This window comes from Streptomyces sp. NPDC001194, from assembly GCF_042896985.1.
Classification (GTDB): Bacteria; Actinomycetota; Actinomycetes; order Streptomycetales; family Streptomycetaceae; genus Streptomyces.
Genome location: NZ_JBIAXU010000016.1, coordinates 1 through 55,583 on the forward strand (window position 1 = coordinate 1; position 55,583 = coordinate 55,583).

Here is a 55,583-nt window from a genome sequence, read left to right on the forward strand (position 1 = left end):
GGGGGGGGGGGGCTCTGACGGGTGGGGGCGGTCTGGGCCTGGCGGGGGTGGGCCCCCCCCCCGGCGGGGGGGTGGGGGGGGGGGGGCGGGGGGGGGGCCCCCCCCCCGGGGGGGGGGGGCGCCCCCCCGCGTCCGGCTCGGGCGTCAGCGGCGGCGTGCGCGGGTGCGCTTGACCTTCAGGGCCTCGAAGCGCGGTACGTCGCCTTCGCGGACCCGCTGCCAGGCCCGCCGGTAGAGGTCGGCGGCCGGCTCGTCCGGCACGAGCACCCCCAGCGCCGGGCGCCCGCCCGGGGCCAGCCCGTACATCGGCAGCTTCCACCGCTCCACCGGCAGCACGGGCGAGGACATCTCCGCCCAGCCTCCCGGCAGGAACAGCGTGCGCCCGGCCCGGGTGCGGGAGGCGGTCACCACCAGCTCGGTGGCGGCCAGTTCGGCGCGGGCCGCCTTCAGCCGGGCCGGCTTCCAGCCCGTCCAGCGCGCCAGGTTGCGGTCGGTGGGGTCGGGCATGGCGAGCAGCGCCAGGTACACGGCGGCCGCGTCCGCGCCCAGCCCGTGCGCCTCGGACACCTCCGCCACCAGCTCGGGCACCGAGCGGCTCGGGTCCTGCGGCCACCACGTGCCGTCCTTGTCGGCGGCGCCGCCGGCCGGCGCGCCCGGATCCGCCAGGAGCTGCGCGAACCGCGGGTCGTGGACGGCCCGCAGCGCCGTCTCCTCCGGCGAGGGCAGCTGGTCCTCGCCGCGAAGGGCGGGCAGGTACGGGTCGGAGCCGGTCGAGTCGAGCAGGGCGGTCCGCAGCGCGGGCTTGGGCCGGTCGTCCGCGGTGGCCATCACGACCGCGCCGTACCGCTCGTAGCCCTCTCCCGTCTCGGTCGGCGTGCCCGCCGCCTTCCGGAAGTCGGGCAGGTTGGCGTAGTGCCCGATGCCGAGCATCAGCTCGGGTGCGGCCAGCCGCTGCCGTACGGCGGTCAGGGCGGGCGGCAGCGCGGCGCGCAGCGGGTCCCCGGCGGGCAGCCGGTGGGCCATCCATGCCGCCAGGGTCAGGGCGCCGACCAGGACGGTCGAGGTGAAGGGCTCGGTGGCCGGTTCGCGGGGCTCGACGTGGTCCCCCTTGACCTCCCAGGCGACGTCGGCGCTCAACGTGGTCGACTGCGCCGGGTCCAGGACCGCGGCCAGCGCCCGGTGCGTGGACCAGCCGGTCCTCGCGGCGCGCGTGGCCTCGGCCAGCAGCCACTCGGGGACGGGCGTACGGCGGCCCACGCGGTCGTTCCACACCCGCGCGGCGGCCGCCGCCTCCGGGCCTTCGGTCCACAGCCGCGCCGGGTCGGCGGGCAGCAGCGCGGCGACGACCTCGCGCCGCACCTCGATCTGGAGGCTCTTGAGCTCGGACCGGGCGTGCTTCGCGTCGGCGGCCTTGACGCCGAGGGCCGTGCGCAGTTCGGCCGGCAGGAAGTGGTGCTCGTAGCTGTCGATGTTGGGCAGACCGGCCAGCAGCAGCCGGGCGAGGGTGGCGGAGACGCCCGTGAGCCGGGCGAACTCCTCGGCGGCTTCGGGGAAGAACGGCGCCGGACCGCGCTCGGCGGCCTCGGTCAGGAAGGCCGTCAGCCAGCCGGGGCCGCGCTCGCGGTCGCCGAGCGGGGCCGCGCCGCGCACGGTGTAGGGGCCGGGCACGGTGAAGCGGCCTGCCGGGTCGTACAGCAGCGCCCCGAACTCGTGCCCGTCGGTCACGGACACGTCGTGCTCGGTGAGGCCGAGGACGGCTCCGCCGCCCAGCGGGAGCAGGCTGCGGTGCGAGGTGTTGCGCTCGATGCCGTCGGGGGTGTGCAGGTGGCGCTGGTCGAGGTGGACCAGGACCCGGCGCCAGTGGCCCGCGGAGCCCTCGGCCGAGTCGAGGCCGAGCGCGTCCACGCGGCCGAGCAGGGAGAACAGCGCGGCCCGCTGCTCCTCGGTGGTGCCTACGGCGACGGCCCGGTAGGCGATCGCCGCGGGCTGGTCGAGCAGCGGCGTGAACGGCAGGGCGGAGTAGGGCAGTGCGGGCAGGTCGAAGTGGAGCCGGCCCGGCACGGCGGCGGCTTCGGTGTCGGCGGCCGCCCGGACCAGCCCGTCGAGGTAGCGGTGGGCGACGTCGCTCTGGGCGCCCCAGCGGTAGTACCCGGTGCCGACGAGCCCGTGCAGCGCCTCGGCGATCAGTTCGTCGGTGGGGCCTTCCGGCTCCCGGTCGCCGGCCGCCGAGTCGGGGTCCAGCCGGGCGGCGACCCCGTCCAGCGCCTCCTGCTGGGTGAGGGCGAAGCGCAGCACCTCGACGATGCCGCCGATCAGCTGGGGGGCGGTGACCTGCGGCAGCGCCGCGCGGACCAGGTCGGGCAGATCGGTGGCCGCCTCGGCGGCGGCCGCCGCCTTGAGCAGGACGCCGATCGAGGCGCCGTCGGCGGCGCGCAGGGCGGCCGAGGCCTCCGGGTCGCGCGGGCGCAGGGCGTACCAGAAGGGCAGCGGCGGGAGTTCGACGCTGCCGGTGGCGAAGGCCGCGGTGCGGTAGTCGCTTCGCGACTGGGCGGTGACCACGCCTTCCGGGTCGCTGATGCTGAGCTCGCGCCAGCGGTGGGTGAGTGCGCGCGGCCGCTCGTCGCCGGGGAAGGTGAGCGCGGCGACGGGCATCTCGGCGCCCTCGGGCACGGCGACCCTGCGGCCGCCGGTGTCCGAGGCCTCCCAGCCCCGCCCGGGAACGCGTACGGCCCTCCAGCCGAGCAGGCCGTCCGCGGGCGCGCCGAGCACCGAGCCCTCGACGGCGGGTGCGGGCCGCAGCCAGCAGGACTGGGCGGGCATCGTGTTGCCGTTGCCGGGGTGCGCGCTCGGCACGTCGGCGAGGAAGCCGGGCACGGAGAAGCGGCCGAGGGCTCCGCCGGCGGGGTCGTACTCGCGCCAGCCGCCCTCGTGTTCCTGGTCGCGGCGCTGCCACACCCAGTAGGAGGTCCCGTCGGACAGCAGCCGCCGCTCGGCCGGCATCTTGGTGTCACCGGCGTGCAGGACCCCGCCGCCGGTGGTGCGGCCGCCGCCGGGCAGGGGCAGGCTGATGTCCTCGGAGCGCAGGTTCCAGTAGCCGCCGTCGATGTCGACGGTGAAGACGTTGCCGGGGTCGGTGTGCCAGTAGCCCTCGACGCCGCCGTTGCCGTAGTGGGCCCAGAAGACGAGCAGTTCGCCGTCGACGTAGTGGAATCCGTACCGGCGCGCGTTGCTGCTCGCGGCCCGCAGGTCGTGGGTGAGCACGGTGGAGTCGGCGTCGATGACGCGGACCTGCTGGGAGTTGGCGACGATCAGGTGGGGCCAGGCCTCGACGACGGTCAGATCGTTCCCGCCCCGGCCGCCGGGCGTCATCTCGGCGACGGCGCTCTCCCAGGCGGGCCAGGAGAGTTCCTCGAAGAGGCCGGTGCGCAGGGTGCGGGCGAGGGTCTCGCCGAGGTCGGCGGCGGCGGCGAGGGCGACTTCCTCGCGGGCGAGTTCGAGGGCCTCGGCGGGCAGCCAGGTCAGCCGGCGGATGGCGTCGGGCAGGCCGGGCAGGCCGGCGGCGGTGGAGGCGGCGGCCACCTCCCGCATCCACTCGGTGAGCATCGGGCGGCCGCCGGGCGAGGCGGCGAGCAGCCGCATGACCTCCACCGCGTGGGCGTCGCCGCCCTGGCCGTACGCGGCGCGCCGGAAGGAGGGCCGGAAGCGCTGGTCGGCGGCGATGGCGAGCAGGTCCCGGCGCTGGTCGGAGCGCGCCCAGTCGGCCAGGTTCAGCTGGTCGTGGCGCCGGCGCGAGCCGGAGTCCGGCTCGGGGTCGGTGACCGGGACGTCCAGGGAGAGCAGCAGGTCCAGCAGGTCGGCGTCCTCGACGCCCACCTTCAGGCCCGCTTCGCGGCCGGGCTCGGCGAGTTCGGCGCGCAGCCGGTCGGCGGCGCGGGCGACGAGGTCGAGCAGGGCGGGCAGGGTGGGGCGCGAACCCCAGCCGGTGTGCCGGGCGGCGTGGAAGCGCTCCAGCCAGCCGGCGGCGCCGTCGGAGCAGCGCTGTTCGGCGGGCAGGTCGGCGCGGACCAGCCCGTCGGTGGCGCCGGATTCCTCCAGCAGGCCCAGCCACAGCGCGGAGAGCTCGCCGTCACCGCCGCCGGGCGGCATCAGACCGAGCAGGGTGCCCCGTACGGACGGGACCCGGCGGGCCAGCGCGACGAGCGCGCTGCGGTGCGCCTTCCACCAGCCGTACGCGGCGCGCAGCGTGGCTGGCAGCGGGAGCAGCTCGGCCAGGTAGTCCTGCTCGGCCTCGGTGCCGCTCAGGCCGGCGGCGCGGGCGAGGCGGCGCAGTTCGGTCGCGGCCTGCGCGGAGGGCGGCAGTCCGCCCGCGGTGCGGCGCACGCACAGCCGGCGGAACCGCTCGTGGGCCTCGGCGGGGCTGACGCGGGCGGACAGCTCCTTGGCGTAGCCGGTGAGCACCTTCACCGGGAGGGCGCCGACCAGGGCGAATTCGAGGAAGACGCCGTCGAGGCGGTCCTCGTCGACGGGGAGGCCGTGCTGGGCCTCGCTGGTCCGGGCGCGGCCGAACAGCTGCGCTGCGTAGGTGGTGTTCTCGACGGCGAGGAAGATGCGGGCGGCCTGCTCGTAGAAGACGGGCAGGAAGTGCGGGACGGCGGCGCCGAGCCGGCCGGCCAGTTCGTGGCAGGCGTCGAGGGCGGCCTTGGGCTTGGTCTTGGCCGTGCGGGCGAGCCGGTCGAGTTCGGGGACCACGGCGAGGGCGTGGTGTCCGTCCTGCGGGTGGTGGACGAGGACCCATTCGGGGAAGCCGAGGGCCTGGCGCTGGCCGAGGCCGACCACGGGCGGCGCGCCCTCCTCCTCGTCGAGCACGAGTCCCAGGAAGCCGGCGGCGAGGTCCTCGGCCGGGCCCAGTTCGGCGGCGGCGAGCCGGACGACGACGCGGTCGTCGGGGAGGGCGGCGTGGCGGTAGGTGCGTGCGGTCAGGTCGACCGCCGAGGGGCCCGCGCCCTCGGTGCCGCTCGGCAGCACGGCGCCGGCCTTGAGGAGCAGTTCGGCGTCGGCCCCGGTGCCGGTCGCGCTGGTGGTGCCGGTGGTGGTGCTCATCGTGCGTCCCCGCCCTCTTCGATCTTGCGCCCGGCGTACAGTGCCGCGGCCATCCGCATGCCCTCGGACCAGGCGACCGGTCCGACCTCCGTCAGGCGCACCGCCCGGCCGTTCTCGTCGTGCCAGCTCAGTGCGCCGGTGCTCGTCTCGTCCTCGTAGTACGGCTCGCCGATCCAGACCGCCGCCTCCGTGCCCGGGCCGGTGTCGCGGACCTTGCAGGTCGCGTAGCCGCCGGAGACCCGGTAGCCGAGTCCCGTCGCCCGCGCGGCCAGGCCGAACCGGCTCGCGAAGACCCCGCCCGCGTAGTCCCGCACCTCGGTGGCGGCGGCCGCCAGGCCCTCGGGCTTCTCCCAGGTCGGCCGGTGGATCTGCTCGACGCGCTGCACGATGCCGAGTTCGGCCGCGAAGTCCCGTACGTCGTCCAGGTCGGGCAGCAGCACCGGGTGCGGCAGGGTCACCGTGCGCGGGGAGAGCCGTACGGTCTCGCCGTCGAGGTTGACCACCTTCAGCTCGCCGGCCGCGGTCGCGTCCCGCAGGAAGCCCACCTCGTCCGGGTCGTCCCCGACGACCGCCATGTCGCGCAGCGCGCCCTGCCAGGCCTCGTCGGGCCAGACCCGGGCGAGCAGCGCCGTCGGCACGGGCAGCGAGGAGACCATCCAGGTGTCCACCTGGGCGGTGCAGGCGGCCTCGTGCCGGTCCAGCCATTCGGCGAGCCGGCGCAGCCGGTCCACCTCGGGATGGTCGCGCAGGGCCTTCGGCAGCGTCTTCAACTGCCTCCCCGCCGTGCGGCCGGTGGCTGAGCGCGCCGCCACCTTCCCTTCCACCAGGGCGATCTCGTACCCCTCGCCCGCTGCCAGCCATGCCATCAGTACGTGCCCCTCCGACTGCCCGAAATCCCGGATGCGCGCAGCGTCGGCCAGGGGAAAGGAATCCCCCCTGAGCTGCGGTATGTCGGGAGACTAGCGAGAGCCACTGACAACGCCCGCCGAGGGGCCCCGCTCGGCGCCCGCCCCGGCGGCGGGGACGGCGCGGGGCTCGACGGCGGCGTGTCCCGGGCGGGTTGGTCGTCCGGTTGAATGTCCGGTTCTGGGTAGTCTTTGCGGGACAGCGTGCGGTGCGGGACCGGCTCGGGGTGGGTTCATGGGACGTCAGATACGTGTACGGGGTGCGGTCCTGGCGGCGACGGTGCTGCTGGCCGCGGCCGGGTGCTCGGGTACCGGCGCCGCGCCGGGCAAGGACGCGAAGCCCTCGGCGGCCGGCACCTCGTCCTCCGCTCCCGGCGGCGGGGACGCCAAACCGGCCTCGGGGGACGTGCTGCCCGGCATGGTCGGCGTCGAGGCGGCCCGGACCCAGCTGGCCGCGCTGAAGGTCGCGCAGCCCGGGACCATGGCCGGCTACAGCCGGGCCAAGTTCACGCACTGGGCCGAGCAGGGCAACAAGTGCGACACCCGCGAGGTGGTCCTCAAGCGGGACGGCACGGACGTGAAGCAGGACTCCGAGTGCAAGGCGGTCTCCGGCACCTGGAAGAGCCTGTACGACGGGGTCGTGGTCACGGAGGCGTCCAAGATGGACATCGACCACATCGTGCCGCTCGCCGAGGGCTGGCGCTCGGGCGCGGCCGGCTGGGACGCCGCCCGGCGCAAGGCCTTCGCGAACGACCTGACCCACCCTCAGCTGCTGTCGGTGACGGCGGTCACCAACCGCTCGAAGGGCGACCAGAGCCCCGACCTGTGGCAGCCGCCGGACAAGGCGAGCTGGTGCCAGTACGGGCGGGCCTGGACCACCGTGAAATCCACCTACGGACTGACCGTGACGGAAGCGGAGAAGAAGATGCTCGGGGCGATGCTGGACAGCTGCGCGGCATGACGGGACGACAGCACGGCGGCGGACGACAGCAGTGGTGCGACGCGGTCCTGGCCGGGCCCGGCGGGGCGATGACGGACGAGGTCGGCGTCATCACGGGCCCGCTGACCCTGCGTACGACGGTGCTCCCGGACGGCCGCCTGGTCCGGATCGAGGTGCAGTACGAGGACGCGGAGGAGTGGTACGTGCTGACGGGCAGCCCGGTTGCGCACCAGGGGGACCCGGCGGCCGTCCACGCCGCCGCCCTCGCCGCGGTCCGTACGGGCCACGCCGCCGAAGCCCCGGTCGCGCCGGCGGGACCGGCCCCGGCCTGACCCGCCGCCCCGGCCTGACCCGCCGCCCCGGCCCGACCCGCCCGCGCGGGCCCGGCCGGTGATCAGCATCATGATCCCCATGACACCGATATCCACACCGACACCGATCACGGCCATGGACCTCACCGGCTTCACCGAGCGTGAACAAGGGGTCTGGACGGACGAGAAGGGCCTCGTCCTCTCGGTCCACTTCTTCCCCCTGGTCCCGGACCTGCCGGCGCCGCTGGACGAGACCGACCGGCTCCGGCACGGCCTCGCCCGGTCCGTGGCCCGGGCGGGCGGAGGGCTGATCGAGGCCGTTCCCGGCGAGGTGGACTCCGTCCCGGCCGTACGGCAACTGGTCAAGATCCGGCGGCCGGGCACCGAGCACGGGCTGGTGTTCCTCGCCTCCTGGACCGTGCCCAAGGCGGGCTGCAGCACGGTGATCAAGGTGCAGGCGGGCGAACAGGGGACGACCGGGATGCGGGAGGCCGTCGTCGGTGCCCGCGTGGGCCACGAGGACTACTTCCTCCCGCATCCGTACGGTCCGGACGTCACGGGCGGCCTGCCGTACCACGTGGCCGACCTCGAGGAGTGGGACGCGGAGTTCCCCGGGCACCCGCTGACGCTGGTCCGCGGCGCGCTGCGGCGGATCGCCGCGACGGTGGTCTTCGACGAGCGCTTCAAGGCCCTCCCGCCGTTCGGCCCGCCGGCCGCACCGCGGCGCCGCTGGTTCCGCAGGCCCTGAGCCGCGGGCCCGGCCCGCCGGCCCCGGCCCCGGCCGCCCCGGTCGCCCCCGCCGCCGGCCGCCGCGAAAGGGCCCTCGGGTCAGGCCTCGTATTCCGTGAGGTCGATGCTGTGGACCTGGAGCAGGTGGCCGTGCTCCGGGTCCGTCGTGTCGAGGTCCAGCACCATGCCGAGCTTGCGGATCACGTTCTCGGACTCCTCGTGGCCCGACCGGTTCACCGCGATCACCCGGTCGAGGCCGCGGTCCTGGAGGGCGAACTCCAAGGTGGCCTGGGCCGCCTCGGAGGCGTAGCCCTGACCCCAGTACGGCCTGCCGAGCCGCCAGCTGACCGCGACGAAGTCCCGTGCCTCCGGCGGGGACTGCGCCACGGTCAGGCCGACCGCCCCGATCAGCTCGCCCGAGGCCAGCAGCTCGACGGCGAAGAGGCCGAAGCCCTCCTCGTCCCACTCCTCCTCCCACCGCTCGATCTCCTCGGCGGTCTCCTCCAGGTCGAGGGTGGAGCCGTCGCCGATCCAGCGCATGACGTCCGGGTCGGCGTTGATCTCCGACAGGGGGACGAGGTCGTCGTCGGTCCAGCGGCGCAGGAGCAGGCGGGGGGTGCGGATCTCGGTCATGCCCCCATCCTGCCGAACACCGCCCACCAGCGGTAATCGGGTCCGCGCGGGCGGCCGCCGAGGGCCCGGCCATCGGCGCCGGCCGCAGGTCACGGGGTGTGGAAGCGGACCTCCGGCGCCTCGGGGCCCGGGCCGTCGAGCAGCGGCTGCGGGATGCCCTTCAGGTGCTGGTCGAAGAAGGCGCCGACGTAGCGCCGGGTCAGGTCGAGCGAACGGGCTCCGGCCAGCGGCGACAGCGGGGGCAGCCCCAGCTGGTCGCTCATGGTGGGCCAGTCGGTGAAGGTGAAGTGGTTCGAGGCGTCGAAGGTGATCCAGCGCTTCCAGCCGTCGAGCCGCTTCCAGTTGGGGTCCCAGCTCGCCTCCCCGGTCCCGGTGTTGCCGGGGCGGGACTCCTGCGCGCCGAGCAGCATGAAGGGCCGGCCGCCGAGTCCGCCCGCCGGGACCGGGGAGAACACCCCGCCGTCCATGTCGATCCCGGCCCGGATCCGCGGGTCGGTCGCCATGGCGGCCACCGCCGCGGAGCCGCCGATGGAGTGCCCGGCCATCGCGATCCTGCCCGGGTCGATGAGACCGGCGTTGTGCCAGGCCGGGTGGCGGCCGGTGAGCCGGTCCAGCAGGAAGGACACGTCGCGGGCCCGGTTGTCGGTGACCTGCTTGGCTCCCTCCTCGCTGCCGATCTTCGCGCAGGCCAGGCAGGTCAGGACGCGTCCGCCGGGGAAGGCCGTTCCGGAGGTCTCGTACGCGTGGTCCACGGCGGCGACCACGTAGCCGCGGGAGGCGAGCTCTTCGGCCAGGGAGGTGAGGGTGGCGCGCGGGACGGTGAATCCGGGCGACAGGACGATCAGCGGGTACCGGCCGGCCACGGGACGGGCGTCGGAGCGGGCGTGGGCCTTGGTACCGACCAGGCTCTCGACGGCGACGGCTTCCTCCAGCTGCCGGTCGGCCAGCAGCAGCCGGGCCTCCTCGTAGGTGAGCCAGGGCCGGACCGGGCCGCCGGTGCCGCGCTGGGCCGGGTAGCGCATGGTCACCATCAGCTCGCGCGGCCCGGACCCCGCCCAGGGGTCGGTCCGGCTGCGGTCCACGAGGTGCAGGGTCTCCTGGCCGACCGCGAACCTGCCGGTGGGACTCGGCAGTTGCGGCAGTACCACGCGGGAATCCGCGGAGGCGGCCGCCGGCGGCGGGGCGGCCGTGGCAGTGCCGGCGGCCACCAGCGGCATCGGCAGCAGGAGGGCGAGTAACGCGAGGGATGCGGCGGTGCGGCGTCGATTCATGACGTCGAACCTACGCAGGAAGCCGTGCGCGATCGTCACCTCACGGGAGGAGCGGGGCCTCCCCCTGCGGGACACCCGGCTCCCCCTCCGGGAGGAGGTCAGGACACGGTGATCGCGTCGAGCTTCGCCCGCAGGTAGACGTGGGAGTCCACGGGATCGTGGACCACCCGTCCGATCGGCGCCGGGAGGGACTCGACCCGGGTGTGCGGGTCGCATTCGTAGAAGTAGACGAGCGAGACGAGCTCTTCGGCCGGTGCGTCGGCCGGCGGCGGCAGCACCCGGTGGCGCCCGGCCCGCCACCGGTCCCCCGTCCAGCGGGCCATCAGGTCGCCGATGTTCACGGTGAGCGCCGCCGGGTCGTACGGGGCGTCCTGCCAGCCGTCGGCGTCGGTGTGGATCTGGAGTCCGCCCGATCCCGGCTCGCGGTCGAGGACGGTGACCGTCCCGAAGTCCGTGTGCGCCCCGATCCGGAACTGGCCGGGCAGCGGCTCGCCGAGCACCTCGGTGCCCGGGTACCAGTTGAGGTTGAACCCCCAGGTGGGGTGCCCGGTGTGGCGGGTGAAGTGGTCGTCGGAGAGGCCGAGCGCGGTGGCGAGGAGCTCCAGCAGTTCGTCGGACAGGGCCCTCATCCGGGCGACGTACTCGACGACCAGCGGCTGCAGCGCCGGGACCTCGGCCGGCCAGGCGTTCGGGCGGAACCATTCGGCGTCCACGGACGGGTTCCCGGTGGGCTCGTCGGCCGCGCAGGACCAGGACTCCTTGAGGTCGGGCGGCGAGGCGGCCCCCTCCGCGTAGCTGTTGGCCTCGGCGCCGGGGCCGAGCCAGCCGCGGCCGCCGACCGCGACGGCGTACGGCTCCTTCGCCCCGGCCGGCCGGCGGAAGAACTCCTTGGCGGCCGCCCGGATCCGCGCGGCCAGCCCCGGATCCACCCCGTGCCCGGTGATCAGCAGGAACCCGGCGGCCTGGAGGGCCTCGTCGACGCGGGCGGCGATCCGCTCCCGCGCCCCGGCCTCGCCGGACCGCCACGCCCCGAGGTCGATCACGGGAACCCCGGAACGGGCGGAAGCGGAGGAAATCGGAGAACTCGCCATCGGGGCCTGCCTTCCGAGCCGGTGAAGGGCGTCCACCCCGAGGCTATCGCCCGCCGCCCCCGCTCGGCCTGATCGACAAGGCACCCCCACGGCACCCGGTGGAGCCGGACCGGTCTCGGTGCGTGCCCGCGGGCGGCAGAACGGGGGCCGCTCACACACGCAGGGGAGTCGAGTCCTCGCAGCGGCTCGGCCGCCGCCGGTGGGTCGCCGGCTCCACCGCCGGCACGAACGCATCGCCGAACGCGTCCCCGCTTTCGCCGGCATGGCCCGCAGCCCTCACCCGCTACCGCCGACGTGTCCGTGCGGACGGGCGGAACCCGTCAGCGTGCGGCTCCGACGCTACTGACCCAGACGGGAACCGGCGCGTTCTGCGGCTCGGTCTCGGTCCCCTCCGAGTCGCTCTGCACAGCCTCCGGGTCCGCCCAGGCGGTGAACCCCGGTTCGCTGTCGGTCACCCCCCCCCTTCCGCCGCACTCAGCCACCAGGTGTTGGTGCGCAGCTCCACCTGCCGGTCGGTCGGCTCAAGCACCAGGGGCTCGTCCGCCACCTCGGCGATCCATGTCAACAGCACCCCGGCAGTATCACGGCAGGGGCCGGTCCACGGGAACCGCCATGAGAAGCGATGTCTAAGGACGCTGCTCCAAGCCGCTGCACGGTGGCGAGTACGCGACGTACGGGAGGTGTGCGGTCCACTGGGCGCGGGTGATCCGCGGCCCGGTGTGCGCGCATGCCCCGGCGATGACCCGCGCCTCGTCGGTCCCGGCCAGCCGGACGGTGGTGTCGAAGCCGCCTGAGGCCAGCACCGCGCCGTCCGGGCTGTAGGCGACCGAGCTGACGGCGGTGAGGTGGCCGGTGAGCGTGGTCAGCAGGCCGGGGTGGGCGGGCCGGGCCACGCTCCACACGCGCACCGTACGGTCGTCGCTCGCGCTGGCGAGCGTCCGCCCGTCGGGGCTGAACGCCACCGAGCCGACGACGTCGGTGTGGCCCGCGAGGACGGCGAGCGGGGCGGGATGCCGCAGGTCGGTGACGTCCCACAGGCGGATCGACGTACGGCCGCCGCTGGCGGCGGCGAGCGTGTGCCCGTCGGGGGCGAAGGCCACCGAGAACACGGCACTGTCGTGGCCCTCCAGGACGGCCAGCGGCTCCGGCCGCCGCGGGTCCGCCACGTCGGTGAGCCGTACGGTCCGGTCCTCGCCGGCGCTGGCGAGCGTACGGCCGTCCGGGCTGAAGGCGACGGAGCGGACGGCGTCCCGGTGTCCGGCGAGCCGTGCGAGCAGGGCGGGGCGGGCGGTGTCGGCCACGTCCCACAGCCCCACGCTGCCGTCGGTCCCGGACGTGGCGAGCCGGCTGCCGTCCGGGCTGTAGGCCAGGGAGCGCACGTCACCTCCCTGCCCGGTGAGGGAGGCCAGCACGGCCGGCCGGGACGGGTCCGCCGTGTCCCACAGCCGGACGCTCCCGTCGGCGGACCCGGTGGCGAGCGTGCGGCCGTCCGGCCGGTAGGACACGGTCCGGACGTCGTCGCCGTGGCCGCTCAGCGTGGCCTCGGCCACGGGGGCTTCGGTGCCGCGCACCCGCCACAGCCGGGCGGTGTGGTCGCCGCTCGCGGTGGCCAGCTGCCGCCCGTCGGGGCGGTAGGCGAGCGCGAGGACCTCCTTGGCGTGCACGGGCGTGGCGGTCATCAGCGTGCTGGCGAGGCCGTCGCGCGTCTTGGCGGTGGGCGAGAGCCGGTACGCCGTCAGGCCCAGCTGGACGGCCAGCCCCTGCTCGGTGTTGGCGAGGTCCGTCGCGCTGTCGGCGAGGTTCTGCGCGACGGCGTCGTTGCGCTGCCGGGTGACCTCGTCCTCGGCGCGTACGGCGTTGCCGGTGGCGGCCCCGGCCACCACCACGAGGGCGGCGAGGAGCGCGACGAGGGCGTGGAGCCGGCGGGCGCGGCGCCGGGCGGCGCTTCCCGCGGCGGCCTCGGCCGCCGTGCTCGCTTCGAGGAAGGCCCGTTCGACCGGGGTGAGTCCGATCGGCCGGGTGGCGGCCAGGTCGCGCGCGAGGTCGAGCCGGGTGCCGCGGTAGAGGGCGCCGGGGTCCCGGCCGAGGGCCTCCCAGGCGCGGGCGGCTTCGGTGAGGCGGCGGTGCAGGCGTAAGCGCTCGCGGTCGTCGGTGAGCCAGCCGCGCAGCCGGGGCCAGGCGCGGATGAGGGCTTCGTGGGTGAGTTCGACCCGTCCGTCGTCGAGGGTGAGCAGGCGCAGTCGCGCGGCGCGGGTGAGGACGGCCGCGGTGTCGGCGTCCTCGTCCAGCTCGTCCCGGGCGACGGGGCGTTTGGTGTCCTCCGTGCCCTCGCCGAGGGCGATGAGGTGGACGAAGACCTGCTGGGCGAGCCGCTGCCGGCGTACGGAGAGGGAGGCGTAGAGGGTCTCCGCGGACTGGGCGAGCGCGCCCTCGAAGCCGCCCGCCGCGTGGAACCCGTCCAGGGTCAAGGTGGTGCCCCGGCGGCGGCGCCAGGTCTCCAGGAGGGCGTGGGAGAGCAGGGGAAGGGCGCCGACCTGTCCGTGGGCGTGGGCGACGAGCGTGGCCTGGAGGGCGCCTTCGACGGTGAGGCCGGCCCTGCGGGCGGGCTCCACGACGGCGCGTCGCAGTTCGGCCGCGCTCATCGGCCCGACGAGGACCTGGGCGTCGCGCAGGGCCTCGACGAGGGCCGCGTACCGGGTGCAGTGGGCGTAGAAGTCCGCGCGCACGCCGAGGACGACGCGGCAGCGGGAGCCGGGCCGCCGGGCCTCCTCGGCGAGGGCGGTGATGCAGCCGGCGCGCTCGTCGGAATCGGCGCAGACCGCGAAGACCTCTTCGAACTGGTCGACGACCAGGACGAGTTCGCGGTCGTCGGTGCGGTGCGCGGCGAGGGCCCGCCGCACCCGGCCGAGCGGGTGCGGCCCGGGGGTCAGGACGTGCACGGCGCGGTGCGGGTCCTGCGCGCCCAGCCGGGGCAGCAGTCCGGCGTGCAGCAGGGAGGACTTGCCGGCTCCGGAAGCGCCGACGAGGGCCACGACGCGCTGCCGGGCGAGGGTCGCGAGGAGGTCCTCGACCAGTCGATCCCGGCCGAAGAACAGGCCCGCGTCCGCGGTGCGGAAGGCCGCGAGGCCGACGTACGGAGTCTCGTGCGCCCCCGTCCCGCCCGCTTCCCCCGGCTCCTCCCGGGGCCGGGGCGCCTGCGCCGACAGCCGCACGGCGACGTCGTGCCAGCGCCGCTCCCACTCCCGGGCGTCGCCGCCGCAGGCCCGGACGTACGACAGCGTCACGTCGAGGCTCGGCAGGCGCCGGCCGGAGGCGGCCCCGGACAGCGTCGCCACCGAGTAGTGGGCGCGGGCCGCCAGATCCCGGTACGGCGGGGATCCGGCCTCGTGGCGCAGGTGGCGCAAGGCGGCGGCGAACTGCCGCAGCGGTCCGTCCTCCCCCTCCAGCGGACGCTCCTTGCGGGCCATGTCCTCCCCTTTCCCACCCGGTGGGTTTTCCGCCCCTCTGGTGCGGATTGTTCAGCAATTGTTTGTTCACTGCCACCACGCCGACGCCGAACAACGGATCGCGGCTAGACCTGAGTTCACCGCACCACCGCCGCCGTCGCCGTCGCCGCGAGAGGAGGGAGCACAGCGATGCAACGACACCGACCCGTCCGGGCCACGGCCGCCGCCGTGGCGGCCTTCCTGCTCCTGGGAGGATGCGGATCGGCCACCGGGGCGCCGTCCGGCCCGTCGCCCCGGGCCGCGGCGGACCCGGCCGTCCCGCCCGCCGCCGCCGGCGAGCCGAGTGCGGCCGACACCCGGCTGCTGGAGCGGGCCGAGCAGATCCTGATCAGCCGGTGCATGGACGGGCGGGGGTTCCCGTACGCCGTCACCGAGGCCCCGGAGGAGACCGCCCGGTCCTTCCCGTACGGGGTGGACGACGTCGAGTGGGCGCGGGCGCACGGCTACGGCGGCCGGGACCAGCGCGCCGCCGCGCGGGCCCGGGAGGACGACCCCAACCAGCGGTACTTCCGCGGGCTGTCGGCATCCGGGCGGGCTGCCGCCCGTACCGCGCTCATGGGTTCCGCCCCGGTGGGACTCTCGGCCACCGCCCCCACCGGGATGACCATCACCGCGTCCGCCGAGGGCTGCATCGCCGACGCCGAGCGCACGCTCTACGGGGATCTGGCGACCTGGTTCCGCGTCAAGGTCGTCACGATGAACCTGCGGCCGGTACGGGAGACGCGCGTCCACGAGGACGGGCAGTACGCGGACGCCGTCGGGCAGTGGGCCGCGTGCATGCGTGCGGCGGGCCGCCCGTACGCGGACCCCGATGCCTCCCGGCAGGCGGCGGCGCGGTTCGGCGAGGGCATGCCGCCGGCCGAGGCGGACGCCGCCGAGGCCGAACTGGCCGTCATCGAAGCGACCTGCGCGACCGGCACCCCGCTGGCCCGGGTCTCCCAGGCTCTGGACCGCACCTACGGCGATCGGCTCCGGGCCCGGCACCGGGAGGAGATCGCGCTCAGGTGGCGGCTCCAGAACGGCGCGCTGGCGACGGCGCGCCGCGTAAGTCAAGAAGGCGCGTAAGTGAAGAACACGGCACCGCACCACACGACAGGGCACCGAGCCCATCATCATCCGGAGGATCCCATGGCCACGTTCCGCACCCTGCTGCTCGCCGGCGCGCTCGCCGTACCGCTGCTGGCCGTTCCCGCGACGGTGACCGCCGCCGAGGCCGCCACGACCGGGGCCTCCCTGTCGACCGGGGCCTCCGCCACCACCGGGGAGTCCGCCACCACCGGGGAGTCCGGCGCGGCCGCGGACGGCAACTACTGGGTCTGGGAGGACACCAACCGCGGCGGCCACTCGTGCGGCTGGAGCGGCGACGATTCCGACTGGCGCACCTGCGGGGCGGGCGGCAACTTCAACATGAACGACCGGGCCTCGTCCTGGTGGAACAACGGGTACGCCGGTTCTTTCGGGGACGTGCGCGTCTACGAGAACATCGGCTACGGCGGTGCTTCCACCTGCGCCCCGAACGGCGGTGCCGGCAACGTCCCGTGGGAGTGGAACGACCGCATCTCCTCCCACAAGTGGGTCAACAACTGCGGCTACTGAGCGGGCCGCCCCAGAGCAGCCGCCCGCAGGGTGTACCGGGCTCCGCCGTCCTCGGCGGAGCCCGTCCGCTCGAAGCCCGCCCGGACGAGGACGCCGTGGGAGGGGGCGTTGTCCGCGTCCACCCTGGCGTGCAGCGCGGTCACGCCGGGCTGGGCGAAGGCCCAGGCGACCAGCCCCTTCAGCGCCTCGGTGACGTAGCCGTTGCCGCGGGCCGACGGTACGAGGTCGTAGCCGACCTCCGCGTTCCCCTCGGCGTCGGGGGCGCCGTGGAAGCCGATCCCGCCGATGGCGCGCCGGTCCTGCGTGCGGACGATGGCGTACGCGCCCCACCCGGGGCGGAACGTACCCTCCTCCCGCGCCTTGGCCACCATCCCGGAGGCGACCCGGGTGCCTTGGCCCGGGCCGTCCTCGGCCCAGGCGAAGCCGCCGGTGCCGCCGTCGCGCAGGTCGCCCGCGACCAGCGGGGAGATCTCGCAGAGCACGACGCGTTCCGTGGCGACGGGTTCGGCGTACCAGCGCCAGGCCGTACGGCGGGGCAGGCCCGGGAGTTCTCCCCGGCCGGTGACCCAGAGCAGGGTCGGCCACGGTCCGGCGATGTCGCGCGGCACCTGTGGGAAGAGCCGGTCGAGCACCTGCTCGCAGAGGTCGGCGTCGGGCTCCCAGTCGTGGACGCCGAGACCGTTCAGGATGTCGTGGGTGTGCAGCAGCGTCTCGACGACGCCCATCGCGGCGAATCCGTCCGGGCCCGCCATGCCGTACGGATGCCAGGCCCGGACCCCCGGGTCGGTCACGGCCGCGGCGGCGGACAGCAGCCCGCCGGTGGCCTCGATGACCTGGATCAGGCCTTCGGGGGTGGTGCCGGGGGCGGCGCTGATGTCGAAGGGGGCGTACCCGCTGGTCGAGCGCCCGGTGAGCTGGGTGGCGTACCCGGTGAAATCGCTCGCCACGTGGACGGCGGTGTCGTAACAGCTCCACTCCAGGCCGGCGGCGGGGGCGGACCAGTCGAGGTGCGCCACCTTCCGCAGTGCCTGTGCGGTGAGGGAAACGGATCGGTCTACGGCTTCGGAGCCCATGATCGTCATGGCCCGCACCTTAGGACCGCCGCCCGGGCCCGGGCCACCGGATATACGCCGCGCGCGGTTGCGGGGCGTCAGGGACCGGGGTCCGGGAGCGGGCCGCCGCAGCGGGAGCAGGTCCGGGCGCCCCGTTCGTCGGCGAGCCGTCCGCAGTCGGGGCAGACCAGGTGGAGCAGGCAGGCGGGCTCACCGCCCTCGGCGTGCCCGGGAGCCGGGGCGGCGGGCCCGGCGGGCGCCGGGGCCGCGGGGACGGCGGCGGCCGGGGGCACCTTCGGATCGTGGGCGTGCGTGGCCATGTCTCGTCCTTCCCGTGTCCGTATCCCTCCCCCGGGACGGGCCCCGCACACCTGACGGATAAGGTCGTAGCCGGTCAGCGCCGGCCGTACCAGACAGGCGCCAGGCCGGGGCCGCGGTTGATCACCCTGCCTCCGTGCCGCCTCGACCGCATTCGCCCCGTCGTCCTGCCCCGGAAATCCGTACATGAGCACCGTCCTGCCGTCCCCGTCCCCCTCAGCCACCACCCCCGCCCCCGAGTCCGCCGGCGGACCGGTCCGCGCCCGGATCACCGCCGGCCGGGCTCCCGCCCGCCCCACCACCGCGGCGGCGTTCCACAGCATCAGTGCCGTGACGGCGGTGCTGCTGGGGCTCGTCGGGATCGGCGCACTGCTCCACGAGCCGGTGCTCATACCGCCGCTGGCCGCCAGCGCCGCCCTCGTGCACAGTGCCCCCACCCTGCCCCTGGCCCAGCCCCGCGGTGTGGTGGTCGGCCACCTGCTCGGCACGGCCGTCGGCTACGGCGCCCTCGCGGCCGCCGGTGACAGCGCCTGGGCCGCGGCCGTCGCGGCCGGGGTGACGCTCGCGCTGCTGATGGCCGCCCGCACCCCGCACTCGCCCGCCTGCGCGACCTCCGTGGTGATCGTGCTCCAGAGCCCGGACCCCGCCCGGTTCGTCCCCCTGCTGTTCGGCGCGACGGTGCTGCTCGTCCTGACCGGGTACGCCGCTTCACGCATCCGGCGCAAGGCACCCAGGTACCCCGCCTACTGGTGGTGACCCGTCCGGTCGTCCGCCGCGCGTCCGGCCGATGAATGCGCGGCGCTGCGGGAGTCTGTAGGAGGCATCCGGAGCGGGATCGGGAGAGGTGGAGTGATGAGTGACCTGCGCGACATCCTGGAACGGCACGTGAGCAGCGGATCGCTGCCCGGCGCGGTGGGCGTGGTGGCCCGCGGCGACCGGGTGGAGGTGGCGGCCGTCGGCTCGGCCGACCTCGAGGGCACGGCTCCGATGGTCCGGGACTCGATCTTCCGGATCGCGTCGATGACCAAGCCCGTGACCGCCGCCGCCACGATGGCGCTCGTCGAGGAGCGCCTGCTGGCCCTGGAGGACGAGATCGCGCCCTGGCTGCCGGAGCTGGCCTCGCCGCTGGTGGCCCGGACACCCTCGAGTCCGCTCGACGACCTGGTGCCCGCCGACCGCCCGATCACCGTGTTCGACCTGCTCACCTCACGCGCCGGGTACGGGTTCCCGTCCGACTTCTCGCTGCCCGTGCTCGCCCCGCTGGTCGGCGAGCTGAAGCAGGGGCCGCCGCAGCCGCAGCACGTCGCGGGGCCGGACGAGTGGCTCAAGACGCTGTCGGGCATCCCGCTGCTGTACCAGCCGGGTGAGGCCTTCCTGTACAACACCTGCTCGGACATCCTGGGCGTGCTGATCGCCCGGGTCTCGGGCCAGTCCCTGCCCGAGTTCATGGCCGAGCGGATCTTCGAGCCGCTGGGCATGGCCGACACCGGGTTCAGCGTCCCGGCCGCCGACCTGGGCCGGTTCACGAGCTTCTACCGCGGGGGCGAGGACGGCCTGGCCCTGGCCGATGCCCCCGACGGCCAGTGGAGCAGCCTTCCCGCCTTCCCCTCCGGTGCCGGCGGCCTGGTCTCGACCGCCGACGACTGGTGGGCGTTCGGCCGGATGCTGCTCGCGCAGGGGGCGCTGGACGGGGACCGGGGGCGGCTGCTGTCGGCCGAGTCGGTACGGAAGATCACCACCGACTGGCTGACCCCGGCCCAGCGGACCGCCGGCGAGCTGTTCCTGGAGGGCCAGGGCTGGGGGTTCGGCGGCTCCGTCGACGTCACGGCCCGCGACCCGTGGAACGCGCCGGGGCGGTACGGCTGGATCGGCGGAACGGGAACCGCCGGCCACGTCACCCCGGCCACCGGCACCGTTTCCGTCGTGCTCACCCAGCGCGAGATGGACGGTCCGACCCCGCCGGCCGTGATGCGCGACGTCTGGACGTACGCGGCCGGCGCCTGACCCGCACGTCCTACAGGCGGACGCTCCAGTCGACCGTGGACTTCAGGGTGCGGGCGATCTTCGGGTCCCGGACCGAGGGGGTGCGGTCCTCCGCCGTGACCGACAGCTTGTGCGTGCGCAGGTCGAACAGCCACAGCTCGGCGACCGCGACCTCGGTGCGGCCCGCGAACCGCTTCAGCTCCCGGCCGTCCAGGTACCAGCGGACGTCGGGCTGCCGGGCGTCCGTACCGGCGAGCCGGGGTACGGAGACCTTCGCCGTGTTGCGCAGCCGCAGGGTGCGGCCGGTCGGGGTGATCGGTGTGGCGATCTTCGCGTGCTGGTAGAAGCCGGCGATCATCGCCTCGGCGCCCGGCAGGTTGAAGGGCTTGCCGAGCACCCGCATGATCGAGGCGTCGGTGGGCCGGTTCAGGCCGGTGACGTAGTAGCCGCCGCCCTCGTACGCACCGACCGTGCCGCCGTCGGGCGACTGCGCGCCGAGCCAGCGGTACCACTTGGCCCCCTCGGCCGCCATCCGGTCGGCGGGCAGCGTGGAGGTGTTGGAGTCGGCGGGCTCGGGGCCCTCGTACTTCTCGTAGCCCGGGGTGCCCGGGTAGAAGTACTCGTCGGCCAGCTTGCCCAGGGAGTGGCCGGTCTCGTGGATGGCGACCTGGCCGGACTTGGCGTTGCCCGCCGAGGCGGTGGAGATGCCCTCGTAGCCGAGGGTGGCGCTGGGCTCGTTGTAGCCGGCCCCGCCGTACTTGGTGCTGTTGGAGAGGACCAGGACCAGGTCGGCTGCCGGCGCCTTCGCCACGTACGCGTCCACCTTCGGCTGGTCGATGCAGAGCAGCCTCTCGATGTCCTCGCACCAGAAGTACGAGCCGAGGGCGGTGTCGCGGACGGTGGCCGGGGTGGGGTCGCCGGAGACGCCGGAATCGTGGGAGACGGCGTCGACCGTCCAGACGTTGAAGAGGTTGCGGTAGGTGGAGTACGGCTCGACCGCGGTGATCTCGGCCCACTTGGCCCGGGCGTCGGCGTGGAAGCGGTCCTGCTCGGCGGCGGTGTAACCGTCGCCGACGACCACGATGTCGAGGCGGTCGGCGGTGGACCCGTTGTCGACCGGCTTGGCGACCTCGCCGTCGGCCGCCCGATCGGCCTCGGACAGCTGCGGGGCCTTCTTCGCCCGCCCTGCGGCGGGGACGCGGACGTGGCCGGATCCGGCGGCCGTGCCGTCCTCGGGCCCGGGTATCTCCACCTCTGTCCCGGACTTCACCGGTATCGGAGGTGGCGCGGCGGCTGCCGTGCCGAGCGGGCCCGCTGCCAGCAGCAGGGCCGTCGTACAGGCCGCGGCGAAGGCGGCGCGCAGCGTCAGACGGAGGGTCGCGTCCATGGAGTTCTCCCCGGGAAGAGGCCGGAAGTCACCGGAAGTTAAGCGGCTCGATAAGTGCGCTGAACCAGTTGCTTAAACTAGGGGGCGCGCGAGAGGTGCGCAATGGCCGACGACCCCTGCACCATGGGGAGTTGGAGCGATCAGGGGGTCTACATGGACGAACCGGCAGAGATCGGCCGCAGGGTTCAGCGCATGCGCGCCGAACGCGGGCTGACACAAAGGGCGTTGGCGGAGCCCTCGTACACCTCCGCCTACATCTCGACCCTGGAGTCGGGCAAGGTCCGGCCCTCCGAGACGGCCCTGCGCTTCCTCGCCGAGCGGCTCGGCACCTCGTACGAGGAGCTGGCCACCGGGCGCCCCGCCCATCTGGCCACCGAGCTTCGCCTGGCCCTGACCGACGCCCAGCAGACGCTGGCCACGGGGGACGCCGCCGAGGCGGCCGTACGGTACCGGCAGCTGCTGGCGGAGGCGGAACGGCTCGGCCTCGACGCCGAGCGGGCGGAGGCGCTGCTCGGCCTCGGCGACTGCGCACTGGAGGCGGGGGAACTGCCGGACGCCATCGGTCACTTCGAGTCGGCGGAGCGGCTGCTGGCCGACGAGCCGCTGCCCCGCAGGGCCCGCCCGATCCGCGGCCGGGCCGTCGCGCACCTGCTCGCCGGGGAACTCCGTTACGCCTGCTACCTGCTCGAATCCGCCATCGACGAGCTGAACGCGAGCGGGCTGGCCGATCCGGAGGCGCTGGTGCTGCTGTACGCGGCCGTGATCGGCCCGTACATCGACATGGGCGCGCACGCCCGGGCCGCGCACGCCGCCGAGCTGGCCCTGGCGCTGGCTCCGGAGGTGGCCGATCCGGCGCTGGTGGCGGGGATGCACCGGCAGGTCGCTCGTACGTTCCTCACCGCGGGCCGGCCCGCGGACGCGGACGCTTCCCTCGCCAAGGCCCAGGCGATCTACCGGCAGCTGCGCCTGCGCACCGATCTGGCGCACTGCCACTGGATGCGCGGGTACGTGCAGGCGCAGAACGGCGGTCTGGCGGCCGCGGAGGCGGAGTTGCGCACGGCACGGGACATCCTCGCGGCGAAGCGGGCCGCCTTGTACACGGCGCAGGTCGAGGTGGAACTCGCCGATGTGCTGCGCCGGCTGGGCCGCTGCGAGGAGGCCGCCGAGCTGCTCTCCGGGCTGCTGGAACTGGGCGACAGCCACGGCGCCGTGCACGCGGGCGGCGCCCACCGGCTGCTCGGGCTGATGGCCGAGGAGCGCGGGGAGGCCGAGGCCGCGGAGGAGCACTACGTCCAGGCGCTGACCCTGCTGGAACGCAGCGGGGCCAGCGGGGATCTGGCGGACCTGTGCCGGCTGCTGGGCGATCTGCTGCGGCGTACGGGCCGGATCGAGGCCGCGCTGGACGCGTACCGCACGGGGCTGGGCCACCGCGCGGCGCCGGGCACCACCACGCTGGGCCCGGCGCCGGCGTCACCGCCGCGGCGGTGACGCCGGCGGTCGCGGGCCCTGTCAGTGGTTCTCGGTGGGGCGGAGATCGCGCGGGATCATCGTCCACGTCGTGGCCGCCGCGGCCACGACGAGGAGGCCCGCGAGGAGGAAGGCCGGGGTGATGGCGAGGGTGTAGGCCCGGGAGGCCGTCTCGATCAGACCCTCGCCCACCGCGCCGCCCAGCCGTTCGGCGATGTGGGCGGCCGCGCCCACCGACTCGTGGACGGCCGCCGAGGTGGCGTCGTCCAGGCCGAGGGCCGGCAGGTTGCCCCGGTACAGGGCGGCCGCGGTGCTGCCGAGGACGGCGACGCCCATGGCCGAGCCGAGTTCGTAGCAGGTCTCCTCGATGGCGGCCGCGCTGGAGACCTCCTCCGCGGGTGCGGTGGAGATCAGCGTGACCGAGGCGACGGTGGTGGCGATGCCGGCGCCCAGGCCCATGACGGTGAGGGCCACGGCGAACGCCGGGTAGCCGAGGTCGGCGAACTGCTGGAAGGTCCAGGGCAGGGCCATGCCGGCGGCCAGCAGCACCAGTCCGGCGCCCAGCACGTGCCGGATCGCGAAGCGCTGCATCAGCGTCGGGGCGACCATCGAGGCGCAGATCAGGGCGAGCGGGGCGGGCAGCAGGCGCAGGCCGGCTTCGAGCGGGGTGTAGCCCTGGCCGTACTGGAACCACTGGGTGACGAGGAAGAGGATCGCGCCCATGCCCACCATGGGCAGGAAGATCGCGGTGGCGGCGACGCCGAAGGCGGGCCTGGCGAAGAGCCGGACCTGGAGCAGCGGGTGGTCCAGGCGCAGCTGGCGGCGTACGAAGACGGTCAGCGCGACGGCCGCGAGGGCGAGCAGGGCCCACGGGAGCGGATCGGCGATCCCGCTCTTGCCGAGCTGCTTGATTCCGCCCGCGAGGGCGAGCATGCCGACGATCGACTGGCCGACGCCCCACCAGTCCCAGCGGCCGCCGCTGCGCGGGGAGCGGGATTCGGGGAGGTAGCGCAGGCCGGCCGCGACGATCACGGCGGCGACGGGGAGGTTGAGCAGGAAGGCGGAGTGCCAGCCGTGGTCCTGGACGAGGAGCCCGCCGACGACCGGGCCGAAGGCCATGCCGCCTCCGAAGACGGCCGCCCAGACGGCGAGCGCGAAGGCCCGCTCCTTGGCGTCGGTGAACACGCTGCGCAGGATCGACAGGGTGGCCGGCATGATCGCCGCGCCGCCGATGCCGAGGAGGGCGCGGGCGGCGATGACGTGCCAGGCCTCGGTGGAGAAGACGGCGATCAGGGAGGCGACGGAGAAGATCGCGAACCCCGCCATGAGCAGCCGCTTGCGTCCCCAGCGGTCGCCGAGGGCGCCGGCGGTGACGAGCAGGCCGGAGAGGGCGAGTGCGTAGACGTCGATGATCCACAGCTGCTGCACGGCGCCGGGCCGGAGGTCGCCGACCAGGGAGGGGAAGGCCACGTTGAGGATCGTGGTGTCCATCGAGATCAGCAACAGGCTGCCGGAGAGGATCGCGAGGACGATCCACCGGCGCGGATCGAGTGGAGCGGTGGGACGGCGGGCGTGCATGGGGTTCCGTTCGGGTGAGCGGGCGGGAAGGCCCGCCGCCGCGCACAGCAGTGAGCCTCCTTCGCCTCGAATGATACATCAACGTCTCATTCGGGGCGAAGGAGGCTCACTCTCGGAGCTCAGCCCTCGCCTGTCCGGGCGCGGGCGCCCGACCGGGTCCGCCCCGGCGTCTGGGCGCGCTGCGGGTGCCGGCGCACGTACTCGTGCTCCAGCTCGTTCATCCGCTGGGTGTGGGTGACCAACGCCTCGTCCGACCCGTAGAGCAGGGTCTCGTGGCGGGTCCGGTGGATGGCCTCCAGCTCCTTGAGCAGCTTGCCGTCCTCCAGGTTCGCCGCCGAGGGGCCGCCGTCATGATCCGCCATGGCCCGTACACCTCCTCTCCTCCATCATCCCCTCCGATGCCCCTTTCGTCCCGGCCGCACCTGATTCAGCCGCCCTTCCCCCGGACGGCGCGCCGTGGCGCTGCGGCTACCCTGTCGCCATGACGATGCGTGCGGTTGTCCATGTGAATGTGGACGCGATGATCGAGGACCTCAGGACACTCGTCGAGATCGAGTCCCCCTCGCGGGACCTCGGCGCCCTGGGGGTATCGGCCAAAACCGTCGCCGCCGTCATCGAGAACCGCCTCGGCGGCGAGGCCGTCCTGATCGAGAGCGAGACCGGCCCGCACGTCCACTGGTCGGGCGGCGGCGAGCCGAAGGTCCTGATCCTCGGACACCACGACACGGTGTTCCCGCTCGGCACCCTCGAGCGCCGCCCGTTCGCGGTCGAGAACGGTCGCGCGACCGGCCCCGGGGTCTTCGACATGCTCGGCGGACTGGTGCAGGCCGTCCACGGGCTCGCACTGCTCGACGACCTGTCGGGCGTCGAGATCCTGGTGACCGCCGACGAGGAGATCGGCTCCCCCTCCTCCCGCGCCCTCATCGAAGAGCGCGCCCTGGCCTGCGGGGCGGTGCTGGTGTTCGAGGGCGCCGCCGACGGCGGGGCCCTGAAGACCGGCCGCAAGGGCTGCGGCTCGTTCCACGTCTCCGTCGCGGGCCGGGCCTCGCACGCGGGCCTCGAGCCCGAGGCCGGGGTCAACGCCCTGATCGAGGCGGCCCACCTCGTACTGGACATCGCCGCGCTCGGCCGCCCCGAGATCGGCACGACCGTCACCCCGACCGTCGCGTCCGCGGGAGGCGTGGACAACGTCGTGCCCGCCGAGGCGACGGTCACGGCCGACGTACGGGTCGAATCGGCCCGCGAACAGGCGCGCATCGAGTCCGCGTTCGCCGCGCTCGCCCCGCACCTCGAAGACGCGGAGATCTCCGTCCACGGGTCCATCGGCCGGCCCCCGATGCCGGAGTCGGCATCGGCCGATCTCTTCGCCGTGGCCCAGCGGCTGCTCCCCGGCCTCGAAGGCCGCTCGGTCGGCGGCGGCAGCGACGGCAACTTCACGGCGGCGCTGGGGGTGCCGACCCTGGACGGCCTGGGCGCGGTGGGCGGGGGCGCGCACGCCGACCACGAGTACGTGATGGTCGACGCCATGGCCGAGCGGGCGAACCTCGTGGCCGGACTGGTCCGGGCGATCCGCAACACCCAGGGGAACGCGGGCGCGTAGTCCCCGCACCCCGGCCCGTCACCGGAGGGCCACTGCCGGCGAACGGCTTCCGCCGACCGCAAGGGGTGGAGTGGGCCCGGGGAGTAGACAGTGTCTACTCCCGCTGGTAGACACTGTCCATGGAACCGCACAGCCCGCTCCGGGAACGTCTGATCGACGTCGGCGTCGACCTCGTTCTGGCCGAGGGGACCGCCGCCCTCGGCCTGCGTGAGATCGCCCGCCGCGCCGGAGTGTCGCACGGCGCACCCCGCCGCTACTTCCCCACCCACCACTCCCTGCTCTCGGCGATCGCCCGGCGCGGATTCACGGACCTCGGCGGCCGGTTCGCCGCGGCGACCGCGCGCGCCTCCGCGCCGCGCGAGCAGCTGCGGGCGCTCGGGGGCGCGTACGTGGCCTACGCACTGGAGCACCGCGGGATGTTCGAGCTGATGTTCCGCCACGACCTGCTCGACAGCGACGGAGTGCAGGACACCGGGGAGGAGGCCGCCGGACCTCAGCAGCCGAAGCTGCGCGAGTCCACGATCCCGCTCTTCCGCCTCCTGGTCGGGCTCGTCTCCCGCTGCCGGACCGGCGCGGACCCGGAGGTCACCGCCGGCGCCCTGTGGGCCAACCTGCACGGCGTGGCCCAGCTGTGGGCCTGGGGCAGCCTGCCCCTGGTCCTCGAAGCCGGTCACGCCGGCGGCGTCGAACGCCTCGTCGACGCCGCCCTGGACGCCCACCTCGGGCCGGCCCCCGCATGACCCGCGCGAGGCAGCGGATCGCGCTGCTCGTCAGCGTCGGCGGCGCGATGCTCGTCGCCCTCGACGGAACCGTCCTCAGCGTGGCGCAGCCCGGCCTGCGCCACGACCTGGGGGCGAGCGTGGCCCGGGTCCAGTGGACGAGCACCGCCTACCTGCTCTCCGTGGCCGCCTTCCTCGTCCTCGCCGGCCGCCTCGGCGACCGGTACGGGCACACGCGGCTGCTCCTCGTCGGCGTGCTCGGCTTCGCCGCGAGCTCCGCCGGGATCGCGCTCGCGCCCGGGGTCGACTGGGTCATCGCCCTGCGGACCGCCCAGGGGGTGTTCGGTGCCCTGCTGCAACCGGCGACCCTCGCGCTGCTGCGCCTCGCCTACCCGCCCGACCGGCTCGCCACCCCGGTGGCGGTCCGGACCAGCGCCATCGGCGCGGCCGCCGCGGCCGGTCCGCTGCTCGGCGGCGTGCTCGTCGCGCAGGCGGGCTGGCGCTCGGTGTTCGTGCTGAACGTGCCGATCGCCCTCGCGATCGCCGCGCTCGCCCTCGCCGTACGGGTGCCCGCGCCGGACCGGACCGGATCCGAGGGGGCCGCCTCCGACGGCCCCGGACCGGACCGGCCCGCGCTGACCGGCGCGGCGCTGCTGGCCGCCGCCCTCGCCGTACTCGTCCATGCCCTGGCCGGCGTGCCCGCCCACGGCTGGACCGCGCCGCCGACGCTGCTCGGACTCGGCGGGGCCGCCGCCCTCACGGCACTGCTCGTACGGTACGAGCGGCGCGCCGCGCGGCCCCTCGTACCGGCGGCCGTGGCCCGCTCCCGGCCGGTCGCGGCCTCGATGGCACTGCTGCTGGCCGTCTCCGCCGGCATGTTCGGGGCGCTGTTCACGGCGACCTTCCTGCTCCAGGACGTACGGGGGCTCGATCCGCTCGCCACCGGCCTGCTGGTGCTCCCGCTGACCGGCTGCATGGTCGTGGGCGCGCCGCTGGCGGGCCTGGCCCTGCGCCGGTACGGGCCGCGCAGGACCGCGCTGGCCGGTACGGGCCTGGTCGTCCTCGGGGTCGCCGGTCTGGGCGCGGGAGCGGGCCCGGCGGTCATGGCGGCCTTCGCCGTGCTCGGCGCCGGGTTCGCCGCGGTCATGGTCACCGCCACCGGCACGGTGGTCGGGGATGCCCCGGCCGGGTACGCGGGGGTCGTCGGGGGGCTCAAGCAGACGGCGATGAACGTCGGTCCGACCCTGGGCATCGCCGTCGCGGCGGGCGGGGGCGCGGGCTCCGCGACCGCCCCGGCCGCGCTGTTCGCCCTGGCGGCGCTGGCCGCCGTGGGGCTGCTGCCCGCTTCACTGCTGCCGCGCGGCACGCGCCGTACAACTGCGGGCGACGTCGTCGGCGAAGACGCGGGCCAGCGGGGACAGCGACGCCCAGCGGCGGACGGCCCAGCCGACCGGGAGCGGCGGCAGGGCCGGGACCGGGACGAGGCGCAGCGGGCCGTCTGATCCGGGGACCCGCCAGCCGGGCAGGGCCGGCACGACGGCGTGGCCGAGGCCCAGTTCGGCCAGCAGCAGGGCGGTGTCCCAGTCGGCCACGCTGGTGTCGGACCGTACCCGGAGGCCGGATTCCACGAAGGCGGCGTCGAGGTGGGCTCGGGACGCGGAGTTCTCGGGGAGACGGATGTGGCGGACGCCGGTGAGGTCGGCCGGCTCGATGCGGGGCCTGGCGGCGAGAGGGTCTCCGGCACAGACCGCCAGCACCCAGGGCAGCTCCATCACCGGACGCTGCTCGATGCCGCGCACCGGTCGGCCGATGGTGATCCAGGCCAGGTCCAGGTCGTCGGCGGCGAGCGCGTCGAAGCAGCTGCGGCTGGAGTTCTCGGTCTGGAACTCGAGGCTGACCTGCGGGTGGCGGCGCCGGAATGCGACGACGGCCTCGGACATGAAGTGCCGTACGGTCGTCGCGCCCGTGGTGATGCGCACCGATCCGCCGTCCCCGCGGACGAGTTCGTCGAGGCGGCGCAGGGCCCCGTCGAGTCCGGCGATGCCGTCGGCGGCGGCAGCCTGGAGGATGCGCCCGGCCTCGGTCGGGACGACTCCGCGGGCGTGCCGCTCCAGCAGCTCGGTGCCCGTCTGCTTCTCGAGGCGGCGGACGTGCTGGCTGACGGCCGACTGTGTGCGGCCGAGGTCGCGGGCGACGGCGCTGAGACTGCCGGCCCGGCAGACGGCCACGAAGACGCGGAGATCGTCGAGAGTCACGGATCCCACGCTACTCCAAGCCACAGCTTGGGTCTTGATAGGAAATCAGAGGATTGACTTGGGTCTGAGGGTGGACAACGATCATTGCAGGGCCCAGGGCGGCAACCCGTCCGCGCCCGCGCCACGGTCCGGACCCGGCGCGGGCGCGGACGGGTGTCGACCCACCCGACCGCCCACTCACCCGGTTCGCGCACGCGCGCGGGACAAGGATCGAGGGCCATGACGGCACCGACCCCGGCCGAGTACCGGGAGGCGCGCGCCCTCGCGCTGCTGCGCGAACGCGGCGCCGGGCATCTGGACCACCCCGGTGGCACCCTCCTCGCGCATCTGGAACGCGTCCACGCGCGGCTCGGGGCGTGGGGAGCCCGGCCGGCGCTCCGGCTCGCGGGCCTGTGCCACGCGTTCTACGGGACGGACGGCTTCGCCACCGCCCTGCTGCCGGTCGGCCGGCGGGCCGAACTGGCGGCGGTGATCGGGGCCGAGGCAGAGGAGATCGTCTACTTCTACGCCTGTTGTGACCGCGCGGCCTCCTATCCGACGCTCGCCGCCGGGGCCGCCGGGGCCGCCGGGGCCGCCGGGGCCGCCGGGGCCGCCGGGGCCGCCGACAACGAGGCGGTGTCGTCGGTGGCACCGGCGTTCCGCGACCGGTTCACCGGCCGCGTCCACTCCCCCGACCGGCAGTCCCTGCGGGACTTCGCCGAGCTGTCCGCGGCGAACGAGCTGGACCTCGCCCGGATCGACCCGGCGTTCCGGGCGGCCCACGGGCCGGGCCTCCTCTCCCTGTTCACCCGGCTGCGGGGGCTGCTGACCGAGCCGGCCCGGCGGGAGTGCCGGGCCGTGCTCGGCGGCTCGCCGCCCTGACGGCCGGCTTCGTCAGGGCGTGAAGGTCCAGCGTTGCGCGGGGCTGCCGTCACAGGCCGCGCGGGTCAGCCTGGTGCCGTTCGCGGTGCCCGCGCCGGCCGGGGCCAGGCACTGGCCGAGCGTACGGAGACTGCCGTCCGGCCCCGGCTGCCAGCTCTGCCCGGCGGCCGCGCCGCACGTCTGGACGGTGACCGAGGAGGCGCTCGTACCGTCGAGGCAGACCCCGCCCAGGCCGGTGACCCGGCCGTCGGCCGTGAGGCTCCAGCGCTGGTTGGGGCCTCCGTGACAGGTGTACAGAGTGGGTTCGGTGCCGGGGGTGGTGGCGCTGTACGGCAGGTCCGCGCAGCGGGCGGACGCCGCGCTCACGAGGGTGGCGTCGGCCGGGAGCGGGGCGGCCCGCCCGGTCAGGCTGATCTCGGCGACGCTGGTCCAGGGGCCGCGGCCGCCGGCCTCGGTCAGGGCCCTGAGGCGGAGGTAGCGGCCCGTCTTCGGCGCCAGGGCGACCGATGTGGCGGCGGCGGTGTCGGCGAAGGTGCCGGTCGCCACCGGTTGGCCCCAGTCGGTGGTGCTGTCGGAGACGTACACCTCGTAGCCTCCGATCCGGCCGTTGACCCCGCCGTCCTGGCGGGGCAGGTGGCCGAGGCCGTCGAGCGCGTAGCGGGCGCCGAGGTCGATGCTGATCTCGTGCGGCGGGGCGGCCGGGGTGCCCGAGGACCAGGCGGTGTGCCAGAGCGTGGCCGGGTTGCCGTCGAAGGCGTTCTTGGCCGCGCCGTTCTCGGCCGCGCCCTCCTGGCTGTCGGCGGAGACCAGGGTCCACTCCGACTGCGGGACGGGGGCGGAGGTCGCGGGGATCGGGTCGGCCGCCGGGACGGAGGTGCCGGTGACCGTGATGCCGAACGCGCCCGCCTTCGTACCCGACTTGACCCACAGGATGCCGCCGCGGTCGGCGGGGTCGAAGAACCACCCCGACGCGGCCGCGTCGTAGGCGGCCTTGGAGGCCAGGCGGGCGAGGGCGGCGCCGTCGGCGGCGACCGCGCCCGGGGCGGAGGCCACGTGGAGGCTGAACTCATAGCCGCGGGCGGCCGGTTTGCCGGTGTAGCTGCCGGTGGGGGCGCCGACGGAGACGGTGACCGTGCCGGAGCCGGCGGCCGGGGCCGTGACGTCCACCTGCTGGCGGGCGTACGCGCCGGACTGGTGGGCGCGGGTGAGCCCGTCGTCCTCGTACAGGCTGAAGGAGGAGTTGCCGCGGGGGTGGATGTCGTAGGTGAGGGTGGAGACGGGCTTCTCGCCGGTGTGGTTCATCTGCGGCCACATGGGCACGATCGCGCCGCCCTTGACGAACAGCGGCAGGGTGTCGAGCGGCGCCTGGTAGCCGTTCAGCCAGCCCGGTCCCGCGTACGTCTTCCCGCTCCAGTAGTCCGTCCAGGTGCCGGCGGGCAGGTAGATGCCGTCGCGGACGGAGGTGTCGGAGACGACCGGGGCGACGAGGAAGGAATCACCGGCCATGAACTGGCCGCTGGTGAGGTTTCCGCGTGCCACCGGGTCGTTCGGGTACTCCAGGACCAGGGCGCGGGTGCTCGGCACACCGCTCTCGTGCGCGGTGCGGCTCATGGTGTACAGGTAGGGCATCAGCCGCATCTTGAGCTGCAGGTACTTGCGGTTGATCGAGAGGTACGGCTCGGCGAAGCGCCAGGGCTGCTTGTCCTGGTAGCCGGCGGACGGGTTGGTCGCCCCCCAGCCCGACATGGTCATGAAGGCGGGGGTGAAGGCCTTCCACTGGAGGTCGCGGGTGTAGGTCTTGGGGCTGCCCCCGAAGATTCCGTCGACGTCGCCGGAGGCGTAGTTGAGCGCGGACAGGCCCGCTCCGGCGATGGCGGGGACGTGCCAGCGCATGTCGTCCCAGGTGCCGTTCGTGTCGCCGGTCCAGACGACGGCGTTGCGCTGGGTGCCGGCCCAGCCGTCGACCGTCCAGACGTAGCGGCGGGCGTCGGAGTTCTTCTCGATGCCGTCGACGGCCTGCTGGACGCCGGTGAAGGCGCTCTTGTAGCCGCCGCCGATCCAGGCGACGTCCGTCTTCACGCCGCGGGTGCCGGCCGTGCCCACCTCGTCGGCGATGGAGCCGAGGCCCGTGGAGGTCCACAGTCCGGTCTGGAAGCCCTTGGCCTTCAGGGCGTCGACCGTCGATTTGAGGGGCGCGGTGTAGCCGCAGCCGTAACCGTCGTTGGGCAGGAACCAGCCGGAGGGCATGTCGGCGGCGCGGGCGTCGGTGGCGTACCCGACCACGTCGGGGGTGGTCTGGTGGCGCAGGCGGTCGTGGTCGCCCTGGTATGCGGGGTTGGAGGCGTTGAAACAGTCGGCGTTGCCCAGTTCCAGGCCCCACATCGGCGCCATGAACGGCTTGCCGCTCACATCGGTGTAGGCATCGAGCACGGACTTCAGTGAGTCGCCGGTGAAGTACCAGGCGTCGAAGCGCTTCTCGTCATGGGTGAGGGTGGTCGGGGCGTTGAATCCGTACGAGCCGGGGGCCCAGGTGTTGCGCATGACGCCGTAGCCGTTGGTGGACATGTAGAAGGGGGCCGGACTGGCGTTGTCGTTCTCGCGCCACTTGTTGTCGACGGCCACCGGCACGGTCTTGCCGCGCAGCGCCCACTCGCCGAGGCGCAGGCCGGTTCCGTAGAACTGCTCCTCGGCTCCGCGGGCCAGGTACTGGGTGGTCCGGGCGGCCGTCCAGGAGGTGGGCTGGGTCTCCTGCCAGACGAGGGTGGCGTTGTCGGCGCGGTAGACGGAGAACTGCAGGGGCGTCTTGTTGACCCGGATGTTCAGGGCTCCGGTGGTGATGCGGTAGTAGGCGCCCGCGTCGGTGAAGGAGGCGTCGACGGGTCCGAAGTCGGTGGTCGGGGCGAGGTCGGAGCCGGCCGGATCGTTGGTGAAGGTGCCGTCGGGCGAGAGCCAGAGCCGGAAGATGTCGGCGCGGGCGACGACGACGCGGGCCTTGGCGCCGGAGGAGGTGCTGACGGTGAAGGTGTTCCCGGACCGCGTGAGTCCGGTGGCGTTGCCCGCCGTCGCGGGGGCCGGAGCGGCGGCGGCCGGTGAGGTCATCGGCCCGGCGGCGGCCAGTCCGGCGACGGCGAGGGCCCCGGCGAGCAGGGCGGCGAGGGGCGCGCGCTGCCGCTTGGGCTTCTTGCGTATGCGGGCGGGGATACGGCTGTGCGTGCGCCTGGGGATGCGGATGAGTCTCATGGGGCAGCTCCTCGTGCGGTCCGTATTGCGGACACACCGCTTTGGCATGCGCCTGGCAAGATAGCGGCCCACAGAGATCACTTGAAGGATGCTGCTCGAAATCGTCTCCAATCAAGCATCTTTGAGCATCCGTCAGCTGAGCGGGACGACAGCAGCCGGCAGCGGCGCTTCTTCACCGCCACCCGGGCCTCACCGGCGCCCGGCACCCGGCACCCGGCACCCGGCACCCGGCGGGCCTTGTCAGACCCCTGCGCGACGATCGGGGCATGAAGATCACCCGCGACGAGTACGCCGACGCGATCGGTACGGTCATCAGGGCCGGCGCAGCCTCCTACGGATCCGGCCATTCGCCGCTCGACGACGCCTCGTTCGACCTCCTCGTCTCCCTGATACAGGCGTACGAGGAGGGGTACCCGGAGCACACCGACCCGGCCTCGCCGACCGGGAGGGCCACCGGGGGCGCCGCGTTCCTCAGCCGCTGAGCCGCATGGGCGGCATCGGCTGCATGGGCGGCCGAGCCGGTACGGGAGAGCCGGCCGGTACCGGTGGGGTGACGGCCAGGACCGGTGCGGCCTGCGCGGTGTACCGGTCGCCGCAGGGGTCGAAGACCAGCGCCACCGGCCGGCCCGGGCGCTGACGCCAGGAGATCCGCTCCGGTGCGCTCCCGCACACGGGGCAGCGCGGCAGCGGGACCGGCTCCGCCGGGGCCTCGGGGGCGGCCACGAGCCGGGGCACGGTGTGCTGATCGCGCATGGGGGCTCCCTGGTCCGGCGGTGCTGTTCCAGGCACTGTGCCACGGCCGACCCCTCCGGGGCACGGGACGGATCATCCAGTATTCCGGCAGGTCAGGGGTAGGTTCCCGAAGCGGACCCGCCGATCGTCGGCTCACCGTCCCCCTCGCCCGGCGGCGCCCTCGGCGCAGAGACGGACGAAGGCGCCGGCGGGTCGGTGGGAGCGTGCTCCTCCACCGACCCGCCGGCGCCTTCACCTCCGCACGCGGGTCAGGCCGCCTTCGCGACCTCCGGGTGTTCCTGCAGCCAGGTGCGGACGGCCTGCTGCTCCTTGCCCTTGCCCGCCTCCTGGATCTTCGCCTCCAGGCCGGTCAGCTGGGCCTCGGTCAGCTTGAACGAGCGCAGCCAGGAGGCCACTTCCGGCTCGTCCTGCGCGAAGCCCTTGCGGGCCAGGGTGTGGATGCCGTCACCCTTGCCCCAGGCCCCCTTGGGGTCCTCGAGCTTCTTCAGGTCGTACGAGGCGTACGCCCAGTGCGGCGACCAGAGCACGACCGCCACCGGCTCCTGCTTCTCGTAGGCCCGCTTCAGCTCGGCGAGCATGCCGGGGGTCGATCCGTCGACGACCTGGTACTCGCCGTCGAGGCCGTACTCCTTGAGCAGTTTGCCCTTCAGGATCCCCATCGCGCCCGCGCTGGGCTCGATGCCGATGATCCGGCCCTTGAAGCGGTCGCCCTTGCCCTTGAGGTCGGCGAGGGAGGTGACGTCCTTCATGTAGGAGGGGACGGTCAGCTCGATGGAGGTGGGCCCGTACCAGGAGCCCAGGTCGTCCAGCTTGTTGCCGTACTTCTCCCAGTACTGGGCCTGCGTGACCGGCAGCCAGGCGTCGGTCTGGAAGTCGACCTGGCCGCCCGCGAGCCCGGTGAACAGGGCGCCGAGCTCGAGCTGCTTCGCCTCCACCTGGAAGCCGCGGCGCTCCAGGAGCTCCTTCCACAGGTAGGTCGAGGCGATGCCCTCGTCCCAGGGGATGTAGCCGATGCTGATCTTGCGGCCCTTGCCGACGGCGTCGGCCCCGGCGGCGGTCGGCTGTCCGGAGCCGCCGAAGGTGTTCAGGCCGCCCGCGACGAGGGCGAGGACCACGGCGCCGGTGACGGCGTAGGCGGGCTGGGGGCGGTGGTTCCACAGCTTGGCGGCGCCGCTCGCGGCGGCCCGCGCCTTGGCGAGGGTGCGCCGGCCGAGCGGGGAGACCTGGCGGCCGAGCGCACCGGTCATCCGGTCCAGGTACATGGCGAGGATGACGATGGAGATGCCCGCCTCGAAGCCGAGGCCGATGTCCACGTTGCCGATGGCCCGGTAGACGGCCCCGCCGAGCCCGCCGCCGCCGACCATGCCGGCGATGACGACCATGGACAGGCCCAGCATGATGACCTGGTTGATGCCCGCCATGATGGTGGGCAGGGCCAGCGGCAGCTGGACGCGTACGAGCGTGTCGCGCGGGGTGGTCCCGAAGGCGTCGGCGGCTTCGACGAGTTCCGCGTCGACCTGGCGGATGCCGAGCTCGGTCATCCGTACGCCGGGCGGCAGCGCGAAGATGATGGTCGCGATGATGCCGGGTACCACGCCCACGCCGAAGAAGATGATGCCGGGGATCAGGTAGACCATGGCCGGCATGGTCTGCATGAAGTCCAGGACGGGCCGCAGCACGGCGCTGACCCGGTCGGACCGGGAGGCCCAGATGCCGAGCGGGACCGCGATCACCAGGGTGACGAGCGTCGCGACGAGGACCAGGGAGAGCGTGGACATCGCGTCGGCCCACAGGTCGACGGAGTCGACGAGTGCGAAGCCCGCGAAGGCGAGGAGCGCGGCGAGCAGCCCGCGCAGCCACCAGGCGGCGACGGCGAGGATGCCGGCGAAGAGCAGGGGGGCGGGCGCGTCGAGCACGGCGTGGATGCCGTCGTAGAGGCCGGTGACCAGCGCGCTGATGGCGTCGAACAGCCAGGACAGGTGGCGCTGGAGGAAGTCGACTCCGCTGTCGACCCAGGCGCCGAGGTGCAGGCGGGGCATCAGGCGGCCACCTCCGCACAGCGCACCGGGGCGCGCTCTTCGTCGCCGATGAAGGCGACGAGCCGGTCCTGCGGCACGGAGCCCACGACGACTCCGGCGCCGTCGGTGACGGCGACGGCGTGCGGGACGCGCGCGCTGACGGCGCACAGATCGGCGATCGGGGTGTCGGCGGTGACGCTGGGGCAGCCGCATGCGCAGCTTCCGGCGACGGGGTCCGTCATCACGGCGTCGGCCGTGAGCACGCGCGAGCGGTCGACGTCCTGGATGAAGGAGGCGACGTAGTCGTCGGCGGGGCGGGTGAGGATGTCCTCGGCGGTGCCCTGCTGGACGATGCGGCCGTCGCGCATGACGGCGATGCCGTCGCCGAGGCGCATGGCCTCGTTCAGGTCGTGCGTGATGAACACGATGGTCTTCTTGAGCCGCTGCTGCAGCTCCAGCAGCTGGTCCTGCATGTCGCGGCGGATCAGCGGGTCCAGCGCGCTGAAGGACTCGTCCATCAGGAGCAGGTCGGCGTCGGTGGCCAGGGCGCGGGCGAGGCCCACGCGCTGCTGCATGCCGCCGGACAGCTCGTCGGGCCAGGAGGTCTCCCAGCCGGCGAGCCCGCACAGCTCCAGCGCCTCGGCGGCGCGGCGCAGGCGCTCGTCGCGGGCGACGCCCTGCACCTCCAGCCCGTAGGCGGCGTTCTCGAGCACGCTGCGGTGCGGGAAGAGCGCGAAGTGCTGGAAGACCATGCTGATCTTGGTGGAGCGGACGTGGCGCAGCTCACGCCGGGAGAGGGACGTGAGGTCCTGGCCGTCGAAGAGGATGCGCCCCTCGGTGGGCTGGAGCAGTCCGTTCAGCATGCGCAGCAGCGTGGACTTGCCGGACCCCGACAGACCCATGACGACGAAGATCTCGCCGGGCTCGACGCGGAACGTGGCGTCGATCACAGCAGCCGTCGTACCGTCGGCGCGCAGCTCGTCGCGGCCCGTGCCGGATCGGAGCGCGCGGACGGCGGCGGCGGCGTCGCCGGGTCGTCTTCCGAACACCTTGTAGACGTGCTCGGCCTGGAGCGTGGACACATACACCTCGCGGGTCGTACCGGGAACGGCCTGCGCCCGGCCACCGGGGCCGGGCGCGGGCCGTGGAGCGGCACGGGATCCGCCCGCACCCGGGCCGGCCGTGCGACGGCCGGCGGAAGGGTTCGCTCCGGATCCGCGGGTGCCCACGCTCCTGCGGGGTAAACGCCCGGGTGACCCACCTCACGCCGGACATTCCGGTCAGGCGTGGTGCCGGGCGGCCCGCTCCTCGGGGTCCGGGTCCTCCAGCATGGAGGCGCGCAGGTGGGCGAGGATGCGGGTCAGCAGGCGCGAGACCTGCATCTGCGAGATGCCGAGCGCGGCGCCTATCTGCGCCTGGGTGAGCTCCTCGCCGAAGCGCATCCCCAGCATCCGGCGTTCGCGCTCCGAGAGCTGTTCGAGCAGCGGCGCGAGGGTCTGGATGTCCTCGACGCGCTCCAGGGCCGGCTCCTCCTCGCCCATGACGTCGGCGAGGGTGTGGCCGTCGGCCGAGCCGTCGGTGTGCTCCGCGTGCGGGGCGTCCAGGGAGCCGGTGGTGTGGCCGTTGGCGGCCACGAGACCCTCTATGACGTCCTCCTCCGCGAGGCCGAGGTGGCCGGCGAGGTCCGCGACGGTGGGCGAGCGGTCGAGCGTGGCGGTCAGCTGCTCCTTCGCCTTGGCGATGTCGAGGCGGAGCTCCTGGAGGCGGCGCGGGACGCGCACGGCCCAGGAGGTGTCGCGGAAGTGCCGTTTGATCTCGCCTGTGATGTACGGCATGGCGAGGGTGGCGAATTCGTTCTCGCGGGCCGGCTCGAACCGGTCGATCGCCTTGATCAGGCCGATGGTGCCGACCTGGACGATGTCCTCGATGTCGCCCCCGTCACCCCGGCCGCGGAAACGGCGGACGGCGTACTGGACGAGTGAGGCGTTCATCTCTATGAGCGCGTTGCGGACGTACTGGTGTTCCGGCGTGCCCTGGGGCAGTTCACGCAGCCGCCGGAAGAACACCCGTGACAGCTCCCGCGCATCGGCGGGGGCCACCTCCCTGGGTTCCTCGATCCGCGGCAGGTCCGCGATCCGGGCGGCGTGGCTGTCGCGGCGCGGACGGGGGACGACTGCGGCGGTTTCGGAAGTGGAGGACCGGGCAAAGGCGGGCATGGGGTTCGCTCCTTGGGCTTGTCGGCTTGCGGCGCGGGACCTTGACTGCCGTAGATGTTGGTCTGTTTCAGCTTGAACGTCAAGAATTGCCGGAAATGCGGCCGTCCGCTTACACGCGCGCACGCGCGAGACCGGCGGGTTGGGTTCCTCCTCTGCGCACGGCCTTGTGCGGGGCCTCAGGGCGCCCCAGTCTGAGCGCACGACTCACAGGGGGGTTCGACCCGGATGCTCAAGACATGGCATGCATCACACCAATTGCGCAGGTCGCGCGAGTTACACAGGTCACACGGATCGCGGGGATCGCATCAGCTTCAGGGGTGGCACGGATCACGGCAGTTCGGACTGCGGCGGTGCGCGGCCGTCCTCGCGCTCGCAGCGGCGCTCGCCCTCGGCGCCGGCACCGGTGCCTCGGCCGCGAGCCCGCCCGAGGGGGCCGTCCGGTACGCCGGAGCTCCCGGAGCCGTCGCCGACAGCTACCTCGTGCTGTTGAACCCGGCCCGCGCGAGCGCCCGTACGCCACAGGGCCGGTCCGTGGTCGCACGCTTCGGCGGCACGATCCGCCGGACCTACGACGCCGCCCTGAGCGGCTACTCCGTCCGGCTCTCGGAGCGGCAGGCCCGCCGGCTCGCCGCGGACCCCGCCGTCGCCGAGGTCGCGCAGAACCGGAAACTGCGGCTCGACGCCACCCAGCCCGACCCGCCCTCCTGGGGCGTCGACCGCATCGACCGGCGCAGGCTCCCGCTCGACGCGAGCTACGCGTATCCGGACTCGGCCGGGCAGGGCGTGACCGCGTACGTCATCGACACCGGCGTCAACATCAGCCACCAGGACTTCGGCGGGCGCGCCTCGTACGGGTACGACGCCATCGACGACGACTACGAGGCCGAGGACTTGCACGGGCACGGTACGCACGTCGCCGGGACCCTCGCCGGCACGACGTTCGGCGTCGCGAAGAAGGCGAAGGTCGTCTCCGTGCGGGTGCTCGACTGGTCGGGCGAGGGCACCACGGAGCAGGTGGTCGCCGGGATCGACTGGGTCACCCGCAACGCCGTGAAACCCGCGGTGGCCAACATGAGCCTGGGCGGCGACCCCGACGACGTGCTGGACGCCGCCGTCCGGGGCTCCATCGCCTCCGGCATCACCTACGCGGTGGCCGCGGGCAACCAGAGCGCGGACGCCTCCACCCACTCCCCCGCCCGGGTGTCCGCGGCGCTGACCGTCGGGGCGGCCAACGACGGCGACGCGCGCGCCACGTACTCCAACTACGGTCCGCTGGTGGACCTGTTCGCCCCGGGCGACGCGATCACCTCGGCGGTCTTCTGGGGAGACGACTGGAGCACCACCATGTCCGGCACCTCGATGGCTTCCCCGCACGTGGCGGGTGCGGCCGCGCTCTACCTCGCCGACCACCGTACGGCCACGCCCGCCCAGGTCGCGGGCGCCCTGACCGCGGCGGCCACGACCGGCTCGGTGGTCGATGCCGGGCCGGGCTCGCCCGACCGGCTGCTCTACGTGGGGACACAGCCGAACCGGGTGCCCGGGCCGCGCTTCGCGAACACCGCGGACTACCCGGTCGAGGACCTGGTGCCGGTCGAATCTCCGGTGACGGTGAGCGGGGTCGCCGGGCACGCACCCGCGCAGCTGGACGTGGAACTCGACATCAGGCACCCGGATTCCGGCACCCTCCAGGTCGACGTCATCGCGCCCGACGGCACGGTGTACCCGATCAAGGACAGCTACACCGGCTGGGGCAACGCCGACCTCCGCGGGGTGTTCGGGATCGACGCCTCGTCGGAGACGGCAGGCGGCGTGTGGAAGCTGCGGGTGTTCGACGCCTTCGCGGGCTACACCGGCCACATCGACGCATGGGCCCTGCGCTTCTGAGGGTCCGGCACGCGCGGAAGACCCGTGGCGTGTCTTGCGGATCAGGGCGGCCCCGCCGTGATCCGGAAGACGCGGCCTACACCTTCAGGGGGTTGGGGAGGGGGATGTAGCGGGCGGCGGCGCCGTCGGCGCGGGTCCAGCGGAGCAGCAGATTCGTCTTGGCCGGCAGGGACGGGGCCGCGAGGAGCTCCGCGATCTCGGGCAGGCCGTGCTCCGCGTCGTAGCGCAGGAACTCCTCGCGCACCGCGGGCCACAGGGCGGCGGCCGTGCCGGGGTGCGCCTCGGCGAGGGCTCCCGCCACTTCCGTGAGGTGGTTGACCACCAGGCAGTAGACCAGCCGCTGCCAGGCGGCCGCGCGCTCCGTCTCCGGCAGCAGCTTCACCCCCTCCGCGTCCCGGAACAGCGCCTGTACCGGGACGCCCCGCGCGTCGACCGCGACGAGGCTGTTCTGCAGGTGCGCCTCCAGTACGACGCCGTGCCGGGCGAACAAGTCCAGTACGGGCGGCACGACATGACGCAGGTACGCCCGCCACCAGCCGGCCGGATCGGCCGTCGCGGCGAGCGGGCTGCCGGTGAATCCCTCGGCGAGCGCGGCGGACGCGAGCGGCGTGGCCCCCGGCTCCAGCTGTGCGTGCAGCCCGTCGCGGACCAGGACGGCGAGTTCCTCGAAGGCGAAGGACGCGGTCCGGTAACCGCGGTCGCAGAGCCAGACCGCGTTCGAACCGGAGCGCCGCAGCTCGGCGAATCCGGCCTCGACCGCGGCGTCCGTACGGCGGAGCTTCAGCAGGTCGTGCCGCCACAGCCGGCGCACGTCGTTGGTGATCCGGACGTCCAGGCTGAATTTGACGAACAGGTCCGCCGCACCCGGCACGTACACGGTGCGCACCGATGCCGTCGGCCAGACCGGGCGGCGGCCGGGGCCCAGGCGCAGCAGCCGCCCGTCGGCGAAGGCCGTGCGCACGGCCGCCGAGCCGCCGACGAGGTCCAGCTGCCAGGGATGCGCGGGCAGCAGCCGGTATCCCGCCGGCGGGCGCGGTCCGTCGAGCAGCCCGGCCAGCGCGTCCACCGCGTCGGCGGCGCCCGGCCCGCCCTCCTCGGACACCTGGTCCTCGCGCAGCCCGAGGAAGACCAGCGGATGGCGGGCGTACGCCTCCGGCGCGTACGGCAGCCAGCTCGCGGCGGGCGCGCCGCCCCGCGCCTTGGGGGCGGGGTGGTACGGATGTCCCATGACCAGGGACTGCTCGGAGCGGACGTACGGGTCCCCCGGCGGCTCGGCGGCGGCGCGGGCGGCCAGCAGCGCGGCGACGGCCTCACGGCTGTCGGCGATCTCGACCGGCAGCTCGTCGTTCGGGACGCCCGTGTACCGGTGCAGTTCGTCGGCGGTCAGCTTGACCAGCTCGGTGTGGCTCAGCGGACGCCAGCCGTCCGCCGTGCGCAGCTCGGGCCGCAGCGGCCGGCGCCCGCCGGTCACGCGCAGGAGCCGGCCGCTGCCGCGCAGCCGGTGGACCGGCCGGCCGTCGTCCGGTGCGGCGGCGGAACCCTCGGCGGGATCGGCCGCTTCCCGCAGCAGACAGTTCAGCAGGGGGGTGGCGGCGTACGCGTCGGCTGCGGCGTTGAGGTCCACGGATTCCATTCGGTCCATCCCAAGTGCCGGGGTTCGCGGGGCGTACCTCCGGTCGTGATCTTCAGTATCCGCGATGATGACGTGATCATCACGTCATCCGTGAGCCACCCGTGAGAGTCCCGCGAGAGGAACAGGGCCCTGCACCCCAGCATGAACCTCCCCGCCTCCCCGGCCGAAGAGGCCGTGTCCGCCGAACTGGCCGAGGTGCGACCCGCCCTCGGTTCCGCCTACGGCTCCGCGCTCGGCGGCGCCCGGGCCGCCGTGCTGACCCGGCTGTGGCGGGCGCTGGCCTTCGAGCCGCTCCCGTGGGTGGAGAGCCGCAATCACGGACCCGGCGGCCTGACGGTCCGGCTGTCCGGGGGCGGCCGGCTGGAGGGCCCGCCGCCGGACCCGTACGCGACCGACCCGTACGTCGGCGAGGTGCTGCTCGACGGCGTCCCGTACCGGCAGGCCTGGCGGCTCATGGCGGCGCTGGGCGTGCCGCACGGGGAAGCCTTCGCCGCCGAGCTGGACGACAGCACGGCCTCGCTCGCGCTGTCCCGGGCCGGGCGGCCGGCCGCGCCCGAGCCGGCTCCGCAGGCCGCCTGGGAGTGGGAGCAGCGGGTGGTCGACGGCCATCCGTACCACCCCAACTGCCGCTCCCGGCCGGGGTTCTCGGTGGCCGAGCAGCTGGCGTACGCACCGGAGCACCGGCCGCTGGTCGAGCTCGGGCTGGTCGCCGTACGGGCCGAGGAGTGCCTGGTCACGGGCGCCTGGCCGGCCGGGCTGCGCGACGGTGGCGGGCTCCTGCTGCCGGTGCACCCCTGGCAGGCGGAGCACGTCCTGAAACAGACGGGCCGGGGGGCGGCCGGGGTGCTGCGCCCCGGATTCGCGGCGCATCCCCTGATGGCGCTGCGCACCCTCGCCCCCGCGGCGGGCGGCGCGCACGTCAAGACGGCGCTGAGCACCCGGCTGACCTCCTCGGTACGGGACATCTCGGAGTACTCCATCGAGACGGCCGCCGCGGTCTCCGCCTTCGCGCAGGCCCTGTCGGAGCGGCTCGACGGTCAGCTCCACATCACGCGCACCCTGGGCGCCGCGACCGCGCACAGCCCGGACCTCGCGGCGGTGCTGCGCGAGCCTCCCGAGGTGTACGCGGACGCGGCGGCGGGCGAGCGGGTCGTGCCGGTGGCGGCGCTGGGCGGGGCGGCGTTCGCGCGTTCGGCCCGGTGGCGGGCCGGATTCGCCCGTCTCGCGCTCTCGGTGTGCCTGCGGGTCCTGGACCTCGGGGTGGCGCTGGAGGCCCACGGTCAGAACCTGCTCGTCGTGCTGTCGGCGGCGGGGGCTCCGGTGCGGCTGGTCTACCGCGACCTCGCCGACATCCGGATCAGCCCGCAGCGGCTCGCGCGGCACGGCCTGCCGGTGCCGCCGCTCTCGGGGCGGCTGGTCACGGACGACGTGACCGTGCTGCGGCGCAAGCTGTTCGGTTCCCTGCTGACCGGGACCCTGGGGGCCACGGCCGGCTCCGCGGCGGCCTTCGCCGAGATGCTGGCGCAAGCCGCAGCGCTGCCGGCCACCGCGGACACCGGCGCCCTGCTGACGGCGCCGCTGCCGACCAAGGCCCTGACGCTGATGCGGCTGAGCCCCGGAATCCCGGGCGATCAGTGGACGGAGCTGGACAATCCGCTGGCCGGGGCCGACGGGCGGGGGCGGGCGGGATAGTGTCACAGGGCATGAAGGGGACCTCGGACCTGAACTCCGTACGGGCGTCGTACGACGCCGTCGCCGTCGACTACGCCCGCCTGCTCGGCACCGAGTTGGCGGACAAGCCGCTGGACCGGGCCATGCTGGCGGCCTTCGCCGAGTGCGTGCGCGGCGAGGCGGGCGGCGCTGCCCGGGCGGTCGCCGACCTGGGCTGCGGCCCGGGCCGCGTGACGGCCCATCTGGACGGGCTCGGCGTACGGGCCTTCGGCATCGACCTGTCCCCGGCGATGGTCGCGGTGGCCCGGCGGACGTATCCGGGGCTGCGTTTCGAGGTGGGCTCGATGGCGGCGCTGGACGTGGCCGACGGGGTGCTCGGCGGGGTCCTGGCCTGGTACTCGACGGTGCACACGCCTCCTGGTGGGCTCCCCCCGCTGTTCGATGAGTTCGCTCGCGTGCTCGCGCCGGGCGGCCACCTGCTGATCGCGTTCAAGGCGGGCGACGAGAAGCTCCGGCTGGAGCACGCGTACGGGCACCCCGTCGAGCTGGACGTGTACCGCACCCCGCCGGAGCTGATCGCCGGCATGCTCGCCGGGGCGGGCCTGGAGGAGGTGGCCCGCCTGGTACGACAGCCGGCGGGCGGGGAGAAATCCCCGCAGGCCTTCCTCCTGGCCCGCAAGCGCGTCCAGGCCGTGTCCTAGGGAGTGTCCGCAAAGTCCCGCCAGCCCCGCGACGCCCGGCACGCGCTCTCGGCGCACCGGGCGAAATCCCGAGTACGTCCAGTACAAGGGGTTCCGCCCGGCACACCGAGAGCACGCACCGGACGCCGCGGGACCGCCCTCCGGGCGGCCGGCGCCACTTTGCGGACACCCCCTAGCCGACCCCGCCGACGGCGCCCTCCAGCACCTCCAGCCGCTGCTGCGTCAGCCGCAGGAGGCGGGGCTCGAGGCTCGGCAGGGCCCGCAGCAGGCGGACGAGTTCGGGACCGGAATCCCGGGCCGCGGCCTGGTCCTTGAGCTGGGTCCAGCAGTACAGGGCGCCCGCCGCGGCCGCCAGGACCTCGGGGGCGTCCGGCGGCTGGTGCTCCAGGCGGGTGTGGCCCGCGTTGATCCAGAGCTGGGTCGCCGAGCGGTAGTTCCCGGCCATCCGGGCGAGGTCGGCCCGGATCTCGGCCCAGTGGGTGGCCTCGGGCGAGGTGTACCCATGGGTCTGGAGGACGTGCTGCTCCCAGGCCTGGGCGAGGCTGGCGGCCTCCTGGTGCCGGCCGCCGGAGGCGAGGGCGTGGATGTGCGGCCGCGGGTCGGAGGTCTGTCCCGGCGGCGCCTGTGGTGCCGGTGGTGCCTGCGGCGCGGCGGGGGGGCCGAGTTCCCGCGTGGCGGGCAGGACGAGGGTGCCGGGCGGCAGGGCTGCGGCTCCGACGGCGAAGGCGTGCAGTTGGAGGTTGGCGGGGCGGGTCGGGCTGCGGCGCAGCTGGTCGATCCAGTGCCGGGTGTACGCGCTGACCTGGTGCGGCCCGCCGGCGAAGGCGGGCGGGACGACCACCCCGTACACCTCGGCGGAGGGTGAGGCGGGCAGGCTCCCGTACTCCTGGAGCACCGGCCAGGCGGATTTGTCGGCGACGAGGTCGAGCACCACGGTGGTCGGGCCGGCGGGACGGGCGGCGAGCTCGGTCCCCAGCCAGTCCCACGGCAGGGCGGTGTAGCGGACGGTGGAGGCCGTGGTCCCCGCCAGCGCCAGGTGCAGCCCCTGCCCGCGGCGGTCGAGCGTGAGCCGGCCGGACAGGTAGACGAGCAGCGGCCCCGGGGTCGCCGCGGCCGCGCGCAGCCGCATCAGCACGGTGTTGGGGTCCCGGGCGCCGTCGAGGTACGTGGTGTCGCTGGGGACGTGGCTGTTCAGCAGCGCGGACGCGGGCAGCACCCCGAGCGCGGCCAGATTCGCACTGGGCGCGACCTGGACGGCCCGCCTCCGTACGGCGGCGTCGCCCGCTATGAGAAGAACATGCCCCCGCTGCTGCCTGCCGGCTCCGTCGATCTGCATGGGCAGACCGTACTCACCTCACGCCCCCGTCGCAGCCCAGGGGTTCGAACCCTACCCGTACGCAGGCTCCCCGCCCGCCCGATCGGGCCTCCGCCCGGTGGGCCCGTACCGCCGCCCGTCAGCAGTCGAACCACACGACGAGCCGCACCCCCTCGTCGCCGTGGATCGCCGCGAGGGTGCTCATGACGGCCCAGACGGGTCCCCACCCGGCTTCCTCGACGGCCTGCCTCCGCGTCAGCCGGCCGTTGCCGACGTCGGCCGCGGCCTCGTTCCAGTCGGCCGCCTTGAGCTCGGCCCAGGTGATCCAGGACGCGCTGTGGGTGACGCTCCATCCTTCGTAGGCCTCGCGGGCATCCTGCGTCACGTCCGGCGGCAGCCCGCGGTCGGGCGCGAGGGGCCGGAACGACGCGGAGTTGCGCACGCCGAACAGGGCCCCGAACGCCCTGTAGGACCGGCCGTTGTAGAGGTGGTCCAGATCGATGCCCTCGTGCCAACTGCGGTCGTCCTCGTCCAGCCAGCGGTCCCAGCGGCACTCGATCAACCCGTGTATGTCGGTCCCCATGCCCCGGATGATCCACGGCGGGAGTGCCGGCTGCCACCGAATTACCGCGTTGACCTGGGGCGTCGTCATCAAACGGCCGTTGACGGCAGCCCGGTGCCCGGAGAGTGCCGTACACCGGGCCGGGCCGTGCGAGGCCGCGGCCGACCACGGGGGGGGACCTGCGGGGGCGTTCGCCGCTCCCGCCGGCGGGGGGCCGTGGGCCGTTCGGGGGGCAGCGCGGGCCCCCTGGGCCCGCCTTCGCCGCGATCCGGCCGGTCGATGGCAGGAAGGAGGGATGAGCCTCCACCGCCGCCAGTTGCTGGGCAGCGTGCCCGCAGCCGTGCTGGCCGCCTTCTCCGTCGCGGCGGCGCCGGCCCGCGCCCCCGACTGGGCGGCGCTCGGCCGCGGCATCGACGGACGGGTGGTGCTGCCGGGCGACCCCGGCTACCCGGAGGCGCGGCAGCTGTTCCAGCCCCGGTACGACACCATCGCCCCGGGCGCGGTGGCCTACCCCGCGCACGCCGCAGACGTGGCCGTCTGCCTGGACTTCGCGCGTCGCTCCGCCGTCCCCGTCGTACCCCGCGGCGGCGGCCACAGCTACGCCGGCTGGTCCACCTGCGCCGGAGGGCTCGTCGTCGACGCCGGTGCCATGGCCGGGCTGGAGGTCGAGGGGTCCGGCGTACGCATCGGCGCCGGAGCCCGGCTCGGCGACGTCAACCGGAGCCTCGCCGCGCGGCGGCTCGCCGTCCCGACCGGCCTGTGCCCCACCGTCGGCATCGCCGGACTCACCCTGGGCGGCGGGCTCGGCCTGGCCTCCCGCGCCCACGGGACCACCTGCGACGCCCTCACCGGTGCCACCGTCGTCACCCCCGACGGCGTCGTGCGCGAGGTCGACGCCGCCCGCGACCCGGGCCTGTTCTGGGCCCTGCGCGGAGGCGGGGGCGGCAACTTCGGCGTGGTCACCGAGTTCCGTTTCCGCACCCACCCGGCCGCCGACTGCGCGTACGCCGAACTCCACTGGCCCGAAGCCGACTCCGCCGCCCTGCTGCGCGGCTGGCAGCGCTGGCTGACCGCCCTCCCCGACCCCTTCTGGAGCCAGGTCGAGTTCCTGGTCGAAGGCGGCCCGGCCCCGGCCCCCACCGTCCGCGTCCTGTGCCTCGACGGGCGCGCCGAGCTCGAACGGCAGCTGACCCGCCTGTCCGACCTGGTCGGCCGGCCGCTCCGGGACAGCTGGATCGTCGTACGCACCTACGAGGAGACCGTGCGGGCCATGTCGGGCTGCCAGGAGCGGAGCGCGGCGCAGTGCCGTCTGCCCGGCACCCTGCCCGGCCGGACCCCCGAGGGCCGGATCGGCCGGGACTGCCACGGCGGTCGCTCCGATTTCTGGGGCGCCGCCGGGCTGCCCGACGCGGGCGTCGCCGCGGTGCTGGCCGCCGTACGCCGCTACGGGCGGACCGTCCCGGCCGGCGGCCTCGGCGTCGTCCAGTTCACCGGCGAGTGCGGCGGGGCCGTGAACCGCCCGGCGGCGGCCGACACCGCGTTCGTGCACCGCGACAGCGCCTTCCTCACCCAGTACCTCGCCTACTGGCCGGTTTCCGCGACGCCCGCGCAGGTGGCCTCGCACCAGGGCTGGCTCGACGGACTGTGGCAGGACCTGCGCCCCTGGGCGAGCGGCCGCGCCTACCAGAACTACATCGATCCGAAACTGCCCGCCTGGCGCGAGGCGTACTACGGGCCGAACCTCGCCCGCCTCGAAGAGGTCCGGCGCGCCTACGACCCGGACCGGCTGTTCCGCTTCCCGCAGGCCATCTAGAGGAGCTCGACATGCGACGTACGTTGACCGTGGCGGCGGCGACGGCCGCCCTGCTGCTGCCCGCCGGGCCGCTGCCGGTGGCCGAGGCCGGGAGCGCCATCCCGCCGCCCGGCCGGTGGTCCGCCCGCGAGGCGGAGAGCTTCTGGACGGCCGACCGGATGGCGTCCGCGGCCCCCATGACCCCCGCGTCGGCGGTCGCGGCCACGGATCCCGGCACCGGGCAGGACTTCGACGGGATCCCGGTCGTCGGCCGGATGTTCGTGATGAAGGCCGGCGGCGCGTACTTCTGCACCGCGAGCGTGGTCTCCTCCCCCGGCCGCGACCTGGTGCTCAGCGCGGCGCACTGCCTGCTCGGCACCGACGCCCGCCAGGTGGCCTTCGTACCGCTGTACACGGCGGACAACCCGCAGCCGTACGGGATGTTCCCCGTGCTGCGGGCCGCGGACGGAAAGTCCAAGGTGTGGATCGACCCGCGCTACAAGAGCCTGGGCGCCGACAAGGGCGCCACGCTCGACGTGGCCTTCGCGCAGGTCGGGCCCGACGCCGACGGATTCCCCGTCGAAAACGTGGTCGGCGGGAACCGCCTGGTCACCGGCGCCGGTTACGAGCACGCGAAGGTGTCGCTGATCGGCTATCCGGCAGCGGCCTCGCGCCCGAGGCTGTGCGTGAACCGTACGACCAAGTTCACCAGCAAGGACGCGGCGATCCCCGGATCGTTCCTGCGGATCGACTGCACCGGATACCCGGGCGGGACCAGCGGCGGCCCCTTCCTCAAGAACTACGACAAGGTGACCGAGACCGGGGACGTCGTCGGGGTCATCGGCGGCTGGAAGACGGGCGGGGACACCGCCGACACCTCGTACAGCTCGTACTTCGGCCCGGAGATCAAGAAGTTGTACGAGCAGGCGGTTGCCGGGGCAAAGGGGGCGTGAGCACCCGGACCCAGCGGGTCCGCCGCGGGTTGCCCACGGTGCGCGGGGTCGCGGGGACCCCGTCGGCGGTCAGCCGGTCGGCGGGCGGCAGCCCGAGCTGGCGGCGCAGGTCGGCGAGGGCGGCGTGGACCGGGGCCAGGAGGACCTCGGCGCGCGGATGGGCGTGCGCGAGCGCGTGCGCGGTGGTCTCGATGGTCTCGGCGGCGTCCTCGGCCGCCGTACGGCTCCACCCGCCGGGTTCGGCGGAACTCCAGGGGGCGACGGCGTCGTAGAGGTGGCAGGCGGCATCGGCCGCGGCGTCGGCCCGTTCACCGACGCCCGGCGCCGCGATGGTCGGCAGCAGCTCCATGCCCGGTCAACGACCGAAGCCGCCACGGGGAACGACCGTCGCGCCGCCGGTTCGCCGGGCGCGGGTCACCCGAGCCGCCGGGCCACCGCCTGTGAGCCCGCGGCGGCCGCGGCGGCAAGGGCGAGCCCTTGTACGGCGTCCCGCACCCGCACGGGGCGCAGTACGCCGGCGCGGCGCAGCCTGCCGCGGGCCCAGAGGGTGAAGGGGACGACGAGGAGCGGTGAGGTGACCACGCCGGGGGTGTAGCCGCGGGTGGCGGCCGCCTGCGCGAGGTGGACGAGGCCGTGCAGGCCGAAGCCGTTCAGGCTCGTCTGGTAGAAGGCGGACCGGCCGCCGGTGCGGTGGCCGTCGGCGGCCGCCGCGGCCACGACGACGCCCATCACCGCGACGGCGCGGGCGAACTGCCGGCCGTCCGTGCCGCCCAGGACGTCCCAGACCCGGTCGGGGACGCGGGGGTGGCGGTCGCGCAGTACGGGGACCCGGGTGCGGGACCAGCGTCCGACCGTGGCGACCTCCTCCAGGTCGTGCAAGGCCCAGGCGGCCAGCAGCCCCCAGCCGGTGGCGGCAACGGCGGCGCTCGTGGCGGCAGTTCGTATGGGTGTGCTCATGAGGCCACAGTCTGCAGCCAGAGGGGGAGCAACAGCAGCGACACGACCGAACTCTTGATCACCAGCGAGGCGGACAGGTCCACGCCCACGTCGTAACGCTGGGCGAAGACGAACAGGTTCTGCGGGGTGGGCATCGCGGCGATCAGGACGAGGTACGTCAGCCACTCCCCCCGCACGCCGAAGAGCACTCCGCACACCGCCCAGGCCAGGAGGGGGAAGGCGAGGCACTTGAAGGCGATGAGGGCCATCTCCTCGCGGGAGGTGCCCCGGACGTCCAGCCCCACGCCGCCGAGGTGCAGTCCGAGGGCGAACAGCGCGATCGGGGAGGCGCTGTCGCCGACGAAGGCGGCCCCGTCCAGGACCACCTTCGGGAGGTGCACCGAGAGGAGGTTGAGGACGATCCCCGCGTTGCAGGCCAGGACCACCGGGGTCGCGAGCGAGGCGGCGACGGCTCGCGAGAGCCGCTGCCCGGGACCGCCCGAGGCCGGGCCGGCGCGGCCCAGCTCCATGATGGAGATCACGACGAGGGAGAGGACGCAGACCTGGAAGAGCAGGACGGGGAAGATCGGCGCGGCCGTCCCGAAGAAGGTGATGAACACGGGGACGGCGAAGTAGGCGGTGTTCACCTGGACTCCGGCCATCACCCGCAGCGCCACGTCACGGGGGTCCCGTATGCCCCGGGCGCCCGAGGCGAAGGCTATGAGGAGCACGGCGAGGGCGGCGGCCGCGGCGTAGGCGCCGATCGCGTGCCAGTTGAACAGGGCGCCGAGGTCGCTTCCGTAGATGTTGCCGAAGAGGTAGCAGGGGACGGCGAAGAGGAAGGCGTAGTCGGCGAAGGCCTTGGAGGCCTCGGCCGGGACGGTCTTGCGGCGGGCGAGCAGTACGCCTCCGCCGAAGGCCAGCAGCACCGGTACGAGTTTTTCGAGTGCTGCCGCCGTGCCCATGCGTACCGGCTCCCCCTGTGATCGACCGTGAGCAGCGTACTCCTGCCTCCCTGGAGGAACTCCGGAGCATCGGCCGGACCGATCACGAGCGGCGCGCCGCCGCCGCGTGGTTCAGGCGATCGACGCGGCGACGATGGCCGCCACCGCCAGGTTGCAGGAGGCCGTGACCCAGACCGCCGGGTGCGGCTCCGGGTCGACGACGATCGCGCCGAGCTTGCCGGGGGTCACCCAGTCCAGCACCAGGAAGGCGAGGCCCATCAGGACCAGGCCGAGCAGTCCGAACGCGGCGGTGGACAGCAGCCCCTTGCCGAAGTCGTCGTACGTGGTCCAGATCGAGGTGAAGACGATCCCGCCGACGCCCAGGAGCGCGGAGCTCAGCATGACGGCCGCGTTCCGGTTGCGCTCCTCCCAGATCTGCTTCGGCAGCTTCCCGGGCGTCAGCACGTCCACCAGGACGATGCCGAGGATCAGCAGGACCAGGCCGAGGGCGCCGTAGGCGCTGGTGCGGCCAAGTCCGTTGATGATGTCGCTCATTGAGAAGCCGTTCTCCGCGGGGGTAGGAAAGACCTGCCGTACAGGACGGGACACCGCCCGCCAGGGGGGTTCAGGGTGGCCGAATCTATCGCACGGTCTCGCGGCAGACCATGGGGAGGTCAGGGAATGGCAAAGCTCCGAGCGGCGCGGCCCGGTGAGGCGCAGGAGCTCACCGCTCTCGTGCTGCGCTCCAAGGCGTACTGGGGGTACGACGCCGCGTTCCTGGCCTCGTGCGTGCCGGAGCTGGAGATTGCGGCCGGGGACGTGGCGGACCGCCGGATCGTGGTGGCCGAGGACGCGACCGACGGCCGGGTGCTGGGGCTCGCCTCCCTGGAGGGCGCGCCGCCGGTGGCCCGGCTGGGCCTGCTGTTCGTGGAGCCGGAGGCCATCGGCCGGGGCGTGGGGCGGCGGCTGTACCGGGACGCGCTGCGCCGGGCCGCCGGACTGGGGTTCCGCAGGCTGCTCATCGACGCCGATCCGCACGCGGCGGGGTTCTACCGGGCGATGGGCGCGCGGAGTGCGCCGGGGTCCCCCGGGCCCGGCGGCGAGGGGCCGGCCGCCGCTCTGGTGCGGTTCGAGGCTGCGCCCGCGCCGCCGGCGCACTGGGCGCAGGCCTGGACGGGCGGCGGGCCGGCCGTGCACGTGGGCAATGTCGCCGAGTACAACGCCCAGTTCGCCGACGCCTCTTTGGACCGCGAACAGCGGGCCGCCCGCCACTACGCCTGCCTGGCCGCCTTCTACAGTCCGTGGCCGGCGGCGCTGGTGCTGCCCGCGGCGGTGCCCCCGGGGTGGATCGGGCGGGTCGGACGCCTCCTGGAATGGGAGGGGGTGGAGGTGTACGACGGCTTGGCGGACGGGGGTGCCGGGCTGCCGGCCGATGCCGGACTGTCGGATGCCGTACGGGCCCGGCCGGCGCTGGCCGGCCTGTTGGCCTCGGCCGGGCTGCCCCTCGTACCGTGGGGGCGGACGGCGGGTTTCGCGCGGCTGGCCGGGCGGCCGTGGCGCCCCTCCGAGCTGCGGTACGAGTCCAAGTCGGCCTCGCACGGCCTGTTCGGGCGGATCCTGGCGGGCGGCGGGCACCCCCGGATCCGGCTCCCCGGGCAGTGGCCGGCCCCCACCCGGCGGGCGGCGGCCAGACTGCTGGCCGCCCGGGCCGGGGCGGGCGAGAGCAGTGTTCTGAAATCGGAGCACGGTGTCGGCGGTTCCGGCACCACCGTGGTGACGCCCGGCCGGGTCCGGGCCGCGGGCGGCGCCCGCGCGGTGCTGCGCACCCTCCCGCGCGGGCCCCTGCTGGTGGAGGAGTACGTGTCCGGGCCGGCCGGGCCCGGGGAGCCGCGGGACCTGACGTACGACGGGTTCGTCGACGAGGCGGGCCGCGTCCACGAGGTGGGCGGTGCGGTCATGGACGTGGCCGGCTCCGGGTACCGCGGGGCGACGGTGGGCCCGGGCGTGGTGCCCGCGTGGGCGGAGAAGCCGCTGCTGGCGTTCGGGGAGGCGGTGGGCCGGGAGCTGTCGGCCGCCGGCTACCGGGGCTGGTTCGACGTGGACTTCGTCGCCGACGGGGCGGGGCGGCTGGCGCCGACCGAGACGAACCTGCGGCTCACCGGGCCGTCCATCGCCTTCATGGTGGCGGCCCGGCTCGACGCGCTGCGGGGCGCGGGGCACTTCGTACGGATCGCGGACCGGGTGGAGCTGGGGGCCAGGCTGCCCGGGGCCGCGCTCGACGAGCTGTGCGAGACGCTGGAGCGGGGCTGCGCGGAGCTCGGGGCGGTGTTCCTGCCCGCGATCCCGACGGGCGCCTTCGACCCCGCGCCCTGGCTGGGCGTGCTGGTGGCCGCGTACAGCAGGAACACGCTGGACGCGGCCGAGGCCTTGGTGCGGGCGGAGGCGCTCGCCGTGGGGGCGGCGTTCGCCGACGATCAGCGGGCGGGGCCGTCGGCCTCCTCGTAGTCGAAGGGCGAGGGCGGTTTGCGGGTGACGTAGAAGGCGATGACGACGGCCGCGATCATCAGCGGGATGTTGAAGACGTAGACGAGGGCGGCCTGGACCGGCCAGTCGTGCTTGGCCGCGAGCCGGTAGAAGTTGTCCTGCGGCCACCAGGCGATCAGCAGGTAGGTCACTGCCAGGTGCGCGGCCGCGGTGAGGCCGGGGCTTCCGCCCGGGCTGTGGCGCCGCATCATCGCGCGGCCGTCGAAGAGGAACACCAGCCCGGCGGCGAACGAGGCTCCTTCGAACAGGTAGAGCACGAAGAAGAGGAAGGCCCACGGGTTGGGCACACCGCCGAGGTCGGTCGAGCCGGGCCAGAAGATCTTCGAGAGGAGGAGGAAGAGCAGGCCGGTGAAGACCAGGAAGGCGATGCCGCAGCCGACGCGCCCGGCCGGGGTGAGCGTGGCGTCGCCGACGGCCGTGTACTTTCCGGAGCCCCCCGCGCCGCCCTGGCCCGTCTTCCCCGCGAGCACGGGCTGGGGCAGGGCCTCCCGGTTCTCCTGGCCGCCGCGGTTGCGGGGCAGGGCGCGCAGCCGGATCACGGCCTGCGGTATCTCCGCCCGGGGCACCTTCCCCTCGAGGTGTTCGCGCAGCCGCCCGCCGTCCGGCAGGTCGACGGCCGGGGGCCGGGACCGCGTGTCGGCGGGCGGTGCCACGTGGGCGATCAGCCTGCGCGCACCGCCGGGACCGTCCGGGACCTCGGCCACCAGTGCGGCGCCGATGCCGGGGTGGCTGCGGATGGCCGCTTCGACGGCGTGCGGGTCGAACACGCCGCCGTCCGTGGTGATCCGGTCCCGCATCCGGCCCCGGAACTCCAGCAGCCCGTCCGGGCGGAGCTCCACCAGGTCGCCGGTGGGGATCGCGTCGCCGCCGCCGGGCGGGGTGAGGCGCAGCTCCCCGCCGCGGGCGTCGGCGCGGCAGCCGGGGAAGGGGGCGCCGATCAGGGAGAGCTGCTCGGGGTCGTCCAACGGGCGCGTCAGCTGGGACAGTTCGAACCAGGTGCCGGTGCCCGCCGCCTCGGTGAGCCCGTACACGTTCAGCAGCCGGGCGCCGGCCCGGAGCCTGCTCTGCAGGGCGTCCTGCTCGTCGAGGAAGAGGCGGTCGCCGGTGACCGTGACCAGGCGCAGGGACCGCAGGGCCGGGTCCTCGTCGCGGCGTCCGCGCCCACCGCCGTCCGCCGCTCCCGCACCGGGCCGGGCGGCTCCGGCATCGCGCAGGAGCAGCCGGGTCACACCCGCCGGGTCGGTGTGCACCACCGTGACCTGCTCGGTCTCGACCGTCCGGCGGATCCCGTCGGGCGTCCAGGGCGTCCGCTGGGGCACGACGAGGGCGCCGCCCGCACACAGGGCCCGGGTCCAGCCGGCGGCGAAGGGGACGAGGTCCGGGCCGTGGGTGATCAGGTGGCGGTCCCCGGGGACCGGCCGCATGACCTCCGCCCACCCCTCGTGGGCGGCGAGCAGCCGGGCGTGCCCGACGGGGACGGCGCGCGGAACCGCCGCTGCGGTGAACAGGACGGCGGCCGTCTCCCCGGACTCGGGCCGCTCCGGCGCTTCGGCGGGCCGGCCGGACACCTCGGCCGCCTCGGCGCCGAGGCGTACGACCCTCCGCCCGCTGCCGTCGTCCAGTCGGGCGTGGTGCGCGGCGTCGGTGAGCAGGACGTGCGGCGCGAGGGCGGCGAGCTGCCGCTGCCCGGTGAGCGGGACCTCGACGTCGAGGACGGCGTAGGCCCCGCCGGCCTTGAGGACGGCCAGCAGGGCGACGACGATCTCGGTCCGGCGGGCGGTCCCGATGGCGACGACGGCGCCGGGCGGCAGTCCGCCGGCCATGAGGTGGTGCGCCAGCCGGTTGGCACGGACGTCCAGTTGTCCGTAGGTGAGGCTGTCCGTGCCGGCGATGACGGCGTAGGCCTGGGGGGTGTCCTGCACCTGTTGCCCGAACAGGTGCAGGACGGTGTCGGCGGTCGTCCGACCGGAACGGTCGGAACCCGGTCCCTGCGGCGATCCCTGCGTCGATCCCTGGGTCATTCCCCGATGATGGCACCCCCCGCCGACAGTCCGCAGGGGGTCGAACATCCCCCGTACGAGCGGCGGTTCGGTCCCGATCCGGCCCATACGTTGACCTCAAGTTTGGTTGAGGTCTTAACGTACCCCGCATGGACATGGAAGTCACCGCCTGGACATCGCTGCACAGCGCGATGAACGCCCGCCAGGAACGCCGCCCGCTCTCCCGGGCGAGTCTGCGCCGGGTCGCCGCATTCGCCCGCCCGCACCGCCGCGGGCTCACCTTCTTCCTTCTGCTCAGCGTGGTGACCGCGCTGCTCGCGGTCGCCACCCCGGTCCTCGCCAGCCGGGTGGTCACCGCCATCGTGGACGGCGGGGACAGCGGGACGGTCACCCGGCTCGCCCTGCTCATCGCGGTGATCGCGGTCGCGGAGGCGGGGCTCGGGCTGCTCACCCGCAAGCTGTCGGCCACCCTCGGCGAGGGGCTGATCCTGGACCTGCGCACGGCCGTCTTCGACCACGTGCAGCGCATGCCGGTCGCCTTCTTCACCCGCACCCGCACCGGTGCGCTGGTCAGCCGGCTCAACAACGACGTGATCGGCGCCCAGCGGGCGTTCAGCAACACCCTGTCCGGCGTGGTCTCCAACACCGTGACCCTGGTGCTCACACTGGCCGTGATGCTGGGCATCTCCTGGCAGATCACCCTGCTGGCCCTCGTCCTGCTGCCGGTGTTCGTCCTGCCGGCCCGCCGCATGGGCGTGCGCATGGCCGCCATGCAGCGGGAGGCGTCGACCCTGAACGCGGCTATGGGCACGCAGATGACGGAGCGTTTCTCCGCGCCCGGCGCCACCCTGGTCAAGCTCTTCGGGCGCCCTGCCGACGAGTCCGCCGAGTTCGCGGCGCGGGCGGCGCGCGTGCGGGACATCGGGGTCCGTTCGGCGATGGCGCAGTCCGCGTTCATCACCGCCCTCACCCTGGTCTCGGCCCTCGCCCTCGCCCTCGTCTACGGGCTCGGCGGGTACTACGCCCTGCGCGGGACCCTGGACGCCGGGAACGTCGTCGCCCTCGCCCTGCTGCTGACGCGGCTGTACGCCCCGCTGACCTCGCTGGCCGGTGCCCGCG

Annotated in this window: 45 protein-coding genes and 1 pseudogene (1 of these 46 running past the window's edge); 21 read left to right on the top strand and 25 right to left on the bottom strand. The window is 74.5% G+C overall.

Going from position 1 to position 55,583, the window contains the following annotated elements; genetic code table 11:
- Positions 1-144: 144 nt before the first annotated feature.
- Positions 145-5,100: a DNA-binding protein gene (locus ACFY1T_RS26435; RefSeq protein ID WP_390790369.1), complete on the bottom strand. Its 4,956-nt coding sequence runs from the start codon at positions 5,098-5,100 to the stop codon at positions 145-147.
- Positions 5,097-5,966, bottom strand: coding sequence for a DUF4132 domain-containing protein (locus ACFY1T_RS26440; RefSeq protein WP_390790370.1), 870 nt, complete (start codon positions 5,964-5,966; stop codon positions 5,097-5,099). Before ACFY1T_RS26440 ends, ACFY1T_RS26435 begins: the two co-directional genes overlap by 4 nt.
- Before the next feature lie 274 nt (positions 5,967-6,240).
- Between ACFY1T_RS26440 and ACFY1T_RS26445 the strand changes: the two genes are divergently transcribed.
- The 3 genes from ACFY1T_RS26445 to ACFY1T_RS26455 all read left to right on the top strand — a co-directional run bounded on the left by ACFY1T_RS26445 (position 6,241) and on the right by ACFY1T_RS26455 (position 8,004).
- Entirely contained in the window at positions 6,241-6,966 is a 726-nt protein-coding gene (locus tag ACFY1T_RS26445) for an HNH endonuclease family protein (protein WP_390790371.1), read from the top strand.
- Complete coding sequence (locus ACFY1T_RS26450; protein ID WP_390790372.1) at positions 6,963-7,277, top strand: hypothetical protein; 315 nt, start codon at positions 6,963-6,965, stop codon at positions 7,275-7,277. Before ACFY1T_RS26445 ends, ACFY1T_RS26450 begins: the two co-directional genes overlap by 4 nt.
- Before the next feature lie 79 nt (positions 7,278-7,356).
- Positions 7,357-8,004, top strand: a complete 648-nt coding sequence (locus ACFY1T_RS26455; protein ID WP_390790373.1) for a hypothetical protein — start codon at positions 7,357-7,359, stop codon at positions 8,002-8,004.
- A gap of 80 nt (positions 8,005-8,084) precedes the next feature.
- On the opposite strand, the gene ACFY1T_RS26460 is transcribed toward ACFY1T_RS26455, so the two are convergent.
- The 4 genes from ACFY1T_RS26460 to ACFY1T_RS26475 form a co-directional block, all read right to left on the bottom strand.
- Positions 8,085-8,618: a GNAT family N-acetyltransferase gene (locus ACFY1T_RS26460; RefSeq protein WP_030864110.1), complete on the bottom strand. Its 534-nt coding sequence runs from the start codon at positions 8,616-8,618 to the stop codon at positions 8,085-8,087.
- An 89-nt stretch (positions 8,619-8,707) separates the two neighbouring features.
- Positions 8,708-9,889 (bottom strand): alpha/beta hydrolase family protein, encoded by a 1,182-nt coding sequence (locus tag ACFY1T_RS26465; protein WP_390790374.1) that lies wholly within the window; start codon positions 9,887-9,889, stop codon positions 8,708-8,710.
- A gap of 98 nt (positions 9,890-9,987) precedes the next feature.
- Complete coding sequence (locus tag ACFY1T_RS26470) at positions 9,988-10,980, bottom strand: isopenicillin N synthase family dioxygenase (RefSeq protein WP_390790375.1); 993 nt, start codon at positions 10,978-10,980, stop codon at positions 9,988-9,990.
- A gap of 626 nt (positions 10,981-11,606) precedes the next feature.
- A complete protein-coding gene (locus ACFY1T_RS26475; protein ID WP_390790376.1) occupies positions 11,607-14,447 on the bottom strand; it encodes an XRE family transcriptional regulator in 2,841 nt (946 codons plus the stop codon).
- Between the two features lie 168 nt (positions 14,448-14,615).
- Between ACFY1T_RS26475 and ACFY1T_RS26480 the strand changes: the two genes are divergently transcribed.
- Entirely contained in the window at positions 14,616-15,551 is a 936-nt protein-coding gene (locus ACFY1T_RS26480; RefSeq protein WP_390790377.1) for a hypothetical protein, read from the top strand.
- Positions 15,552-15,614: 63 nt separating this feature from the next.
- Positions 15,615-16,082, top strand: a complete 468-nt coding sequence (locus tag ACFY1T_RS26485) for a peptidase inhibitor family I36 protein (protein ID WP_390790378.1) — start codon at positions 15,615-15,617, stop codon at positions 16,080-16,082.
- Here ACFY1T_RS26485 and ACFY1T_RS26490 read toward each other — a convergent pair.
- Both ACFY1T_RS26490 and ACFY1T_RS26495 read right to left on the bottom strand, forming a co-directional pair.
- Positions 16,076-17,164, bottom strand: coding sequence for a GNAT family N-acetyltransferase (locus ACFY1T_RS26490; RefSeq protein ID WP_390790379.1), 1,089 nt, complete (start codon positions 17,162-17,164; stop codon positions 16,076-16,078). The two genes, ACFY1T_RS26485 and ACFY1T_RS26490, sit on opposite strands and share 7 nt — an antisense overlap.
- 68 nt (positions 17,165-17,232) lie before the next feature.
- Positions 17,233-17,454 carry a hypothetical protein gene (locus tag ACFY1T_RS26495; protein WP_390790380.1) on the bottom strand — a complete coding sequence of 74 codons (222 nt, stop codon included), beginning with the start codon at positions 17,452-17,454 and terminating at the stop codon, positions 17,233-17,235.
- 184 nt (positions 17,455-17,638) lie between these two features.
- Here ACFY1T_RS26495 and ACFY1T_RS26500 point away from each other — a divergent pair, with 184 nt between their 5' ends.
- Both ACFY1T_RS26500 and ACFY1T_RS26505 read left to right on the top strand, forming a co-directional pair.
- Complete coding sequence (locus ACFY1T_RS26500) at positions 17,639-18,208, top strand: HPP family protein (RefSeq protein WP_390790381.1); 570 nt, start codon at positions 17,639-17,641, stop codon at positions 18,206-18,208.
- Between the two features lie 96 nt (positions 18,209-18,304).
- Positions 18,305-19,456: a serine hydrolase domain-containing protein gene (locus tag ACFY1T_RS26505; RefSeq protein ID WP_390790382.1), complete on the top strand. Its 1,152-nt coding sequence runs from the start codon at positions 18,305-18,307 to the stop codon at positions 19,454-19,456.
- Positions 19,457-19,466: 10 nt separating this feature from the next.
- Here the strand turns inward: ACFY1T_RS26505 and ACFY1T_RS26510 are convergent, their stop codons facing one another.
- A complete protein-coding gene (locus ACFY1T_RS26510) occupies positions 19,467-20,822 on the bottom strand; it encodes a M64 family metallopeptidase (RefSeq protein ID WP_390790383.1) in 1,356 nt (451 codons plus the stop codon).
- A 153-nt stretch (positions 20,823-20,975) separates the two neighbouring features.
- On the opposite strand from ACFY1T_RS26510, the gene ACFY1T_RS26515 reads away from it, so the two are divergent.
- On the top strand, positions 20,976-22,310 hold the full coding sequence (locus ACFY1T_RS26515; protein ID WP_390790384.1) for a tetratricopeptide repeat protein: 1,335 nt from the start codon (positions 20,976-20,978) through the stop codon (positions 22,308-22,310).
- A gap of 21 nt (positions 22,311-22,331) precedes the next feature.
- Here the strand turns inward: ACFY1T_RS26515 and ACFY1T_RS26520 are convergent, their stop codons facing one another.
- Positions 22,332-23,867, bottom strand: a complete 1,536-nt coding sequence (locus ACFY1T_RS26520) for an MFS transporter (RefSeq protein ID WP_390790385.1) — start codon at positions 23,865-23,867, stop codon at positions 22,332-22,334.
- A 119-nt stretch (positions 23,868-23,986) separates the two neighbouring features.
- Positions 23,987-24,229 (bottom strand): DUF6158 family protein, encoded by a 243-nt coding sequence (locus ACFY1T_RS26525; protein ID WP_390790386.1) that lies wholly within the window; start codon positions 24,227-24,229, stop codon positions 23,987-23,989.
- Between the two features lie 119 nt (positions 24,230-24,348).
- On the opposite strand from ACFY1T_RS26525, the gene ACFY1T_RS26530 reads away from it, so the two are divergent.
- The 3 genes and pseudogenes from ACFY1T_RS26530 to ACFY1T_RS26540 all read left to right on the top strand — a co-directional run.
- Entirely contained in the window at positions 24,349-25,467 is a 1,119-nt protein-coding gene (locus tag ACFY1T_RS26530) for a M20 family metallopeptidase (RefSeq protein WP_390790387.1), read from the top strand.
- A gap of 119 nt (positions 25,468-25,586) precedes the next feature.
- Positions 25,587-26,207 carry a TetR/AcrR family transcriptional regulator gene (locus tag ACFY1T_RS26535; protein WP_390790388.1) on the top strand — a complete coding sequence of 207 codons (621 nt, stop codon included), beginning with the start codon at positions 25,587-25,589 and terminating at the stop codon, positions 26,205-26,207.
- Positions 26,204-27,550, top strand: a pseudogene (locus ACFY1T_RS26540) (MFS transporter); the annotation flags it as partial. The gene ACFY1T_RS26535 and the pseudogene ACFY1T_RS26540, both read left to right, overlap by 4 nt.
- On the opposite strand, the gene ACFY1T_RS26545 reads toward ACFY1T_RS26540, so the two are convergent.
- Entirely contained in the window at positions 27,533-28,441 is a 909-nt protein-coding gene (locus ACFY1T_RS26545; RefSeq protein WP_390790389.1) for a LysR family transcriptional regulator, read from the bottom strand. The pseudogene ACFY1T_RS26540 and the gene ACFY1T_RS26545 sit on opposite strands and share 18 nt — an antisense overlap.
- Before the next feature lie 219 nt (positions 28,442-28,660).
- Here ACFY1T_RS26545 and ACFY1T_RS26550 point away from each other — a divergent pair, with 219 nt between their 5' ends.
- Complete coding sequence (locus tag ACFY1T_RS26550; RefSeq protein WP_390790390.1) at positions 28,661-29,302, top strand: DUF6817 domain-containing protein; 642 nt, start codon at positions 28,661-28,663, stop codon at positions 29,300-29,302.
- A 12-nt stretch (positions 29,303-29,314) separates the two neighbouring features.
- Here the strand turns inward: ACFY1T_RS26550 and ACFY1T_RS26555 are convergent, their stop codons facing one another.
- A complete protein-coding gene (locus tag ACFY1T_RS26555; RefSeq protein ID WP_390790391.1) occupies positions 29,315-32,542 on the bottom strand; it encodes a TIM-barrel domain-containing protein in 3,228 nt (1,075 codons plus the stop codon).
- Positions 32,543-32,808: 266 nt separating this feature from the next.
- Between ACFY1T_RS26555 and ACFY1T_RS26560 the strand changes: the two genes are divergently transcribed.
- Positions 32,809-33,024, top strand: a complete 216-nt coding sequence (locus ACFY1T_RS26560) for a hypothetical protein (RefSeq protein ID WP_390790392.1) — start codon at positions 32,809-32,811, stop codon at positions 33,022-33,024.
- On the opposite strand, the gene ACFY1T_RS26565 is transcribed toward ACFY1T_RS26560, so the two are convergent.
- From ACFY1T_RS26565 to ACFY1T_RS26580, 4 genes are all read right to left on the bottom strand, one after another.
- Complete coding sequence (locus tag ACFY1T_RS26565) at positions 33,014-33,295, bottom strand: hypothetical protein (protein ID WP_390790393.1); 282 nt, start codon at positions 33,293-33,295, stop codon at positions 33,014-33,016. The two genes, ACFY1T_RS26560 and ACFY1T_RS26565, sit on opposite strands and share 11 nt — an antisense overlap.
- Positions 33,296-33,543: 248 nt before the next feature.
- On the bottom strand, positions 33,544-35,334 hold the full coding sequence (locus ACFY1T_RS26570) for an ABC transporter permease/substrate binding protein (protein ID WP_390790394.1): 1,791 nt from the start codon (positions 35,332-35,334) through the stop codon (positions 33,544-33,546).
- Positions 35,334-36,395, bottom strand: a complete 1,062-nt coding sequence (locus tag ACFY1T_RS26575) for a glycine betaine/L-proline ABC transporter ATP-binding protein (RefSeq protein ID WP_037846263.1) — start codon at positions 36,393-36,395, stop codon at positions 35,334-35,336. Before ACFY1T_RS26575 ends, ACFY1T_RS26570 begins: the two co-directional genes overlap by 1 nt.
- Before the next feature lie 198 nt (positions 36,396-36,593).
- Complete coding sequence (locus ACFY1T_RS26580; RefSeq protein WP_390790395.1) at positions 36,594-37,529, bottom strand: SigB/SigF/SigG family RNA polymerase sigma factor; 936 nt, start codon at positions 37,527-37,529, stop codon at positions 36,594-36,596.
- 54 nt (positions 37,530-37,583) lie between these two features.
- Between ACFY1T_RS26580 and ACFY1T_RS26585 the strand changes: the two genes are divergently transcribed.
- Both ACFY1T_RS26585 and ACFY1T_RS26590 read left to right on the top strand, forming a co-directional pair.
- Positions 37,584-37,724 carry a DUF6011 domain-containing protein gene (locus ACFY1T_RS26585; RefSeq protein WP_390790396.1) on the top strand — a complete coding sequence of 47 codons (141 nt, stop codon included), beginning with the start codon at positions 37,584-37,586 and terminating at the stop codon, positions 37,722-37,724.
- 147 nt (positions 37,725-37,871) lie between these two features.
- Positions 37,872-39,413 carry a S8 family serine peptidase gene (locus tag ACFY1T_RS26590; RefSeq protein WP_390790506.1) on the top strand — a complete coding sequence of 514 codons (1,542 nt, stop codon included), beginning with the start codon at positions 37,872-37,874 and terminating at the stop codon, positions 39,411-39,413.
- A gap of 76 nt (positions 39,414-39,489) precedes the next feature.
- On the opposite strand, the gene ACFY1T_RS26595 is transcribed toward ACFY1T_RS26590, so the two are convergent.
- On the bottom strand, positions 39,490-41,055 hold the full coding sequence (locus ACFY1T_RS26595; RefSeq protein WP_390790397.1) for an IucA/IucC family protein: 1,566 nt from the start codon (positions 41,053-41,055) through the stop codon (positions 39,490-39,492).
- A gap of 132 nt (positions 41,056-41,187) precedes the next feature.
- Here ACFY1T_RS26595 and ACFY1T_RS26600 point away from each other — a divergent pair, with 132 nt between their 5' ends.
- Both ACFY1T_RS26600 and ACFY1T_RS26605 read left to right on the top strand, forming a co-directional pair.
- A complete protein-coding gene (locus ACFY1T_RS26600; protein WP_390790398.1) occupies positions 41,188-42,738 on the top strand; it encodes an IucA/IucC family protein in 1,551 nt (516 codons plus the stop codon).
- Positions 42,739-42,749: 11 nt separating this feature from the next.
- Positions 42,750-43,418, top strand: coding sequence for a class I SAM-dependent DNA methyltransferase (locus ACFY1T_RS26605; RefSeq protein ID WP_390790399.1), 669 nt, complete (start codon positions 42,750-42,752; stop codon positions 43,416-43,418).
- A gap of 172 nt (positions 43,419-43,590) precedes the next feature.
- Here the strand turns inward: ACFY1T_RS26605 and ACFY1T_RS26610 are convergent, their stop codons facing one another.
- Positions 43,591-44,754, bottom strand: coding sequence for a hypothetical protein (locus tag ACFY1T_RS26610; RefSeq protein WP_390790400.1), 1,164 nt, complete (start codon positions 44,752-44,754; stop codon positions 43,591-43,593).
- 118 nt (positions 44,755-44,872) lie between these two features.
- The gene (locus ACFY1T_RS26615) at positions 44,873-45,316 is read right to left on the bottom strand and encodes a hypothetical protein (protein WP_390790401.1); all 444 of its coding nucleotides are present in this window, start codon (positions 45,314-45,316) and stop codon (positions 44,873-44,875) included.
- Between the two features lie 274 nt (positions 45,317-45,590).
- Here ACFY1T_RS26615 and ACFY1T_RS26620 point away from each other — a divergent pair, with 274 nt between their 5' ends.
- A complete protein-coding gene (locus ACFY1T_RS26620) occupies positions 45,591-47,108 on the top strand; it encodes an FAD-binding oxidoreductase (RefSeq protein ID WP_390790402.1) in 1,518 nt (505 codons plus the stop codon).
- 11 nt (positions 47,109-47,119) lie between these two features.
- Complete coding sequence (locus tag ACFY1T_RS26625; RefSeq protein ID WP_030873434.1) at positions 47,120-48,040, top strand: serine protease; 921 nt, start codon at positions 47,120-47,122, stop codon at positions 48,038-48,040.
- Here ACFY1T_RS26625 and ACFY1T_RS26630 read toward each other — a convergent pair.
- The 4 genes from ACFY1T_RS26630 to ACFY1T_RS26645 form a co-directional block, all read right to left on the bottom strand.
- On the bottom strand, positions 47,994-48,389 hold the full coding sequence (locus ACFY1T_RS26630) for a hypothetical protein (RefSeq protein WP_390790403.1): 396 nt from the start codon (positions 48,387-48,389) through the stop codon (positions 47,994-47,996). The two genes, ACFY1T_RS26625 and ACFY1T_RS26630, sit on opposite strands and share 47 nt — an antisense overlap.
- A gap of 65 nt (positions 48,390-48,454) precedes the next feature.
- Entirely contained in the window at positions 48,455-48,997 is a 543-nt protein-coding gene (locus ACFY1T_RS26635; protein WP_390790404.1) for an HXXEE domain-containing protein, read from the bottom strand.
- A complete protein-coding gene (locus tag ACFY1T_RS26640; protein WP_390790405.1) occupies positions 48,994-49,941 on the bottom strand; it encodes an AEC family transporter in 948 nt (315 codons plus the stop codon). The genes ACFY1T_RS26635 and ACFY1T_RS26640 overlap by 4 nt, the downstream gene beginning before the upstream one ends.
- A 111-nt stretch (positions 49,942-50,052) precedes the next feature.
- A complete protein-coding gene (locus ACFY1T_RS26645) occupies positions 50,053-50,475 on the bottom strand; it encodes a DUF350 domain-containing protein (RefSeq protein ID WP_030873439.1) in 423 nt (140 codons plus the stop codon).
- A 126-nt stretch (positions 50,476-50,601) separates the two neighbouring features.
- On the opposite strand from ACFY1T_RS26645, the gene ACFY1T_RS26650 reads away from it, so the two are divergent.
- Positions 50,602-52,425: a GNAT family N-acetyltransferase gene (locus ACFY1T_RS26650; protein ID WP_390790406.1), complete on the top strand. Its 1,824-nt coding sequence runs from the start codon at positions 50,602-50,604 to the stop codon at positions 52,423-52,425.
- On the opposite strand, the gene ACFY1T_RS26655 is transcribed toward ACFY1T_RS26650, so the two are convergent.
- A complete protein-coding gene (locus ACFY1T_RS26655; protein ID WP_390790407.1) occupies positions 52,395-54,485 on the bottom strand; it encodes an AMP-binding protein in 2,091 nt (696 codons plus the stop codon). The genes ACFY1T_RS26650 and ACFY1T_RS26655 overlap by 31 nt on opposite strands.
- 128 nt (positions 54,486-54,613) lie before the next feature.
- Between ACFY1T_RS26655 and ACFY1T_RS26660 the strand changes: the two genes are divergently transcribed.
- A protein-coding gene (locus ACFY1T_RS26660) for an ABC transporter ATP-binding protein (RefSeq protein ID WP_390790408.1) crosses the window boundary here: on the top strand, positions 54,614-55,583 show its 5' portion. It continues 944 nt past the right edge of the window; only the first 970 of its 1,914 coding nucleotides appear in the window; the start codon lies at positions 54,614-54,616; the stop codon falls past the right edge of the window.

What these genes read in the sequence shown, in the direction of transcription:
- ACFY1T_RS26460 (WP_030864110.1), bottom strand. Translation starts at nt 8,618, where the DNA reads ATGACCGAGATCCGCACCCCCCGCCTGCTCCTGCGCCGCTGGACCGAC.
- ACFY1T_RS26645 (WP_030873439.1), bottom strand. Translation starts at nt 50,475, where the DNA reads ATGAGCGACATCATCAACGGACTTGGCCGCACCAGCGCCTACGGCGCC.
- ACFY1T_RS26490 (WP_390790379.1), bottom strand. Translation starts at nt 17,164, where the DNA reads ATGACGATCATGGGCTCCGAAGCCGTAGACCGATCCGTTTCCCTCACC.
- ACFY1T_RS26455 (WP_390790373.1), top strand. Translation starts at nt 7,357, where the DNA reads ATGACACCGATATCCACACCGACACCGATCACGGCCATGGACCTCACC.
- ACFY1T_RS26525 (WP_390790386.1), bottom strand. Translation starts at nt 24,229, where the DNA reads ATGGCGGATCATGACGGCGGCCCCTCGGCGGCGAACCTGGAGGACGGC.
- ACFY1T_RS26440 (WP_390790370.1), bottom strand. Translation starts at nt 5,966, where the DNA reads ATGGCATGGCTGGCAGCGGGCGAGGGGTACGAGATCGCCCTGGTGGAA.
- ACFY1T_RS26565 (WP_390790393.1), bottom strand. Translation starts at nt 33,295, where the DNA reads ATGCGCGATCAGCACACCGTGCCCCGGCTCGTGGCCGCCCCCGAGGCC.
- ACFY1T_RS26585 (WP_390790396.1), top strand. Translation starts at nt 37,584, where the DNA reads ATGTTGGTCTGTTTCAGCTTGAACGTCAAGAATTGCCGGAAATGCGGC.
- ACFY1T_RS26475 (WP_390790376.1), bottom strand. Translation starts at nt 14,447, where the DNA reads ATGGCCCGCAAGGAGCGTCCGCTGGAGGGGGAGGACGGACCGCTGCGG.
- ACFY1T_RS26550 (WP_390790390.1), top strand. Translation starts at nt 28,661, where the DNA reads ATGACGGCACCGACCCCGGCCGAGTACCGGGAGGCGCGCGCCCTCGCG.
- ACFY1T_RS26520 (WP_390790385.1), bottom strand. Translation starts at nt 23,867, where the DNA reads ATGCACGCCCGCCGTCCCACCGCTCCACTCGATCCGCGCCGGTGGATC.
- ACFY1T_RS26555 (WP_390790391.1), bottom strand. Translation starts at nt 32,542, where the DNA reads ATGAGACTCATCCGCATCCCCAGGCGCACGCACAGCCGTATCCCCGCC.
- ACFY1T_RS26630 (WP_390790403.1), bottom strand. Translation starts at nt 48,389, where the DNA reads ATGGAGCTGCTGCCGACCATCGCGGCGCCGGGCGTCGGTGAACGGGCC.
- ACFY1T_RS26465 (WP_390790374.1), bottom strand. Translation starts at nt 9,889, where the DNA reads ATGAATCGACGCCGCACCGCCGCATCCCTCGCGTTACTCGCCCTCCTG.
- ACFY1T_RS26510 (WP_390790383.1), bottom strand. Translation starts at nt 20,822, where the DNA reads ATGGACGCGACCCTCCGTCTGACGCTGCGCGCCGCCTTCGCCGCGGCC.
- ACFY1T_RS26505 (WP_390790382.1), top strand. Translation starts at nt 18,305, where the DNA reads ATGAGTGACCTGCGCGACATCCTGGAACGGCACGTGAGCAGCGGATCG.
- ACFY1T_RS26470 (WP_390790375.1), bottom strand. Translation starts at nt 10,980, where the DNA reads ATGGCGAGTTCTCCGATTTCCTCCGCTTCCGCCCGTTCCGGGGTTCCC.
- ACFY1T_RS26485 (WP_390790378.1), top strand. Translation starts at nt 15,615, where the DNA reads ATGGCCACGTTCCGCACCCTGCTGCTCGCCGGCGCGCTCGCCGTACCG.
- ACFY1T_RS26610 (WP_390790400.1), bottom strand. Translation starts at nt 44,754, where the DNA reads ATGCAGATCGACGGAGCCGGCAGGCAGCAGCGGGGGCATGTTCTTCTC.
- ACFY1T_RS26595 (WP_390790397.1), bottom strand. Translation starts at nt 41,055, where the DNA reads ATGGACCGAATGGAATCCGTGGACCTCAACGCCGCAGCCGACGCGTAC.
- ACFY1T_RS26580 (WP_390790395.1), bottom strand. Translation starts at nt 37,529, where the DNA reads ATGCCCGCCTTTGCCCGGTCCTCCACTTCCGAAACCGCCGCAGTCGTC.
- ACFY1T_RS26450 (WP_390790372.1), top strand. Translation starts at nt 6,963, where the DNA reads ATGACGGGACGACAGCACGGCGGCGGACGACAGCAGTGGTGCGACGCG.
- ACFY1T_RS26530 (WP_390790387.1), top strand. Translation starts at nt 24,349, where the DNA reads ATGACGATGCGTGCGGTTGTCCATGTGAATGTGGACGCGATGATCGAG.
- ACFY1T_RS26605 (WP_390790399.1), top strand. Translation starts at nt 42,750, where the DNA reads ATGAAGGGGACCTCGGACCTGAACTCCGTACGGGCGTCGTACGACGCC.
- ACFY1T_RS26495 (WP_390790380.1), bottom strand. Translation starts at nt 17,454, where the DNA reads ATGGCCACGCACGCCCACGATCCGAAGGTGCCCCCGGCCGCCGCCGTC.
- ACFY1T_RS26445 (WP_390790371.1), top strand. Translation starts at nt 6,241, where the DNA reads ATGGGACGTCAGATACGTGTACGGGGTGCGGTCCTGGCGGCGACGGTG.
- ACFY1T_RS26560 (WP_390790392.1), top strand. Translation starts at nt 32,809, where the DNA reads ATGAAGATCACCCGCGACGAGTACGCCGACGCGATCGGTACGGTCATC.
- ACFY1T_RS26570 (WP_390790394.1), bottom strand. Translation starts at nt 35,334, where the DNA reads ATGCCCCGCCTGCACCTCGGCGCCTGGGTCGACAGCGGAGTCGACTTC.
- ACFY1T_RS26615 (WP_390790401.1), bottom strand. Translation starts at nt 45,316, where the DNA reads ATGGGGACCGACATACACGGGTTGATCGAGTGCCGCTGGGACCGCTGG.
- ACFY1T_RS26535 (WP_390790388.1), top strand. Translation starts at nt 25,587, where the DNA reads ATGGAACCGCACAGCCCGCTCCGGGAACGTCTGATCGACGTCGGCGTC.
- ACFY1T_RS26635 (WP_390790404.1), bottom strand. Translation starts at nt 48,997, where the DNA reads ATGAGCACACCCATACGAACTGCCGCCACGAGCGCCGCCGTTGCCGCC.
- ACFY1T_RS26650 (WP_390790406.1), top strand. Translation starts at nt 50,602, where the DNA reads ATGGCAAAGCTCCGAGCGGCGCGGCCCGGTGAGGCGCAGGAGCTCACC.
- ACFY1T_RS26655 (WP_390790407.1), bottom strand. Translation starts at nt 54,485, where the DNA reads ATGACCCAGGGATCGACGCAGGGATCGCCGCAGGGACCGGGTTCCGAC.
- ACFY1T_RS26625 (WP_030873434.1), top strand. Translation starts at nt 47,120, where the DNA reads ATGCGACGTACGTTGACCGTGGCGGCGGCGACGGCCGCCCTGCTGCTG.
- ACFY1T_RS26500 (WP_390790381.1), top strand. Translation starts at nt 17,639, where the DNA reads ATGAGCACCGTCCTGCCGTCCCCGTCCCCCTCAGCCACCACCCCCGCC.
- ACFY1T_RS26600 (WP_390790398.1), top strand. Translation starts at nt 41,188, where the DNA reads ATGAACCTCCCCGCCTCCCCGGCCGAAGAGGCCGTGTCCGCCGAACTG.
- ACFY1T_RS26435 (WP_390790369.1), bottom strand. Translation starts at nt 5,100, where the DNA reads ATGAGCACCACCACCGGCACCACCAGCGCGACCGGCACCGGGGCCGAC.
- ACFY1T_RS26515 (WP_390790384.1), top strand. Translation starts at nt 20,976, where the DNA reads ATGGACGAACCGGCAGAGATCGGCCGCAGGGTTCAGCGCATGCGCGCC.
- ACFY1T_RS26640 (WP_390790405.1), bottom strand. Translation starts at nt 49,941, where the DNA reads ATGGGCACGGCGGCAGCACTCGAAAAACTCGTACCGGTGCTGCTGGCC.
- ACFY1T_RS26620 (WP_390790402.1), top strand. Translation starts at nt 45,591, where the DNA reads ATGAGCCTCCACCGCCGCCAGTTGCTGGGCAGCGTGCCCGCAGCCGTG.
- ACFY1T_RS26480 (WP_390790377.1), top strand. Translation starts at nt 14,616, where the DNA reads ATGCAACGACACCGACCCGTCCGGGCCACGGCCGCCGCCGTGGCGGCC.